Raw genomic sequence first — 57,153 nt, 5'->3', positions numbered from 1 at the left:
CGTTCTTCTCGCTCGCGATGATCGCCGCCGACGCCGTCTTCCTGCCCACGTCGTTCCTGCGGCGCCTGGGCGGCTGGGCGGCCCGCGCGCGTGCCCGTCTCCTTACGGGCCGCCGCCGTACGCCGTCGGGTCCGAGGGGGGACGGAGAGGACGGGGAGGACCGCACGGAGCCGGACGACGCCCGCGCCCAGGACGCCCGGAAGGGGGCCGAGCAGCCGCACGTAGGCTTCACGGCATGAACGAGCCGCCCGCCCGCCCGCCTGCGGAGCCCGTCTGTTCGCCCACGGCTGCCGTCTCCTCGCGCACGGACCCCGAGGCCGCCGTGCGCGTCTGGCGCGGGCTCGCGGGTACGTCCGTCCTGCTCGACGGCTTCCACGCCCTCAAGCACGCGCTGCGCTTCGCGGCGCGCGTCCCCGTGGCGCTCACGGCCGACCGGCGCGCCGCGCTCGCGCTGGCCGACGAGCTGGCCCCGGACGTGCGCGACGCCCTGGACGCCCTGCTCGTGGAGGTCTCCGACGCCCGGCTGCGCGATCTCGTCCCGCGTCCTCACCCCACGTCGGTGGCCGCCCTCGCGGTCCGCCCCTCCCGCGAGGCCAACCTGCGCGCCCTGGCGCGTACGCCCCGCAGTGCGCCCGTGGTGGTCCTGGACGATCCGCGCAACCTCGGCAACGCCGGGGCCGTGATCCGGCTGGCCGCCGGGTTCGGCGCGACGGGCGTGGTGACCACGGGCACGCTCGACCCCTGGCACCCCACCGTCGTACGCGGCGGGGCGGGGCTGCACTTCGCGACGGCCGTGGAGCGGACGGCCGCCGGCGAGCTGCCGTCCGGCCCGCTGTTCGCCCTGGACCCGGAGGGCGAGGACATCCGGGGCGTCGCTCTCCCGGACGACGCCGTGCTCGCCTTCGGCTCCGAGCGCAGCGGCCTCTCCGCCGGACTGCGCTCTAGGGCCGACCACTTGGTGTCCCTGCCGATGCGTCCCCAGGTGTCCAGCTACAACCTGGCGACCAGCGTGGCCATGACGCTCTTCCACTGGAGCACGGCCACGTCCACGGCAGTGGGTACGGTCACGCCCCCGGCCGGGGACTGAGCCGCCGGGCGGCGCGGGCGACGGCCCGGCCGCCCTCCGTGACGGCTCAGGCCTCCTCCCGCACCTCCACCACCCGGAAGCGGTCGGCGACGAACGCGCCGTCGCACAGAGCGGCGTTCGCCGCGGGGTTGCCGCCCGAGCCGTGGAAGTCGGAGAAGGCGGCCGTCTGGTTCACGTAGACCCCGCCCGTGAGGTTCAGCGACAGCTGGGCGCACTCCTCCAGGCAGACCTCCCGTACGGCCTCGGCCACGTCGTCCGAGGTGGTGTACGCGCCGACCGTCATCGCGCCCTTGTCGCGCACCGTGCGCCGCAGCAGTTCCACCGCGTCCTCGGCGGAGTCGACGGCCACGGCGAAGGAGACGGGCCCGAAGCACTCGCTCATGTAGGCGGCCTCGTCGTCGGGCTTGGCGCCGTCGAGCTTCACGATCACCGGGGTGCGCACCACCGCGTCCGGGAACTCCGGCATGGTGACCTCCCGCGACGCGAGGGCGACCTCGCCGAGGCCGGGGGCGGCCTCGAGACGGGCCCTGACGTCGGGGTTGACGAGGGCGCCGAGCAGCGCGGCCGCGCGGGCGTCGTCCCCGAGGAGGGCGTCGACCGCGCGCGCGAGGTCCGCGACCACCTCGTCGTAGGTCTTGGGGCCCTCGTCGGTGGCGATGCCGTCGCGGGGGATCAGCAGGTTCTGCGGCGTCGTGCACATCTGGCCGCTGTAGAGGGACAGGGAGAACGCCAGGTTCGCCAGCATGCCCTTGTAGGCGCCGGTGGACTCCACGACGACCGTGTTGACGCCGGCCTTCTCCGTGTACACCTGCGCCTGGCGGGCGTGGGTCTCCAGCCAGTCGCCGAAGGCCGTCGACCCGGTGTAGTCGACGATCCTGATCTCGGGGCGCAGGGCCAGGGTCTTGGCGATGCCCTCCCCGGGGGCCTCGGCGGCCAGGGCCACCAGGTTCGGGTCGAAGCCGGCCTCGGCCAGGACCTCGCGGGCGATGCGCACGGTGAGCGCCAGCGGCAGCACCGCGCGCGGGTGCGGCTTGACCAGCACCGCGTTGCCCGTGGCCAGGGAGGCGAACAGGCCCGGGTAGCCGTTCCACGTCGGGAAGGTGTTGCAGCCGATCACCAGGCCGATGCCGCGCGGCACGGGCGTGAACTGCTTGGTCAGGGCCAGCGGCGGCCGCTTGCCCTGGGGCTTGGTCCACTCCGCGGTGTCCGGCGTGCGGGTCTGCTCGGCGTAGGCGTACGCGACCGCCTCCAGGCCCCGGTCCTGCGCGTGCGGGCCGCCGGCCTGGAGCGCCATCATGAACGCCTGGCCGCTGGTGTGCATGACCGCGTGCGCGAACTCGTGCGTGCGGGCGCTGATGCGGGCCAGGATCTCCAGGCACACGGCGGCGCGCGCCTCCGCGCCCGCGTCGCGCCACGCGCGCTGCCCCGCGCGCATGGCGGGCAGCAGCACGTCGAGGTCCGCGTGCGGGTACGTGGTCCCCAGCTCGATGCCGTAGGGGGAGACCTCGCCGCCGACCCAGTCGTCCGTGCCGGGCTGGCCCAGGTCGAACCGGGTGCCGAGGAGGGCGTCGAAGGCGGCCTTGCCCTCGGCCGCGCTCAGGCTGCCGTTCTCGCCGTAGGCCTTGGGGTGCTCGGGGTGGGGCGACCAGTACGCGCGCGTGCGGATCGTCTCCAGTGCCTGGTCGAGGGTGGGGCGGTGGCGGTCGATCAACTGCTCGTACGCGGTGGGTGCGGCGGCCATCAGGGACCAACTCCTCTGGGAGGCGGCTCCTCGTCGAGCCGGTGAGCTGGGCAGGAAGGGTCGGACACGGCTAGAGTAACCGAACGATCGGTCGGGACAAGGGGGTCCGCCGAACCTGTGGACAAGCCTGTGCGGGAGGATCGCGGGCATGACAGCACTCGACCTCGCCGGACCCGTCGCCGTCGTCGGCACCGGAACCATGGGCCAGGGCATCGCCCAGGTCGCGCTGGTCGCGGGGCACCTCGTACGGCTGTACGACGCCGTTCCGGGCCGCGCCGCGCAGGCGGTACAGACCATCGGCGCCCGCCTGGACCGGCTCGTCGAGAAGGACCGGATGTCCGCCGCCGACCGGGACGCCGCCCGCGCGCGCCTGCGCCCCGCCGACAGCCTCGACGAACTCGCCGACTGCGGACTCGTCGTCGAGGCCGTCCTGGAGCGACTGGACGTCAAGCAGCAGCTGCTGCGCGACCTCGAGGGGATCGTCGCGGACGACTGCCTCCTCGCCACGAACACCTCGTCCCTGTCCGTGACCGCGATCGGCGGCGCGCTGCGCAACCCGGGCCGTTTCGTCGGGCTGCACTTCTTCAACCCGGCGCCGCTGCTGCCGCTGGTGGAGGTCGTCTCGGGGTACGCCACCGACGTCACGTCGGCCACGCGCGCGTACGAGACGGCGCGCGCCTGGGGCAAGACGCCGGTCGCCTGCGCCGACACCCCCGGGTTCATCGTCAACCGCATCGCGCGCCCCTTCTACGCCGAGGCCTTCGCCGTCCACGAGCTCCAGGCCGCCGACCCCGCCACCATCGACGCGGTGCTGCGCGAGTCGGGCGGCTTCAGGATGGGTGCCTTCGAGCTGACCGACCTCATCGGGCAGGACGTCAACGAGGCCGTCACCCGCTCGGTGTGGGAGTCCTTCTTCCAGGACGCGCGGTTCACGCCCTCGCTCACCCAGCGGCGCCTGGTCGAGTCCGGCCGGCTCGGCCGCAAGGCGGGCCGCGGCTGGTACGACTACGAGGACGGCGCCGAGCGCCCCGAGCCGCACACCGCGGAGCGCGCCCGGCCACCCGCGTACGTCGTCGCCGAGGGGGACCTGGGGCCCGCGTCCGAGCTGCTCGCGATGGTCCGCGAGGCGGGCATCGGCGTCCGCGAGGAGGACGAGGACCACGGGACGCGCCTGGTGCTGCCCGGCGGCGGCCAGCTGGTCCTCGCCGACGGCCAGACCTCCGTCGAGTTCCGCGACGTCGTCTACTTCGACCTGGCACTGGACTACCGCAGGGCGACCCGGATCGCGCTCTCCGCCTCCCAGGACACCTCGCCGCAGACGCTCGCCGAGGCCACCGGGCTGTTCCAGGCGCTCGGCAAGGACGTCAGCGTCATCGGGGACGTCCCCGGCATGATCGTCGCCCGCACCGTGGCCCGCGTCATCGACCTGGCGCACGACGCCGTCGCCAAGGGGGTGGCCACCGAGGAGGACATCGACACGGCGATGCGCCTGGGCGTCAACTACCCGCTGGGCCCCTTCGAGTGGAGCCGCAGACTCGGCAAGAACTGGGCGTACGCCCTCCTGGACGACCTCCACATGCGCGATCCCTCCGGCCGCTACGCGCCGTCGCTCGCGCTCTACCGCCACGCCTACGCCTCCGACAAGCGGGAGGGCACCGCATGAGCACGGCCAAGCGCGACACCTACACCCCGGAGACGCTGCTCTCCGTGGCCGTGCGGGTCTTCAACGAGCGCGGCTACGACGGCACGTCCATGGAGCACCTCTCCCGGGCGGCCGGCATCTCCAAGTCGTCGATCTACCACCACGTGACGGGCAAGGAGGAGCTGCTGCGCCGGGCCGTCAGCCGGGCGCTGGACGGGCTCTTCGGGATCCTCGACGAGGGGCCCGCGCGCGCGGGACGTGCCGTCGAGCGCCTGGAGCACGTGACCCGGCGCATGGTCGAGGTGCTCATCGCCGAACTGCCGTACGTGACGCTGCTGCTGCGGGTGCGGGGCAACACGGACACCGAGCGGTGGGCCCTGGAGCGGCGGCGGGACTTCGACCACCGGGTGGCGGAGCTGCTGAAGGACGCGGCCGCCGACGGGGACGTCCGCGCGGACGTCGAGGTCCGGCTGGCCACCCGGCTGGTGTTCGGAATGATCAACTCGATCGTCGAGTGGTACCGGCCCGACGGGCGCGGCATGAGCGAGCGCGAGGTGGCGGACGCCGTGGTGCGGCTGGTCTTCGGAGGGCTGCGCAAGGAGGGCTGAGCCGTCGCTCACCGGCGGCCGGTCACCGGTTGCCGGCTGCTGTCGTCGATCACCGGCTGCTGTCACCGGTTACCGGTTGTCGTCGTCGGCTGTCGGTCGCCGACGGCCGAGCGCCGGCCGCCCTCGGCGCGGGCCGGGCGGCTCCCGCCGGTGCGTCCCGCCGGTGCGGTGCGGCGCAGTGGTCAGTCCGGTGGCTCCACGTCCTCCTCCTCGAAGACCAGCAGCGTTCTGGTGCCGAGCACCTCCGGGATCGCCTGCAGCCGGGTCAGCACCAGCTCCCGCAGGGTTCTGTTGTCCGGCGTGTGCACCAGCAGCAGGACGTCGAAGTCGCCGCTGACCAGGGCGATGTGAGCCACCTCGGGCAGTGCGCGCAGCCGGTCGCGCACGGTGCGCCAGGAGTTCTGCACGATCTTCAGCGTGACGTACGCGGCGGCGCCCTTCCCGGCCCGCTCGTGGTTGACGCGCGCGCCGAAGCCGCGGATCACGCCGTCCTCGATGAGCCGGTTGATGCGCGCGTAGGCGTTGGCCCGGGAGACGTGGACGCGTTCGGCCACGGACCGTATCGAGGCGCGCCCGTCCGCCTGGAGCATCCGCAGGATGTCCCGGTCGATGTCGTCCAGCGGCCGGGCCGGGGCTTCGGGAGGCTCGGCGCGGTCGGTCCCGCCGCCGTCGGCCATTTGTTCAGCTGCCATGCGCCCCCGCCTCTCCGCCATGGACGTACTGCGTCCATACCAGGCTGTGGAGAACCGTTTGTCCACAGCCTGGAGGCGCCTGTAGCCAAAATGTGCCGACGACCGAACAATCGGTAGGTGAGGCGCGTCACACCCGACATGCCTCCCACAGCCGCTCCCACGAGGAGGTGCCGTCATGACGGTCATGGAGCAGCGGGACGCGCATCGGCCGGTCCCGCCGCCTGCCTGGCAGCCCCGCACCGACCCCGCGCCGCTGCTGCCCGACGCCCTGCCGCACCGTGTGCTGGGCACCGGGGCGGCCGCCGGGGCGGACCCGGCCCTGCTGCGCCGGCTGTACGCGGAGCTGGTGCGCGGCCGCCGCTACAACGCGCAGGCGACCGCCCTGACCAAGCAGGGCCGCCTGGCCGTCTACCCCTCCTCCACCGGGCAGGAGGCCTGCGAGGTCGCCGCCGCCCTCGTCCTGGAGGAGCGGGACTGGCTCTTCCCCAGCTACCGCGACACGCTGGCCGCCGTCGCCCGCGGCCTCGACCCGGTCCAGGCCCTCACCCTGCTGCGCGGCGACTGGCACACCGGCTACGACCCGCGCGAGCACCGCGTCGCCCCCCTGTCCACGCCGCTGGCGACCCAGCTCCCGCACGCGGTGGGCCTCGCGCACGCCGCCCGCCTCAAGGGCGACGACGTGGTCGCGCTCGCCCTGGTCGGCGACGGCGGCACCAGCGAGGGCGACTTCCACGAGGCGCTGAACTTCGCGGCGGTCTGGCGCGCCCCGGTGGTCTTCCTCGTCCAGAACAACGGCTTCGCGATCTCCGTGCCGCTCGCCCGGCAGACCGCCGCCCCCTCCCTCGCCCACAAGGCCGTGGGCTACGGCATGCCGGGCCGCCTGGTCGACGGCAACGACGCCGCGGCGGTGCACGAGGTGCTCGCCGAGGCCGTGGCCCACGCGCGCGCGGGAGGCGGGCCGACGCTGGTGGAGGCCGTCACGTACCGGATGGACGCCCACACGAACGCCGACGACGACCGGCGCTACCGGGAGAGCTCCGAGGTGGAGGCCTGGCGCGCGCACGACCCGATCCTGCTGCTGGAGCGCGAGCTGACCGCGCGCGGACTGCTCGACGAGGACGGTATGCGGGCCGTGCGCGAAGAGGCCGAGGAAATGGCCGCCGACCTGCGCGAACGCATGAACCAGGACCCGGAGCTCGACCCCGGGGAGCTCTTCGCGCACGTCTACGCCGAGCCGACGCCCCAGCTCCTGGAGCAGCGGGCGCAGCTGCGGGCGGAGCTGGACGCCGAGGCCGACCACCACGCACCGGAGGGGACCGCACGATGACCACCGTTGCCCTCAAGCCCGCCACCATGGCGCAGGCCCTCGGGCGCGCGCTGCGCGACGCCATGGCCGAGGACCCGGCCGTGCACGTCCTGGGCGAGGACGTCGGGACGCTGGGCGGTGTCTTCCGGATCACCGACGGGCTCGCCGCGGAGTTCGGCGAGGACCGCTGCACGGACACGCCGCTCGCGGAGGCCGGCATCCTCGGCACCGCCGTGGGCATGGCCATGTACGGGCTGCGGCCGGTGGTGGAGATGCAGTTCGACGCGTTCGGCTACCCCGCGCTCGAACAGCTGTTCTCGCACGTGGCGAAGATGCGCAACCGCACGCGCGGCGCCCTGCCCCTGCCGATCACCGTGCGCGTGCCGTACGGCGGCGGGATCGGCGGCGTCGAGCACCACAGCGACTCCTCCGAGGCGTACTACATGGCGACTCCGGGGCTCCATGTCGTCACGCCCGCGACGGTCGCCGACGCCTACGGGCTGCTGCGCGCGTCGATCGCCTCCGACGACCCGGTCGTCTTCCTCGAACCCAAGCGCCTGTACTGGTCGAAGGAGTCCTGGAACCCGGACGGGCCGCAGCCGGTCGAGCCCCTGGGCCGCGCGGTGGTGCGGCGCACGGGACGCAGCGCCACGCTCGTCACGTACGGGCCGTCCGTGCCCGTCTGCCTGGAGGCCGCCGAGGCGGCCCGGGCCGAGGGCTGGGACCTGGAGGTCGTCGACCTGCGCTCCCTGGTGCCGTTCGACGACGAGACGGTGTGCGCGTCCGTGCGCAGGACGGGGCGCGCGGTGGTCGTCCACGAGTCGACGGGCTTCGGCGGTCCCGGCGGGGAGATCGCCGCGCGGGTCACCGAGCGCTGCTTCCACCACCTGGAGGCCCCGGTGCTGCGGGTGGCCGGGTTCGACATCCCGTACCCGCCGCCGATGCTGGAGCGGCACCACCTGCCCGGTGTGGACCGGATCCTGGACGCGGTGGCCAGGCTGCAGTGGGAGGCGGAGCGCTGATGGCCCAGGTCCTCGAATTCAAGCTGCCCGACCTCGGCGAGGGGCTCACCGAGGCCGAGATCGTCCGCTGGCTGGTGCAGGTCGGCGACGTCGTCGCGGTCGACCAGCCGGTCGTGGAGGTGGAGACCGCCAAGGCGATGGTCGAGGTCCCGTGCCCGTACGGCGGCGTGGTCACCGCCCGCTACGGCGACGAGGGGACCGAGCTGCCGGTGGGGGCGCCCCTGCTGACCGTCGCGGTGGGACAGCCGGAGGACGCCGCCCCCGCGCCCGCGGCCGAGGCGGAGGGCTCCGGGAACGTTTTGGTGGGGTACGGCACGACGGCGCCGCCCGCGCGGCGCCGGAGGGTGCGCGTCGCATTGTCCGGCCCGGCGGGCGGCTCGGAGACCCCCGTGCCGCGGTCGCCGGACCGCGCCGCGGGCGTCGTCCCGCGCGGGACGGGCGGCGGGACCGGGAGCGCGCCCCGCGGGGCCGGCGCTCCGGTGCGGGCCGAGGGCCCCGTGCCGGTGATCTCGCCGCTCGTACGGCGGCTGGCGCGCGAGCACGGTGTGGACCTGCGGCGGCTGGCCGGATCAGGACCGGACGGGCTCATCCTGCGCGCGGACGTGGAAAGGGCGGCCCGGGGCGGCACCGCGCGGAGTGCCGCGCCCGGGAGCGCACCGGGCACGGACGCCACGGGCCTTCCCGCCGTCGACGGACGGACCGCGTCCGTGCAGCAGGGGACCCCGGCCGTACCGGAGACCCCGGCCGTGCCGCGGGCGGGCGCGTCCGCGGCCACCGCTGACGCCGGTGCCGGCGGCGGGGCCGTCCGCGGCACCCGTGTGCCCCTGCGCGGTGTCCGCGGCGCCGTCGCGGACAAGCTGTCGCGCAGCCGGCGCGAGATACCGGACGCGACCTGCTGGGTCGACGCGGACGCGACGGAGCTCCTGCGCGCCCGCGAGGCGATGAACGCGGCGGGCGGCCCGAAGGTCCCCCTGATCGCGCTGCTCGCCCGCATCTGCACCGCCGCGCTCGCCCGCCACCCGGAGCTGAACGCGACGGTCGACACGGACGCCCGGGAAGTCGTGTACCTCGACGAGGTGCATCTGGGGTTCGCGGCGCAGACCGAGCGGGGGCTGGTCGTACCGGTCGTGAGGGACGCGCACAGGCGCGACACGGAGTCGCTCGGTGCGGAGTTCGCCCGGCTCACCGGGGCGGCGCGCGCCGGGACGCTGACGCCGGCCGAGCTGACCGGCGGGACCTTCACGCTGAACAACTACGGGGTGTTCGGGGTCGACGGCTCCACGCCGATCGTCAACCACCCCGAGGCGGCCATGCTCGGCGTCGGCCGGATCGTCGCCAAACCCTGGGTGCACCGGGGCGAGCTGGCGGTGCGGCAGGTGGTGCAGCTGTCCCTCACGTTCGACCACCGGGTGTGCGACGGCGGCACGGCGGGCGGCTTCCTGCGGTACGTGGCGGACTGCGTGGAGCAACCGGCGGTGCTGCTGCGGACGGTGTGACACACAGTCCCCGGAGTGGCGGACCGCACCCGGGGGTGGCATTGATCGGCCGGGACCCCATACTCGGGGGGTGACCGCGTACGAGAGCCCGGACGCGCGTCGGGGGACCGGTGCCCGCGACGCCGTGTCCGCGACGGTGCCAGGTGCCGACGGCGTCCGCGGCGCCGGGCCCGCGGCCGGCGACGGCACCGGCGGCGCCCGCACCGCCGACACCGATCGTGCCCGTGGCGCCGACGTCCCGTACGCGCCCGGCGGTTACGACGCGGTGGTGCTGGCCGGCGGCGCCGCGCGGCGGCTCGGCGGGGCGGACAAGCCCGGCGTGCGCGTCGGCGGCCGGGCTTTGCTCGACCGGGTGCTCGCGGCCTGCGCCGACGCCGCCACGACGGTCGTCGTGGCCGATCCCAGGGACACCGCCCGCCCGGTGCTCTGGGCGCGCGAGGACCCGCCCGGCGCAGGGCCGCTCGCCGCCCTCGACGCGGGACTGCGGCGGACCACCGCCGACCGCACGGTGGTGCTCTCCGCCGATCTCCCGTTCCTCGAAGAGGAAACGGTACGGCGTCTGCTGACGGCACTTCGGGGGAGCGCGGCCGACGGCGTCCTGCTCGTCGACTCCGAAGGACGCGACCAGCCGCTCGTGGCCGTGTACCGGACCGGAGCGCTGCGCCGGGAACTGTCGGCGCTCGCCTCCGCGCACGGCGGTCTCACCGGGCTGCCGCTGCGGCGGCTGACCGGTGCCCTCGAACTCACCCGCATCGCCGACCCCGTCGCGTCGTTCGACTGCGACACCTGGGAGGACATCGCGGCCGCCCGGGAACGTATCAGGGAGCATGGGCACGTGTTGGATGAATGGATTTCCGCAGTCAAGGACGAGCTGGGCATCGACCTGGACGTCGACACCGCCCTCCTGCTCGACACCGCCCGCGACGCCGCCCACGGGGTGGCGCGGCCGGCCGCCCCGCTGACGACCTTCCTCGTCGGGTACGCGGCGGCACGGGCCGGCGGCGGGCCGGAGGCCGTGGCCGAGGCGGCCCGCAAGGCGATGGCGCTGGCGGTGCGCTGGGCGGAGGAGGGCACCGCCGAGGCCGGGCTCGGCACGGCGCCGGGTGCTTCCGGGGGCGGCTCCGCGCCCGGCACCGACCCCACGCCCGGCGGGACGCCCGGTGCGGCGGGCGCCGGTGGCGGCCCGGACGCCGGATGACCCCCGGCGGGCGGTACGAGGACGTCGACCTGGACGTCGACGAGGTCCTCGCCCTGGTGAACGAGGACGCGGCGCGGTCGCGCGGTACCGCCGCACGGCCCGCCGGCTCCACGGCCGCCCCGGGGGCCGCTTCCGCCGGGCGGTCCGGCGGCGTGCCCGGTCCGGCGTCCGACGGCGGACGGAGCGACCCGACCAGGGCCGGATCCGGGACCTGCTTCATGGAACCGTCGGCCGGTGCCGGTGCCGGTGCCGGTGCCGGTGCCGGTGGCCGTGAGCCGGACGACGGGACCGCCGTCGGGCCTGCGCCGGGTTCCGGCCGCCGCCGTGGCCCTGCCGGATCCGGCGGCGTCGCGGGACAGGAACGCGGCGACGCGGGACAGGAACGGAGCCGGAAGCAGGGGCGGGGCCGGAAGCAGGGGGAGGGCCGGAGCCAGGGCGTCCCCGGACGCCAGGAGGAGCACGGGGCTTCCGGCACGCCCGGCGACGGCACGAGCACGTCGGCCGCCTCCGGTACGAGTGCATCGGCCGCCCACGGTACGAACGCGAGGGCCGCCTCCGGCACGGGTGACGCGGGGGGCGAGCACGGCAAGGGCGGGAAGCGCCACCGTGCGATCCCGTGGCCCGACGCCCGTGCCGTCGCCGGGCGCGCGGCCCGTACGCCCGGCACGCCTGTCGTGGTCCCGCTCCAGGACGCTCTCGGTCTGGTCCTCGCGGCGCCCCTCACCGCCCTCACCGACCTGCCGTCGTTCGACACCTCGGCGATGGACGGCTGGGCGGTGGCCGGGCCCGGGCCCTGGGCCGTCCGTGCGGAAGGCGTGCTCGCGGGCCGGGCCGGGCCCGAGGCGCTCACCGACGGCGAGGCCGTCCGGATCGCCACCGGCGCCCGCATCCCGCGGGGCGCCACCGCCGTACTGCGCAGCGAGCACGGCGCCATGGACGCCATGGGGCGGCTGCATCCCACGCGTGACGTCCCGCACGGCCAGGACATCCGCCCGCGCGGCCAGGAGTGCCGCTCCGGGGACCTGCTGCTGCCCGCCGACACCGTGGTCACTCCGGCCGTGCTCGGACTCGCCGCGGCCGCCGGTTACGACACCCTGGCCGGGGTCCCGCGCCCACGCGTCGACGTGCTCGTCCTGGGCGACGAGCTGCTGACCGAGGGGCTGCCGCGCGAGGGGCTGATCCGGGACGCGCTCGGGCCGATGCTGCCGTCGTGGCTGCGCGCGCTCGGCGCGGACGTCGTCGCGGTGCGCAGGCTCGGCGACGACGCCGAGGCGCTGCACCGGGCCGTCGCCGGTTCCGGCGCCGACCTGGTCGTCACGACCGGGGGAACGGCCTCCGGTCCTGTCGACCACGTCCACCCCACGCTCCGCCGGGTGGACGCCGAGCTGCTCGTCGACGGGGTCGAGGTGCGGCCCGGACACCCCATGCTGCTGGCCCGGACCAGGGAGGACCAGCACCTCGTCGGCCTTCCGGGCAACCCTCTGGCGGCCGTCTCCGGCCTGCTCACCCTGGCCGAGCCCCTGCTGCGTACGCTCGCGGGACGCCGCGCCCCGGAGCGGTACGCGCTGCCCGTACGGGACGTGGTGCACGGCCATCCGCACGACACGCGGCTGGTCCCCGTCGCGCTGCGCGGCGACCGGGCGGTGCCGCTGCGCTACAACGGTCCGGCCATGCTGCGCGGCATCGCGGCGGCCGACGCCCTGGCGGTCGTTCCGCCCGGTGGTGCCCGGCCCGGCCGGGAACTGGAGATCCTCGATCTGCCGTGGGCGACGGCGGGGATCGGGGCATGCAGCACATGAACGCGAACGGGGAGTGTTTCACGTGAAACTTCCGGGCCATGACGCCATCGCCCGCCAAGCGGACGAGCATCTCGTGACCCATCGGGTGGAACTCCCGAAAAAAGCGGTCGAACGTCCCATCCGGCAGGTCGGCAAGCGCCTCGCCATGGCGCTGGTGGTGCTGGTGGCGACCGCCTTCATCGTCTACGCCGATCACGAGGGCTACAACGACAACTCGGACGAGTCCGTCGACCTGCTGGACGCCTTCTACTACGCGACCGTCACTCTCTCGACCACGGGATACGGCGACATCACACCGGTCAGCGACGGTGCCCGCCTCGTCAACATCCTGGTCGTCACACCGCTGCGGGTGCTCTTCCTGATCATCCTGGTCGGCACCACTCTCGAGGTCCTCACCGAACGCACTCGGGAGGAATGGAGACTGAACCGCTGGAGGTCCACCTTGCGTGAACACACTGTCGTCGTCGGCTTCGGGACGAAGGGGCGTTCGGCGATCCAGACCGTGTGTGCGGCCGGGCTGAAGAAGGAACAGGTCGTGATCGTCGACCCCAGCAGCAAGGTCATCGACGCGGCGACGGCGGAGGGGTTCGTCGGGGTGATCGGTGACGCCACCCGCAGCGAGGTCCTGAAGCGGGCCGAGGCGCACAAGGCGCGGCAGATCATCATCGCGACCCAGCGCGACGACACCGCCGTCCTGGTCACCCTGACTGCCCGGCAGCTCAACCGCGGGGCGAAGATCGTGGCTGCGGTGCGGGAGGAGGAGAACGCCCCGTTGCTGCGGCAGTCCGGTGCCGACGCCGTCATCACCAGCGCCAGCGCGGCCGGCCGGCTGCTCGGCCTCTCGGTGCTGAGCCCCAGCGCGGGCATGGTCGTGGAGGACCTGATCCAGCAGGGCAGCGGGCTGGACGTCGTCGAGCGGCCGGTCATAAAGTCCGAGGTCGGCCTCGGAGTGCGGGAGACCGAGGACCTGGTGCTGAGCGTCGTACGGGGGCACCGGGTGCTCGGGTACGACGATCCGGCCGTCGGCAAGCTGCAGTTGACGGACCGTCTGATCACGATCGTCCGGGCCACCCCCAGCCGCCAGATCACCCCCGACCACCGTCCCCTGCGCCAGGACTGAGACATCCGGCGATCTACGCCCGGCCACCGACCACCGACCACCGGCCACCAGCCGCTGGGGATCGGCGCCCGGCGTCCGATGCCCGGCATCCGGCATCCAGCATCCGGCATCCGGCATCCGGCATCCGGCATCCGGCATCCGGCATCCGGCATCCAGCATCCGGCGCCCGGCGCCCGGCGCCCGGCGCCCGGCGCCCGGCGCCCGGCGCCCGGTGATCGACGACTTGTGACCTGCGGCCGAGTCCGGACCACGGCCGAGTCCGGACCACGGGCGGTCCGGACCACGGGCGGTCCGGACCACGGGCGGTCCGGACCACGGGCGGTCCGGACCGCGGCCGGGGCCGGACCCGGTTCGCCGTCCCCGCCTACTTCCGGTTGTAGAGCCGCATCGTCACCGGGCCGAAGACCAGCAGGAACAGGCCCGCCCAGCCGAGCGACCAGGCGACCTCCGCGGCGCCGGAAACTCATCGCCACCCGTGCCGCGGAACGTCCCCGGGGCACCGCCTGCGCGCGTCCGCCGAACCCGTGGGCTCGCCCCCGGTCAGCCGTCCGCTTCCCGCAGCCCCGCGTGCGTCGTGCGTCGTGCGTCCGCCGGTCCCGTGGGACCGCGTCCCGGCCGTCCGTCCCGCCGTCCCCGCGTGCGGGCCAGCGTGCGTCCCCGTCCCGGCGCCGGCGAGGAGTAGCGTCGATCCCATGTACGCGATCACGATTCCCGAACCCGGTGGTCCCGAGAAGCTGGTCTGGCAGGAGGTCCCGGACCCCGTGCCCGGCGAGGGCGAGGTGCTGATCGACGTGGTGGCCAGTGCGGTCAACCGCGCCGACCTGATGCAGCGGCAGGGCTTCTACGACCCGCCGCCCGGTGCCTCCCCCTACCCCGGTCTGGAGTGCGCGGGGCGCATCGCCGCGCTCGGCCCCGGCGTCACCGGGTGGGCCGTCGGCGACGAGGTGTGCGCGCTGCTCGCGGGCGGCGGCTACGGGGAGAAGGTGGCCGTCCCCGCGGGGCAGGTGCTGCCCGTGCCCGAGGGCGTCGGCCTCAAGCAGGCCGCCGCGCTCCCCGAGGTGACGTGCACGGTGTGGTCCAACGTCTTCATGGTCGCCCACCTGCGTCCGGACGAGACGCTGCTCGTGCACGGCGGCTCCAGCGGCATCGGCACCATGGCGATCCAGCTGGCGAAGGCGCTCGGTGCGAAGGTGGCGGTCACGGCCGGCAGCAAGGAGAAGCTGGACTTCTGCCGCGACCTCGGTGCGGACGTCCTGGTCAACTACCGCGAGCAGGACTTCGTCGAGGAGGTCCGGGGCGCCACGGACGGCGCGGGCGCCGACGTGATCCTCGACAACATGGGCGCCAAGTACCTCGACCGCAACGTGATGGCGCTCGCCGCCAACGGGCGGCTCGCGATCATCGGCATGCAGGGCGGCACCAAGGGCGAGCTGAACATCGGCGCGCTGCTGAACAAGCGGGGCGCCGTCACCGCGACCTCGCTGCGCGCCCGCCCGGTCTCAGAGAAGGCGGCGATCGTCGCGGCGGTGCGCGAGCACGTGTGGCCGCTGATCGCCGCCGGGAAGGTGCGGCCGATCGTGGACCGGGAGATCCCCATGCGCGACGCGGCCACCGCGCACCAGGTGCTGGAGGAGAGCGGGCACATCGGGAAGGTCCTGCTCACGCTGGAGTAGGAGCGAGGACGAGGAACGGGGAACGGGCCCGGAAGCGCGTGGCGGCCGCCGCGGCCACCGCGCGTTTCCGGTGCCGCCGGTCACCGGCCGGCCCCGAGCGCCACCGTCCCGCTGCCCGTCGTCCCGTCGCCTCCGTCGTCCCGTCGCCTCCGTCGTCCCGCCGCCCCGGGCCTCGCCGCCCCACCCTCCGTACGAAGAGCGCCCACCCCCCGTATGCGCGTGCCAGGATGCCCGGCCGGGGGACCCGTGTGACGCTGATCTGGTTGATCTTCGTACGGGAGGGGGTCACCGACGTGACTCCATGGCACCGGCCTGCGGGTCACCGATCCACCGGCCACCGGCCCACCGGCCACCGGCCCACCAAACGCCGGTTCACCGACCACCGGCCCGCGGAGCACTGCACCGGGGCGCCCCGCGCCGAGGTACATCGCACCAAGGCACTCCGCGCTCTCCGGCTCGGGCCCCTCGGGCCGATCGGCCTGCTGCTCGTCCTCGCGGCGGGCCCCGCCCTCGTCCCCGTCCCCGCGTACGCCTCCCAGATCTCCCACGCCGTCCCGTCCGCGCAGAAGGGCGCCCTCGCGCCCGCCGACCCGGCACCGCCCGCCGGTTCCCCCACGGCCGCGGACCGTCCTCCGCGCTCCGCGCTCCCCGCGCCCCCCGCCGAGGGCACCGGCCCGGGCGGTCCCGCCGCCCCGTCGCGGACGGCCGAGAGGTCCGGTCCCGCCGCGCCCCCGGCCCCGACCGCCCCCGCGCGCCTCGCCCGTCCCGACCCGGGCGAGGCGGGCGAGGAGTCCCGGGCGGGAAGCCGCCCCGGCGAGGGGCGCGAGCGCCCGGGGCGCGAGGAGCAGGAGCCCTCGGAGGACCCCGCAACGGCCGGGGAACGGCGGTCCGGCGAGGCCGGGGACGGCACCGGTGAGGCCGCCGACCCGCCGGACGCCGCCCGCGACCCCCGTTCCGAGGCGACGGCCGTCCCCTCGGAGGACACGGCCCGGCCGGCCGCCGCCGAGCTGGACGAGAACGGCTCCGGGAGCCGGGAGCCCGTCCTGCGGATCCTGCCGCTCGGCAGCGGCCTCGTCCTGATCGGGCTCGGCCTGGCCCTGGCCTTCCTCGCCCTCCGTCTGCGCCGTGGATAGCGCGGCCGGTCGCGGAGCCGCCGCGTACGGCCCAGGAGTGCGCCGGGCACCACGGCAGCGGTCCGGCGCCGCACGGACCGGTAGGGCCGCACGGACTGGTGGCGTCCGTACGGGCTGGCGACGTCCGCACGGACCGGTGGCGGTAGTGCACACAGGTACGTGGGGTAGACACCGCTTATGTCGATACGCCACGGACTGCTGGCGCTCCTGGAACGCGGGCCCCGCTACGGAGCACGGTTGCGTACCGAGTTCGAGCGGCGCACCGGCTCCGCCTGGCCGCTGAACATCGGACAGGTGTACACGACCCTCGCCCGTCTCGAACGGGACGGCATGGTCGTCCAGGACGGCACGGACGAGGCGGGGCGCGTGCTGTACGCGCTCACGGACGACGGGCGGGCCGAGCTGCTGGCCTGGTTCGAGCGCCCCGTGGAGCGCACCCGCCCGCCGCGCGACGAACTGGCGATCAAGCTCGCGATGGCGGTCGGCGCGTCCGACGTGGACATCCGGGAGGTCGTCGAGACGCAGCGGCGGCACCTGTCGGAGGCGATGCAGACGTACACCCGGCTGCGGGCGCTGGCGCTGGCCGAGCCGCCCGCGCACCGCGACGAGGTGGCCCGGCTGCTCGTCCTGGACCAGCTCGTCCTGCACGCCGAGGCCGAGGCCCGCTGGCTGGACCACTGCGAGGCCCGGCTGCTGCGCCTGGCCCAGGCCGTCGCGGACCCGCCGCCGGCCCCCTGACCGGAGCCCCCGGGGCACCCCCGGGCCGCCGACCACCGACCGCTGACGGCCGTCACCGACCGCCGACCGCTGACGCCCGGCCACCGGCCGCCGACGGTCCAGCGACCCGGCGGTCCAGCGGCCCGGCGGCCCGGCGTTCCGGCGTTCCGGCGGTCCAGCGACCCGGCGGTCCAGCGGCCCGGCGTTCCGGCGTTCCGGCGGTCCAGCGACCCGGCGGTCCAGCGGCCCGGCGTTCCGGCGTTCCGGCGGTCCAGCGACCCGGCGGTCCAGCAGCCCGGCGGCCCGGCGGCCCGGCGTCCCAGCGGTCCGGCGGTCCAGCGGTCCGGCGGCCCGGCGGTCCGGCGCCTTTGGCGGAAAACCGTGTTCCGCTCGCGCGGTGCGCCCCGGAAGGCCCCGTTTCCTCCCGCAGGGTGGATCATCCGTCCGAGGGGGCACCACGCTGGTGGGACGTGTGCGTGCGAGAGAATGGCGGCATGGAGATGCCGAGGAACGAAAGGTCGCCGGAGAACCCCCAGATCCTGGTCGTTGGCCAGGACGGCATGGCTCTCGGCGGCGGCGGAGACGACGACTCCCGTGAGGTCCCGGTGACCGAGATGGTGGAGCAGCCGGCCAAGGTGATGCGCATCGGCAGCATGATCAAGCAGCTGCTGGAGGAGGTGCGCGCGGCCCCCCTCGACGAGGCGAGCAGGGTCCGGCTCAAGGAGATCCACGCCAGCTCGGTGAAGGAGCTGGAGGACGGCCTGGCCCCCGAGCTCGTCGAGGAGCTGGAGCGGCTCTCCCTGCCCTTCACGGACGAGACCACCCCCAGCGACGCGGAACTGCGCATCGCCCAGGCCCAGTTGGTGGGCTGGCTGGAGGGCCTGTTCCACGGGATCCAGACCACGCTGTTCGCCCAGCAGATGGCGGCCCGCGCGCAGCTGGAGCAGATGCGCCGGGCGCTCCCGCCGGGCGTCGGCGGCCCGGAGGGCGGCGACGACGACCCGCGCACCGGCGGCCGCTCGGGCGGCCCCTACCTGTAGCCCGGCAGACCCGTACCCCGTAGACCGGTGGGCCCCTCGGGGGCCTCGCAGACCTCGCGGACCTCGACGAAAGGGCCCGGCCGTCCCGGCCGGGCCCTTCACACGTCGGTCGGCGCACCGCCCCCGGCACGTCGAGTGCCGCGCGCCGTGTGCGGCATGGCGCGTGCCGCGCGCCGGGCGTGGTGCGTCGTGCTGCGGCCGGCGCTCAGGCCGGGTTGCCCGTCGACACCTTCAGCACGAACTTCGGCATGTCCTCGGGGTCGACGTCCGTGTCGGCGGTCGGGTACTGCTCCATGACCGTGTCGTCGCCGTACGTGTTCTCGTCGACGTCCTTGGAGACGTACTGCCAGCCCGCGGCCTGGAGGCACTTCTTCACCGAGTCGATGTTCTTGAAGGTGAAGTCCGGGACCTTGATCTTGTCGGGGTCGTTGTACGACTCCGTCGGCTCCGTGCACTCGGTGTCCTCGATCACCTTCGACGTGTCCGGGCCCCGGTAGCCGGCCGCCTGCGAGGCCGGCGCGCCGGCCTCGCCGCCGGCGGCCGTGCTCCCGCCGGCCGTGCCGCCGCCGGAGTCCTCCTCCGTCATGGAGAACGCCGCCACCAGCCCGCCGATCACGGCGATCGCCGCGACGACGGAGCCGGCCACGATCGCGGTGCGTCTGCGCCCGCCGCCCGGACGGTCGCCCGCGGGGGGCGTGTGCTGAGGCTGGAGGGTGTACGGGGGCGGCGTGGGCGCGCCCTGCTGCGGCGCGTACGCCGCCGGCGTCTGGTAGCCGCCCTGGTGCGGATAGCCGTACGCCTGGTGCTGGGGCGCGGGTCCCGGAGGCGGCGACGGCGTGCCGTACGGGTTCGGCTGGTACGGCGTCTGCACGCTGCCGGACGCGGGGGCCGGGGACGCCGTGTCGACCGGCGGGAACACCGCGGAGGCGACGCCCGCGCCGCTCGGCGTGTGCGCGCCCGGCACGATGTTCGGCGCGGCGGCGTGCAGCGACTGCGCCACGCGCAGGCACTCGTCCCGCATCGCGGCGGCGTTCGGGAAGCGCTCGTTCGGGTTCTTGCGCAGGGCGCGGGCGACCAGCGCGTCCACGGCGGGCGGCAGGGCGCGGTTGATCGAGGAGGGCGCGACCGGCTCCTCCTGGACGTGCGCGTACGCGATGGCCAGCGGCGAGTCCGCGTCGAACGGCAGCCGCCCGGTGACCAGTTGGAACAGCATGATGCCGACGGAGTACAGGTCGGAGCGGGCGTCCACGCCGCGCCCGAGCGCCTGCTCGGGCGAGAGGTACTGCGGGGTGCCGACCACCATGCCGGTCTGCGTCATGGACGTGACGCCGGACTGCATGGCGCGGGCGATGCCGAAGTCCATGACCTTGACGACGTTCCGCTTCGTCATCATCACGTTGCCGGGCTTGATGTCGCGGTGGACCAGGCCCTCGTCGTGGCTGATCTCCAGCGCGGCCAGCACGTCCGCGGTGATCCGCAGGGCCTTGTCGGCGGGCATCGCGCCGTACTGCCGGACGTCCGCCTCCAGGACCGCGCCGAGCGGCTGCCCCTCGACGTACTCCATGACGATGTACGGGGTCGTCGTGCCGTCGAGGCTGTCCTCGCCGGTGTCGAAGACCGAGACGATGTTCGTGTGCGTGAGTTTGGCCACCGCCTGGGCCTCGCGACGGAAGCGCTCGCGGAAGGCCTGCTCGCGCCCCAGCTCCGTGTGGAGCGTCTTGATCGCCACCCGCCGGTCGAGGACCGAGTCGTAGGCGAGGTGCACCGACGCCATGCCGCCCTCGCCGAGCAAGTCGCGCAGCTGGTAGCGCCCATTGGCCACCGAACGCCCGGCGTACCGGCCCTGTGCGCCGTCCTGGCTCATCTTCCTGCGTCCCCCATCGGCGCGGGCGAAAGCCGCTGACGTGCTCCCGCGGTCGGTGATCCTTTGCGGTATTCCCGGCCAAGTCTGCCCCAGGGCACCGACACGTCAAGCGCGGTGCCCGTTCCGTGACCGTACGCGCAAGAAGCGTCGCGGAAGCGTTACCGCCCAGGTACGAGGGGCGGACACAATTTGCACGCCGGTACCCGGTGCGGGTTTCATGGCCGGTCCCATCTCGGACCGGCGTCTCACGCGGAGGCTGTAGCGTGGCCGACGGAGACCGTAACAACCACCGCGCGTACTCCGACAGTGCGGACAGAGAACGACGGCGAGGACCGATGGCACAGCAGCAGCGCGCTCAGGGCCCGTCCGACCCCGAGGCGGCTGGCGGCGGTACGTCAGATGCGCCGGAGTCGTGGGGCAACGGCGGGCTCGTCGGCGACGGCCGGTACCGGCTCACCGGCAGGCTCGGCAGGGGCGGCATGGCCGAGGTGTTCGCGGCCGAGGACGTGCGGCTCGGCCGTACCGTCGCCGTCAAGCTCCTGAGGGCCGATCTGGCCGAGGACCCGGTCGCCAAGGCGCGCTTCACCCGTGAGGCGCAGTCGGTCGCCGGCCTGAACCACCACGCGGTGGTCGCGGTCTACGACTCCGGCGAGGACGTGGTCGGCCACCAGACCGTCCCCTACATCGTCATGGAGCTCGTCGAGGGCCGCACGATCCGCGACCTGCTGCTCAACGCGGAGGCCCCCGGCCCCGAGCAGGCGCTGATCATCGTCTCCGGTGTCCTGGAGGCCCTCGCCTACTCGCACCAGCACGGCATCGTGCACCGCGACATCAAGCCCGCGAACGTCATCATCACCAACAACGGCGCGGTGAAGGTGATGGACTTCGGCATCGCGCGGGCCCTGCACGGCGCCCAGTCGACGATGACCCAGACCGGCATGGTCATGGGCACGCCGCAGTACCTCTCCCCGGAGCAGGCGCTCGGCAAGGCGGTCGACCACCGCTCGGACCTGTACGCGACCGGCTGCCTCCTGTACGAACTGCTCGCGCTGCGGCCGCCCTTCACCGGCGAGACCCCGCTGTCGGTGGTCTACCAGCACGTCCAGGACATCCCGGTGCCGCCGTCCAACGTGTCGGACGGGGCCCCGCCGGAGCTGGACGGCCTGGTGATGCGCTCGCTCGCGAAGGAGCCCGACGACCGGTTCCAGACCGCCGAGGAGATGCGCGGCCTGGTCCAGTACGCGCTGCAGATGCTGTACGACCAGGGTAGCCACACGGGCACCTGGAACACCGGGCCCGTGGAGATGCACGAGGGCCTGCACACCCCGGCGGCCGGTTTCGCCGGCACGGCCGCGCTGCCGCACCCGGGCGACTCGGGCACCGCGCAGATCCCGCAGCCGATCCTGCCGGGCGGGTACGGCGGCGGGGACGACGGCGGCTTCGAGGGCCACGGCAACAAGGGCAGCGGCCGCGGCAGGCTGCTGATCCTGGCCGTCCTGGCGATCATCGCCGTCGCGGCGGGCGTCGCGCTGGCGCTGAACAACACCGGTGACAGTGGTGGAGGCGGCGGCGACGTCAAGAAGTCGCCCACGGCCACGAAGTCCGCGGAGGACGAGAAGGCCAGCGAGTCCCCCTCGGAGGACACGACGGACGAAGGGACCTCGGAGGACAACACCGGCACCGGATCGGGCTCGGAGTGGTCGCCCTCGTACGAGGAGTCCTCCGGCACGTCGTACGGAGGCGGGAGCGGGGGCGGACAGCAGACGTCCGAGGCGCCGCAGAACCCGGCTCCGTCCGCCACGCAGTCGCAGCCGACCGAGGAGGATCCCACCGATCCGGGGGACGACTCCGGAACCTCGGGCACGGGCTCCGGCGGCGGCAGTGGCAGCGATGGCGGCAGTGGCAGTGGCAGCGGTAGCGGCAGCGGCGGCACCGATACCGGTGGCACTACCACCACCACCGGCGGTGACGCGGGCGGCGACGCCGGCTCCGGGGGCTGACCCGGACCCCGCCCCACAGGAACACCCCGCACGCGCGCGTAGGGACCCGGGAAGGGGCCTCACGCGCGCGTGCTGCTGTATCCGGGCGCGTCCGGCGCGCTCCCGGCCGCCCGGCCGGCGGCCGTCACGACCGCCCGTGCCGCTCCGCGCCGTCCTCCGCCCCCTCCGTCAGGTGCACGGTGACGATGGCCGGATCGATGCGCAGGTAGACGGGCTCGTACGGCGCGCCGTCCACGCGCCGCGGGGCCGGGCCGAAGCGGTGCAGCTGGTCCGGGGTCGGCTCGACGGGCTCGCACAGGCCGACGAGCTGGACGGACCACAGGGCGTCCGCGGGCGCGGCGGAGTTCAGGTTGTCCGCCCCGTAGGCGACCACGCTGCCGGCGCACGCCGTGGGGTGGCCGCCGCCCTTGTGCATGCGCAGCAGGAGCCGGCGGCCGTCGACGATGTGGCGGGCCGCCGCCAGGAAGGGCAGGGCGCGCATGCTGGACGCGACCCGGCCGTGGTCCACGCGGCGGAGCAGGTAGGCGGCGAGCCGTCGGTCGTCGGTGGGCATGCCCCTCACTGTGCGTCACCTACGAGGTGGGCGGTAAGGGCCGGCTGCCCCCTGGATCCGGGACCTTCGTCCCGGGTTCCGGGCCCGATGGGGGCCGCCGGTCACGGTGGGTCACCGGCGCTGCTGCTCCGCCTGCACGCGGGCCACGAACGCGGCGGCCTGGGAGCGGCGCTCCATGCCGAGCTTGGCCAGCAGGCTCGACACGTAGTTCTTGATCGTCTTCTCGGCCAGGTGCAGCCGCTCGCCGATCGCGCGGTTGGTGAGCCCTTCGCCGATCAGGTCGAGGATGCGGTGCTCCTGCTCGGTGAGGCGGGCGAGCCGCTCGTCGGTGCGCGGCGCGCCCCCGCCGCGCAGCCGCTCCAGGACGCGCGCGGTGGCCACGGGGTCGAGCAGCGACCTGCCGGCCGCGACGTCGCGGACCGCGGAGAGCAGTTCGTCGCCGCGGATCGCCTTCAGGACGTAGCCGGAGGCGCCCGCCATGATCGCGTCGAAGAGGGCCTCGTCGTCGGCGTACGAGGTGAGCATGAGGCAGTTGACGCCCTCGTCGCGGGAGCGGATCTCGCGGCACACCTCGACGCCGCTGCCGTCGGGCAGGCGCACGTCGAGGACGGCGACGTCGGGCCGGGCCGCGGGGATCCGCGCCAGCGCGTCGGCCGCGGTCCCGGCCTCGCCCACCACCTCGATGTCGTCCTCGCCGGCGAGGAGCTCGTGCACGCCGCGGCGCACGACCTCGTGGTCGTCGAGCAGGAAAACGGTAATACGCCCCTTATCGCCCACGCCGTCAGTCTCACACATGATCACGTGTGACGCGTCCGATGTGCCCCGTTGTGCCCGCTGCCGCTGATCGGTGGAGAACCCTTCCCGCACCCGGGGTGACCGGGATAACGTGCCGGTGTTCCGGCCCCCTGCCAGGCCGCGACCAGTGCCGTGACCAGCGGCTGCTCCGACGATGTGCGACCGCCTTGGGACTCCTGGTGGAATTACTTGGAAATCCAAGGAAAATCGCAGGTCAGGAGGGTTTCACGAAAGTGTGGAGCACTGGGTAACGTGCTTGTTGCAGGGCGCTCGCCGGGGCACCTGTCACGCCTGCTCCCGGTCGAGTCGCACCCACCCCGTGCGCGGGTACCGGAGGCGGGCGGACCTCCCCCAGGCCCCGAGAAGGGCTGGGAGGTATCCCCAGGCCACCCGGCAACCCCGGGGGCCGGACCGACGGAGGAGCACACGTGACCGTGGAGAGCACTGCCGCGCGCAAGCCGCGACGCGGCGGCGGTACGAAGCGCGCGAGCGCCAGGAAGGCCCCCGCGAGGAAGAGCGGCGAGCCCGAGCTGGTCCAGCTGCTGACGCCCGAGGGCGAGCGCGTCCCGCACGCCGAGTACGACGCCTATGTCGACGGCATCACCCCCGAGGAGCTGCGCGGGCTCTACCGCGACATGGTGCTCACCCGCCGCTTCGACGCCGAGGCCACCGCCCTGCAGCGCCAGGGCGAGCTGGGCCTGTGGGCGTCGCTGCTCGGCCAGGAGGCCGCCCAGATCGGCTCGGGCCGGGCCACCCGCGAGGACGACTACGTCTTCCCGACCTACCGCGAGCACGGCGTCGCCTGGTGCCGCGGGGTCGACCCGACCAACCTGCTCGGCATGTTCCGCGGCGTGAACAACGGCGGCTGGGACCCCAACGGCAACAACTTCCACCTCTACACGATCGTCATCGGCTCGCAGACGCTGCACGCCACCGGCTACGCCATGGGCGTCGCCAAGGACGGCGCGGACTCCGCCGTGATCGCGTACTTCGGCGACGGCGCCTCCAGCCAGGGCGACGTCAACGAGTCCTTCACCTTCGCCGCGGTCTACAACGCGCCCGTGGTGTTCTTCTGCCAGAACAACCAGTGGGCGATCTCCGAGCCCACCGAGAAGCAGACCCGCGTCCCGCTCTACCAGCGCGCGCAGGGGTTCGGCTTCCCCGGCGTCCGCGTCGACGGCAACGACGTCCTCGCCTGCCTCGCGGTCACCAAGTGGGCCCTGGAGCGGGCCCGGCGGGGCGAGGGCCCCACGCTGGTGGAGGCCTTCACGTACCGCATGGGCGCGCACACCACCTCCGACGACCCGTCGAAGTACCGGGCCGACGAGGAGCGCGTGGCCTGGGAGGCGAAGGACCCGATCCTGCGCCTGCGCACCCACCTGACCGCCGCCGGCCACGCCGACGAGGCGTTCTTCGCGGAACTGGAGACGGAGAGCGAGGCGCTGGGCAGGCGGGTGCGCGAGGTGGTGCGGGCGATGCCGGACCCGGACCGCTTCGCCATCTTCGAGAACGCGTACGCGGACGGGCACGCGCTCGTCGACGAGGAGCGGGCCCAGTTCGCCGCCTACCAGGCGTCGTTCGTGGACGAAGGCGAGGGCGAGTAGCGATGGCGGCAGAGAAGATGGCGCTGGCCAAGGCGATCAACGAATCGCTGCGCAAGGCCCTGGAGACCGACCCCAAGGTCTTGATCATGGGCGAGGACGTCGGCAAGCTGGGCGGCGTCTTCCGCGTCACCGACGGGCTCCAGAAGGACTTCGGCGAGGACCGGGTGATCGACACCCCGCTCGCCGAGTCCGGCATCGTCGGCACGGCGATCGGCCTCGCGCTGCGCGGCTACCGCCCGGTGGTGGAGATCCAGTTCGACGGCTTCGTCTTCCCGGCGTACGACCAGATCGTCACGCAGCTGGCGAAGATGCACGCCCGCTCGCTCGGCAAGATCAAGCTGCCGGTCGTCGTCCGCATCCCCTACGGCGGCGGCATCGGCGCGGTCGAGCACCACTCGGAGTCCCCGGAGGCGCTGTTCGCGCACGTCGCGGGCCTGAAGGTGGTCTCCCCCTCGAACGCCTCGGACGCCTACTGGATGATGCAGCAGGCCATCCAGAGCGACGACCCGGTGATCTTCTTCGAGCCCAAGCGGCGCTACTGGGACAAGGGCGAGGTCAGCACCGAGGCCATCCCGGACCCGCTGCACGGCGCCCGCGTGGTGCGCGAGGGCACGGACCTGACGCTCGTCGCGTACGGGCCGATGGTGAAGGTCTGCCTGGAGGCCGCGGCGGCCGCCCAGGAGGAGGGCCGCTCCCTGGAGGTCGTCGACCTGCGCTCCATGTCGCCGATCGACTTCGACACCGTGCAGTCCTCGGTGGAGCGGACCCGCCGCCTGGTCGTGGTGCACGAGGCCCCGGTGTTCCTGGGCACGGGCGCGGAGATCGCCGCCCGGATCACCGAGCGGTGCTTCTACCACCTGGAGGCGCCCGTGCTGCGGGTCGGCGGCTACCACGCCCCGTACCCGCCGGCGCGCCTGGAGGAGGAGTACCTGCCGGGCCTGGACCGGGTGCTCGACGCCGTCGACCGCTCGCTGGCGTACTGAGGAGAGGGCGTGACGACGATGACAGAGGCGTCCGTGCGCGAGTTCAAGATGCCCGACGTGGGCGAGGGACTCACCGAGGCCGAGATCCTCAAGTGGTACGTGCAGCCGGGCGACGCCGTGACCGACGGCCAGGCGGTGTGCGAGGTCGAGACCGCCAAGGCCGCGGTCGAGCTGCCCATCCCCTACGACGGCGTGGTGCGCGAGCTGCGCTTCCCCGAGGGCACGACGGTCGACGTCGGGCAGGTGATCATCACGGTGGACGCGGCCGGCGGTGCGCCCGCCGCGCCCGAGGTCCCGGCGGCGCCCGCGCAGGAGGCGCCCGCACCGGCGCCCGAGGCCCCCGAGCAGCCCGAGCCGCAGGGCCGCCAGCCCGTGCTCGTGGGCTACGGGGTGTCCCAGAGCTCCACGAAGCGCCGCCCCCGCAAGGGGACCGAGGCCGCGGCGAGGCAGGCCGCGGCCGCCGTCCAGAACGAGCTGAACGGCCACGCCTCCCCGGCGGCGGCCCGCCCGCTGGCCAAGCCGCCGGTGCGCAAGCTCGCCAAGGACCTCGGCGTCGACCTCGCCACGGTCGTCCCGTCCGGCCCGGACGGGATCATCACGCGCGAGGACGTGCACGCCGCGGCGGCCCCGGCGCCCGCCCCGGAGCCGGCGGTGACCGGGCGTCCCGCCCCGGCCGCCGTGCCGGCGGCGTCCGTGGTGCCGGCTCCGGCCCCCGCCGTCTCCCACGACGGCGCCCGCGAGACCCGCGTTCCGGTCAAGGGCGTGCGCAAGGCGACGGCCGCCGCGATGGTGGGCTCGGCCTTCACCGCGCCGCACGTCACGGAGTTCGTCACCGTCGACGTGACGCGCACGATGAAGCTGGTCGAGGAGCTGAAGCAGGACAAGGACATGCAGGGGCTGCGGGTCAACCCGCTGCTGCTGATCTCCAAGGCCCTGCTGGTCGCGATCAGGCGCAATCCGGAGATCAACGCGTCCTGGGACGAGGCGAACCAGGAGATCGTGGTCAAGCACTACGTGAACCTGGGCATCGCGGCGGCCACCCCGCGCGGCCTGATCGTGCCGAACATCAAGGACGCCCACGCCAAGACCCTGCCCCAGCTGGCCGAGGCGCTCGGCGAACTGGTCGCCACGGCCCGCGAGGGGAGGACCTCCCCGGCGGCCATGCAGGGCGGCACGGTGACGATCACGAACGTCGGCGTCTTCGGCGTCGACACCGGCACGCCGATCCTCAACCCGGGCGAGTCCGCGATCCTCGCGGTCGGCGCGATCAAGCCCCAGCCGTGGGTCCACAAGGGCAAGGTCAAGCCGCGCCAGGTGACCACCCTCGCGCTCTCCTTCGACCACCGCCTGGTCGACGGCGAGCTGGGCTCGAAGGTGCTGGCCGACGTGGCGGCGGTCCTGGAGCAGCCGAAGCGGCTGATCACCTGGGCATAGCGCCCGGGACGGCGCTCAGGGGCTCCACGGGCGTCCCGTACGCGTGCGTACGGCGAGGGGGCCGGTCCGCAGTCCGCGGGCCGGCCCCCTCGCGCGTGCTCCGGGGGCCGTGCCGCCACGGCCCCCGCATGGCTGCTTGCGCGGCTACTTCTTGAAGCCGTAGTCCATCAGCTTCTTCGCGTCGGACGTGCGGTTGGCCGTCGACGTGGACGCCAGGACCGTGCCGATGACGGTCTTTCCGCTGCGGGTCGCGGCGAACACCAGGCAGTACTTCGCCTCCGGGCCCGAGCCGGTCTTCACGCCGATGGCGCCGCTGTAGGTGCCGAGCAGGGTGTTGGTGTTCGACCAGTTCATGTAGCGGTAGCCGCCGCTCTTGGTCGTCACCTTCTGCTTGGTCGACTTGGTCTTCACGACGGTGCGGAAGGTCGACGACTTCATCGCGCTGCTGGCCAGCTTGGTCAGGTCGCGCGGCGTCGAGTAGTTCGAGCCGTTGCCGATGCCGTCGAAGGAATCGAAGTGCGTGTTCTTCAGGCCGAGGCTCTTCGCGGTGCTGTTCATCTTGCCGATGAACGACTTCACGCGCGCGGCCCGCGTCGAGCCGCTGCCGAACTTGTCCGCGAGCGCGTACGCGGCGTCGCAGCCGGAGGGCAGCATCAGACCGTACAGCAGCTGGCGGACGGTCACCTTGTCGCCGACGATCAGCCGGGCCGACGAGGCGTTCTTGGACACTATGTAGTCGCTGTACGCCTTCTGGATCGTGACCTTGGCGTCGAGGTTCAGCTTCGGCTGGGACAGCACCACCTTCGCCGTCATGATCTTGGTGGTCGAGCCGGTGGAGCGGCGGGTGTCGGCCGCCTTGGTGTAGAGGGTCTTGCCCGTGCCGTTGTTCATCACGAAGCCGCCCTTGGCGGTGATCGTGGGCGTGGTGAGGGCCTGTGCGGGAGCCGCGAAGGCACCGGCCGCGAGCACGGCGCCGGAGGTGACGGCGGCCACGGCGGCGGCACGGCGAAGGCGGAAGCCCTTGATGCCGTTTATCAAGTCGAATACCCCGATTGTGTCGAATGCCCCTTGGAAAGCGGCCACTTGGGAAAACCGCTCTGTCGTGAGACACGTAGGTAGCGCAGAAGGATGTGCGCTTCGAGATGCGGAGTGTAAAGGAACGTTTGTTCAGGGCGTCCGCATCCTGGACGGGCCCCGGGGTTGCGTACGTGTTGTATCTATGATGTGCACATGTCTTCAGCTCCGTCCCCCGCCACCGCGCCCGACCAACGGAACGTCAAGCAACCGCCCGCCGCCGACCGCGTCTACACGCACGTCAAACAAGGTGTCCTGGAGCGCCGCTACGAGGGCGGCACGCTGCTGACCGAAGGCGAGCTGGCCGAGGCCGTGGGGGTCTCGCGCACCCCGGTCCGCGAGGCACTGCTCCGCCTGGAGGCGGAGGGGCTGATCAGGCTCTACCCCAAGAAGGGCGCCCTGGTCCTGCCCGTCTCCGCGCAGGAGATCGCCGACGTCGTCGAGACCCGGCAGCTGGTCGAGGAGCACGCCGCCCGCAAGGCGGTCCCGGCCCCGCCCGGCCTGATCGAGCGCCTCACCGAGCTGCTGGAGAAGCAGAAGACGCAGGCCGCCGCCGGCGACTTCGCCGGGGCCGCCGTCACCGACCGCTGCTTCCACGCCGAGATCGTGCGCAGCGGCGGCAACGAGATCCTCTCCCGCCTCTACGACCAGCTGCGCGACCGCCAGCTGCGGATGGGCGTCGCCGTGATGCACTCCCACCCCGACCGGATCGCCAAGACCCTCGCCGAGCACGAGGAGATCCTGCGGGCGCTGAGCTCGGGCGACTCCGAGGCGGCGGTCGACATCGTGCACCGGCACGTCAGCTGGTTCTCCCACCTGGCCCGGGGCGAGGTGCGATGAGCTCCTCGTCGTCCCCCTCGCCCTCGTCCTCGTCCTCTTCGCCCTCCTCCGGGACCGGCGCCCCGCACGGCGACCCGCCCGGCGGCCGCCGGGCGGTCCTCGTGTGGGGCGTCGGCGTCGCCGTCTACTTCGTCGCGGTCGTCTTCCGCACCTCGCTCGGCGTGGCCGGCCTGGACGCGGTCGACCGCTTCCACGTCAACGCCTCCGCCCTGTCGACCTTCTCGATCCTCCAGCTCCTGGTCTACGCGGGCATGCAGATCCCCGTAGGTCTGCTGGTCGACCGGCTCGGCACCAAGAAGGTGCTGGCCATCGGCGCCCTGCTGTTCACCGCGGGCCAGCTGGGCTTCGCCTTCTCGCCCTCGTACGGCACGGCGCTGGCCTCGCGCGCGCTGCTCGGCTGCGGCGACGCGATGACCTTCATCAGCGTGCTACGGCTGGGCACGCGCTGGTTCCCGGCCCGCCGCGGCCCGCTGGTCGGGCAGCTCGCCGGCCTGGTCGGCATGGCGGGCAACCTGGTCTCGACGCTCGTCCTGGCCCGGCTGCTGCACGGGGTGGGCTGGACCGCGGCGTTCGCGGGCAGCGCGCTCCTCGGCGTCGTCGCCCTCGTCCTGATGCTGCTGCTGCTCAAGGACCACCCCGAGGGGTACGAGCCGGAGCCGCTGCCGCACCAGGGGGCCGCCTACGTGCGGCGGCAGATCGCGCGGTCCTGGCGGGAGCCCGGCACCCGGCTCGGGCTGTGGGTGCACTTCACCACCCAGTTCCCGGCGATGGTGTTCCTGCTGCTGTGGGGGCTGCCGTTCCTCGTCGAGGCGCAGGGCCTGTCCCGCGCCGAGGCCGGCGAGCTGCTCACGCTGGTGGTGCTGTCGAACATGGCGATCGGCCTGGTCTACGGGCAGATCATCGCCCGGCGCCACACGGCGCGGCTGCCGCTCGCCCTGGGCACGGTGGGCTCGACGGCGCTCCTGTGGGCGGCGACGCTCGCCTGGCCCGGCGACCACGCGCCCGTCTGGCTGCTGATCGTGCTGTGCGTCGTGCTCGGCGCCTGCGGACCCGCCTCGATGATCGGCTTCGACTTCGCCCGCCCGGCCAACCCGCCGGAGCGCCAGGGCACGGCCTCCGGCATCACGAACATGGGCGGCTTCGTCGCCTCGATGACGACGCTCTTCGCGATCGGCGTCCTGCTGGACGCCACCGGGGACGACTACCGCGTCGCGTTCTCCGCGGTGTTCGTGCTGCAGGCACTGGGCGTCGCGCAGATCCTGCGGCTGCGCGGAAGGGTGGCCCGCCGCGAGCGCGAGCGGCTGGTGGCCAGCCGGGTGGAGACGGTGCACGTGCCGGCGAAGTCGGCGTAAGGGCGGCGGTCACGGGTCGTGCCGGTGCGGGCCGTACCGGCACGACCCGAGCCGTACCGTCCGCGCGGGACGGAGGGTGCGGCCGGGCCGCGAACGTGTGGATGCGCGTCGGCGAAGCCCGGCGTGCGGAAGGGCGGCGGACGCCGAGCGCGCGGCACTCGCCGGTACGCCGGGCCGGTACCACGGGCACCGTCTCGTCCCCCGGTCCCACCGCGCTGCTCCGTCGCCGCCGCGGTGCCCCGCGCCGGCCGGTGCGCGACCGGCTCCGCCGGGGTCCGTCCCGCCTCCGCCCCGCCGCGACCGCCGGCCGGCACTCCACCTGATCCGCCGGACCCACGGACCCGCTGTCCCCGGTTCCCCCGGCGGCCGCGCCCCGGCCCGCGCCTACGGCGTGACGGTGAACGAGCGCAGGATCGCCGCCGTCAGGTCCGGGTCGCCCTCGGTCTTGATGCGGTCCGCCACGGCGTCGGCGCTCACCCGCCCGCAGGCCAGCCTGAAGTACGTCTCCCAGTCGAGCGTGAAGGCCGCGGCCGGACCGAGCGACGGAGTGCCGTCTATGGTCCCGCGCCCCTCGGCGTCGACGCGCACCGTGCGCAGGAACTCGACCGGCCCGTGCACGTCGAAGACCACCGCGGAGTTCGCGGGTGCGCCCGCCTTCTTGGCGACCACCTTCGGCAGCGCGGACAGCAGCATGTCCTTGGCGACGTGGGCGCCCGGCGAATCCAGGTTGCCCGGCCGGCCGAGGGCGGTCCGCAGGTCCTGCTCGTGCACCCACACGTCGAACGCCCGCATCCGCATGGCCTCTTCGAGCGTGATCTCCGTGCTCAGCGGGCCGCGCACCTTCGTGCCCGGGTCGCGCGACTCGTTCCGCAGCTGCCGGTTGCGGCGGATGATCGTGTACTCCAGCTCCGACGTCATCTCCGGCGCCGTGTGGTGGCGGCGCACGTCGACCTGCATCTCCATGTACCGCTGGTGCTCGTTCGTCACGTGGTACAGGTCCCGCGGCAGCGTGTGGATCGGCCGCGGGTCGCCCAGCATCTCGCAGTCCAGCCCGATGACGTGCGAGACGATGTCGCGGACGGACCAGCCCGGGCAGGGGGTCCGCCGGTTCCACTCGCCCTCCACGAGCGGCGACACCAGCTCGGATATCGCGTCCACGGAGTGCGTCCAGGCGTCGGCGTAGGTTTGAAGGCTGGGATGGAGACTCACGGGACCCCTCGGGCGGTTGGTGCGCGGGCATGGGTGTCTTGGACCGCTAAGTTACGCTGCTGCAAGGCACCCCGGCAGTGCTTTCGTGTGACGATCGTAGGCCCGTCCGCACGGGCCGAACGCCAGGACGGTGGTAGTGTGCGCGCCTCTCTTCTCCAGATCGCCGCGGACGAGGACGAACCGGTCGATTCACGGCGCCGGCGCGTGGCCGCGCTCGTCCGGGAGCAGGCCGGTGCGGACCTCGTCGTGCTGCCGGAGCTGTGGACGACGGGGGCGTTCGCGTACGAGTCCTTCGGGAGCGGGGCGGAGCCGCTGCGCGGTCCCACGTACGAGGTGATGGCCGAGGCCGCGCGCGACGCCGGGGTCTGGCTGCACGCGGGCTCGATCCCGGAGCGCGGCGACGCACCGGGCGGCGGCGAGGGCCCGCTCTACAACACTTCGCTCGTCTTCTCGCCCGACGGCGAACTGGCCGCCGCCTACCGGAAGATCCACCGGTTCGGCTTCGACAAGGGCGAGGCGGTGCTGATGGCCGCGGGCGCCGACCTGGTCACCGTACGGCTGCCGGAGACCACGATCGGCGTCGCGACCTGCTACGACCTGCGCTTCCCCGAACTGTTCCGGGGACTCGTCGACGCGGGCGCCGAGACCCTCGTCGTCCCGGCGGGCTGGCCCGAGCGCCGCCGCTCCCACTGGACGCTGCTCGCGCGGGCCCGCGCCGTGGAGAACCAGGCGTACGTCCTGGCCTGCGGCACGGCCGGGACGCACGCGGGAGTGCCGCAGGCCGGGCGCAGCATCGTGGTGGACCCCTGGGGCGAGGTCCTGGCGGAGGCCGCGGGCGCGGACGAGGAGGTCCTCACCGTCGAGTTCGACCCGGCGCGGGTGGCCAGGACGCGCGAGCAGTTCCCGGCCCTGAAGGACCGCGTACTGGGCCTGGACGCACCGCGCCGCCCGGAGCCCTCCCGCTCCTGACACCGCGCGGACGGCACGCCTCGCGGCGCGCCGGTGGCACGGCTCGCCATGCGCCGCGGCGGTACGGCCAGCGACGCGGCCGAAGGCACGGTCCGGCGCTTTCCGAGCGGACCGGTACGCCCGGCCCCGCCGATGCGCCTCCGCAGGCCGGCCGCCGATCCGCCGGCCGGTCCGGTCCGCTGACGCGCTGGTCCGAAGGGCGGCCGCAGGCCCACCGGCCGTCGTCGGTCCACCGGCCGTCGCCGGTCCACCGGCCGTCGCCGGTCCACCGGCCGTCGCCGGTCCACCGGCAGCGGTCGGTCCGCCGCCGATCCGTCAGTCCCCCTCGCGCTCCTTCTCCGCCAGGTGGATGACGCACACCGCCACCGCGATCAGCAGGGCCGGGTCCGCGTCCTCCCGCACGATCTCGACGCCGTAGGTCTCGCGCACCCGCAGCCAGCGCCGCGAGATGTGCGCGAGCATCTCCCCGTCGTACTCGATCACGAACTCGCGGTCGAGGATCCTGCCGCTGACGTCCAGCTCGGTGCCGTCGGCGAGGGAGACCCGGTAGTGGTTGCGCAGCAGCGACAGCCGCTTGCGCCTGATGGTCGCCAGGGCCTCGCCCTCCCGCTCGATCACCATCGTGTCGCGCAGGGAGAGCATCTTCTCGTGGATGTCGATCAGGACCCGGCCGTGGGCGTCCTTCAGCTCGAAGGTGTCCCGCAGCCGCATCGCCTTGCCGTCGACGAGGAAGGCCTTGCGGCCCTGCTCGTCCTCGATCCAGTAGTCGTCGCCGATGCCGAGCAGCCGGTCCCGCACGAGGAATGTCATGCGGTTACCGCTTCCCCGGGAGCGGCCCCGGAACGCCGCCGGTAGGCCGAGGGGCTGAAGACCGGACGCGCGGCGGCCGGGCCCGCCGGCCGGCGGACCGGCTCCGGCACGGCTGTGGGCGGGCCCCGGCCGGGGCCCGCCCACAGGGGCGGTCACCGCCGGGGGATCAGCGGTAGCCCTCCGCGTCACGTCTCAGGTCCTGCACCTCCGGGTCGTCCATCGGCGAACGCCGGGGGGCCGGGCCGCTTCCGGGCGTGCCGCGCCTCTCCTCGGTGCCGGAGCGCCGGGAGGGGCGGTCCGCGCCCGGCTCCTCGACGTCCTCCTCGTCGAAGGCGATGCGGTCGAACCCGTCCTTGTCCTGCCGGTCCCTCGCGGGGTCGCGCGTGCCGGAGTCACCGGTGCGTGGTGCCATGGCTGGATGTCCTTTCTGGAACCCCCCTTCTCGCGATGTCGAGCATCCCCCCATCACGCGCGGTACGCATCCGGACCGTTTCCGCACACGCGGAGTCACGAGGTTTTCCACGGGCGCCGCGGGCCGGCGGCGCGGAGTGGCACCCTTGTCGCATGAACGACTCCACGCCCCGCCGGGCCCGTGTCCGCGCCCCCGAGCTGACCGGCAAGGGCGGCTGGCTCAACACCGGAGGCCGCCAGTACACCCTCGCCGACCTGCGCGGACGCATCGTGGTCCTGGACTTCTGGACCTTCTGCTGCATCAACTGCCTGCACGTCCTGGACGAGCTGCGGGAGCTGGAGGAGAAGCACCGCGACACGCTGGTGATCATCGGTGTGCACTCGCCGAAGTTCGTCCACGAGGCGGACCACCGCGCGGTCGTCGACGCGGTGGAGCGGTACGGGGTGGAGCACCCGGTCCTCGACGACCCCGAGCTCGCGACCTGGAAGCAGTACGCCGTGCGCGCCTGGCCCACGCTGGTCGTGATCGACCCCGAGGGGTACGTGGTCGCGCAGCACGCGGGCGAGGGGCACGCGCACGCCATCGAGCGGCTCGTGGCGGAGCTGGAGGCGGAGCACGCGGCGAAGGGCACGCTGCGCCGCGGCGACGGGCCGTACGTGCCGCCGGAGCCGGTCGCCACCGACCTGCGCTTCCCGGGCAAGGCCCTGCTGCTTCCGTCGGGGAACTTCCTGGTCAGCGACACCACCCGGCACCAGCTCGTGGAGCTGGCCGAGGACGCCGAGACGGTGGTCCGCCGCATCGGCTCGGGCACGCGCGGCTTCCACGACGGAGCGCCGGGGACCGCGAGCTTCAACGAGCCGCAGGGCCTCGCGCTGCTGGACGGCCCGCAGGGCACGGCGGTCGTCGTCGCCGACACCGTCAACCACGCGCTGCGCCGTCTGGACCTCGCCACGGGCGAGGTCACCACGCTCGCCGGGACCGGCCGCCAGTGGTGGCAGGGCTCCCCGACCTCCGGGCCCGCCCGGGAGACGGACCTGTCCTCGCCGTGGGACGTGGCGGTGTTCGGCGGGAAGGTGTGGATCGCCATGGCCGGCGTCCACCAGCTGTGGACGTACGACCCGGCGGAGGGGACCGTCGCCGTCGGGGCCGGCACGACGAACGAGGGGCTGGTGGACGGCCCGGCCGGGGAGGCGTGGTTCGCGCAGCCCTCGGGACTCGCGGTCTCGGCCGACGGGGAGCGCCTGTGGCTGGCCGACTCCGAGACCTCGGCCCTGCGCTGGGTGGACCTCGGCGGCGAGGTGCACACGGCCGTCGGCACGGGCCTGTTCGACTTCGGCCACCGCGACGGCGCCGCCGGCCAGGCGCTGCTGCAGCACCCGCTGGGCGTGACGGTGCTGCCCGACGGCTCGGTCGCCGTCAGCGACACCTACAACCACGCGCTGCGCCGCTACGACCCGGCCACCGGCCGGGTCACCACCCTGGCCACGGACCTGCGGGAGCCGTCGGACGCGGTGCTGGTCGGCGAGGACGTGGTGGTCGTGGAGTCCGCCCGCCACCGGCTGACCCGGCTGCGGCTCCCAAAGGAGGCGGTGCGGGTGGAGTCGACGGCCCACCGCAGCCGGCGGGAGGCGACGGAGGTGGCGCCGGGCGAGCTGCGCCTCGACGTGATCTTCCAGGCCCCGGCGGGTCAGAAGCTCGACACGCGCTACGGCCCGTCGACGCGGCTGCTGGTCTCCGCCACGCCCTCGGAGCTGCTGCTGTCCGGCGGCGGCGCGGGGACGGACCTGTACCGCGTCCTGACCCTGAACCCGCAGGTGGCGGAGGGTGTCCTGCACGTCTCCGCGATGGCGGCCTCGTGCGACGACGACCCGATGAACGAATATCCGGCCTGCCACGTGCACCAGCAGGACTGGGGTGTCCCGGTGCGCCTCGTCCCAGGAGCCGCCGACCGGCTGCCCCTGGTGCTGGCGGGACTGGACGCCTGACGCGAGGACCGCGGCGGTGCGTCCGGTCCGGTGGCGCTCCCGGCGCGGGGGTGCGTCCGGCCCCGGGCGCCCGTGCGCCGGACCCGGTCACCGGTGTGCCGGGCCCGGCGCACGGGGCGCCGGGTCCGGCGGGGTGAGGGGAGCAGGGACCCAGGGTCCCTCAGGCCCCGTACCCGCCGGTGTAGTTCGTGCCGTCGTGGCGCCGCTCCTCGACCACCGGGGTCGAGGGGGGCATCACCACGCGCCGGCGCCGGGCGATGCTGCTGAACGTCGCGACTCCGATGAGTCCGACGATCATGAAGATGACGCCGACCAGGTCGAGGTTGACCCCCTGCATGTCCCAGTCCGTCGCGAACGTGAGGATGGCCCCCACGGCGATGAGGATGATGCATCCGCCCAGGCCCATGACTCTGTCCTCCCTGCCCGGTTGCCGATGTTCCGGACCCCTTCCGGGTACCCGTGCCTCGTACAGCCATGCGGAGGCCGTCGCTCACGGCCCGCCATCAGCCGCGCGGACGACGGGATTTCAGTCGTCCAGGAAGGCGACCAGCGCGTTGGCCAGCAGGAACGGGTCGTCGGCCGCGCACAGTTCGCGCGCGCTGTGCATCGACAGGATGGCCACGCCGATGTCGACCGTCTTGATGCCGTGCCGCGCCGCGGTGATCGGGCCGATCGTGGTGCCGCACGGCATGGAGTTGATGCCGACGAAGGACTGGAAGGGCACGCCCGCCTTCTCGCACGCGGCGGTGAACACGGCACGCCCCGAACCGTCGGTGGCGTAGCGGTTGTTGACGTTCACCTTCAGGATCGGCCCCGCGCCGGCGCGCGGGTGGTGCGTCGGGTCGTGCCGCTCGGCGTAGTTGGGGTGGACGGCGTGCCCGGTGTCGGAGGAGAGGCAGACCGTGCCCGCGAAGGCACGCGCCCGGTCCTCGTACGTGCCGCCGCGCGCGAACACCGAGCGCTCCAGCACGCTGCCGAGCAGCGGCCCGTCCGCGCCCGTGTCCGACTGCGAGCCGGTCTCCTCGTGGTCGAACGCCGCGAGGACCGGGATGGACGACAGCTCCCCGCCGGCCGCGGCGACGGCGGCCAGGGCGGCGGTGCCGGCGTGCACGGACAGCAGGTTGTCCATGCGCGGCCCGGCGACGAGCTCGCGGTCGCGGCCCAGGTAGGCGGGCGGCTCGACGGAGTGGGTCATCAGGTCCCAGCCGGTGACCTCGCCGGCGTCCAGGCCCGCCTCCTCCTCCAGGAAGCGGATCAGGTCCCCGTCGCGCACGTCGTCGCCCAGGCCCCAGACCGGCTGCAGGTGGCGCTGCTTGTCGAGCTTGAGCCCCTCGGTGGAGACGGAGCGGTCGAGGTGGACGGCGAGCTGGGGCACGCGCAGCAGCGGCCGGTCGACGTTCACCAGGCGGCTGCCGCCGCCTCTGAGCGTCAGCCGTCCGGCGATGCCGAGGTCGCGGTCCAGCCAGGAGTTCAGCAGCGGACCGCCGTAGATCTCGACGGCCACCTGCCGCCAGCCATGGGCTCCGCTGTCGGGGCGCGGCTTCACCCGCAGGTTGGGGGAGTCGGTGTGGGCCCCGACGATCCGGAACGGCGTGTGGGGCTCGGCGCCCTCGGGCACGTACCAGGCCACGATGGCGCCGCCGCGCAGCACGTACTTCCCGCCGCTGGTGCCGTCCCAGGCGTCCGTCTCGGCCACCTGCCGGAAGCCGGCCTTCTCCAGCCGCTCCGCGGCGTTGGCCACCGCGTGGTACGGGGACGGGCTCGCCGCCAGGAAGGACATGAGGTCGTCGGTGTGGCCGCGGTCGAAGCGGGAGGGTGTGCGCATGGGTTCACCTTAACGACGCGCGAGGACCCGCTTCCCGGGATCGGGAGCGGGCCCTCGTAAGGGGTTCGTGGAGACGGGGGCCGCCCGGAGGGACGGGATCCGGTGGGGTCCGGAGCCCGTGCCGGGACGGTCCGCGAGGCCGCCGCCCGGTGTCCGGAGGGCGGCCCCGCGCGGCCGGGGCCGGACTAGAACGCGGCCTCGTCCAGCTCCATCAGGCCGAGGTCGACGTTCTCGGCGAGCTTGCGGGCGCCGGTGACGCCCGGCAGGACGTTGGCGGCGAAGAACTTCGCGGCCGCGATCTTGCCGGTGTAGAAGGGCCTGTCCTTGCCGGAGGCCGTCTGGAGCTTCTCGGCGGCCACGGCGGCGCCGCGCAGCAGCAGGTAGCCGACGACCACGTCGCCGGAGGCCATCAGCAGGCGGGTGGTGTTCAGGCCCACCTTGTAGATGTTCTTGACGTCCTGCTCGGTGGCCGCGAGGTCGGTCAGCATCAGGCCGACGATGGCCTCCAGCTCCACGGCCGCCTTGGCGAGCTGCTCGCGCGCGCCGGCCAGCTCCTCGCCGCCGGTGCCGAGCGCCAGGAACTTCTTGATGTCCTCGGCGAGCGAGTTCAGCGCGGCGCCCTGGTTGCGGACGATCTTCCGGAAGAAGAAGTCCTGGCCCTGGATCGCGGTGGTGCCCTCGTAGAGGGTGTCGATCTTGGCGTCGCGGATGTACTGCTCGATCGGGTACTCCTGCAGGAAGCCGGAGCCGCCGAAGGTCTGCAGCGACTGGGCGAGCTGCTCGTAGCCCTTCTCGGAGCCGTAGCCCTTCACGATCGGCAGGAGCAGGTCGTTGAGGGCCTCCAGGGCGGAGACGTCCTCGCCGGCCGCCTGCTTGACGGCGATCTCGTCCTGGACGGCCGCGGTGTGCAGCACCAGGGCGCGCATGCCCTCCGCGTACGCCTTCTGCGTCATCAGCGAGCGGCGCACGTCCGGGTGGTGGGTGATGGTGACCTTGGGCGCGGTCTTGTCCATGAAGTTCTTCAGGTCGGGACCCTGGACGCGCTCCTTGGCGTACTCCAGGGCGTTCAGGTAGCCCGTGGAGAGCGTGGAGATCGCCTTCGTGCCGACCATCATGCGGGCGAACTCGATGATGCGGAACATCTGGCGGATGCCGTCGTGCTTGTCGCCGATCAGCCAGCCCTTGGCGGGGTGGCGGTCGCCGAAGGTCATCTCGCAGGTGTTGGAGGCCTTCAGGCCCATCTTGTGCTCGACGTTGGTGGCGTACACGCCGTTGCGCTCGCCCAGCTCACCGGTCTCGAGGTCGAAGAGGTACTTCGGGACGAGGAAGAGGGACAGGCCCTTGGTGCCGGGGCCGGCACCCTCGGGGCGGGCGAGGACGTAGTGGAGGATGTTCTCCTCCATGTCGTGCTCGCCGGAGGTGATGAACCGCTTCACGCCCTCGATGTGCCAGGAGCCGTCCTCCTGCTGCACCGCCTTGGTGCGGCCCGCGCCCACGTCGGAGCCGGCGTCCGGCTCGGTGAGGACCATGGTGGAGCCCCAGGTCCTCTCGACCGCGATCTCGGCGATCTTCTTCTGGACCTCGTTGCCCTCCTCGAAGAGGATGCGGGCGAACGCCGGGCCGGAGGAGTACATCCACACGGCCGGGTTCGCGCCGAGGACCAGCTCGGCGTAGGCCCAGATCAGGGACGGCGGGGCGGTGGTGCCGCCGATCTCCTCGGGCAGGCCGAGCCGCCAGTACTCGGAGTCCATGAAGGCCTTGTAGCTCTTCTTGAAGCTCTCCGGGACCGGCGCGGTGTTCGTCTCGGGATCGAAGACCGGCGGGTTGCGGTCGGCGTCCGCGAAGGACTCGGCCAGCTCGTTCTCCGAGAGGCGGGTCAGCTCCTCCAGGACGGTCCTGGCGGTGTCGGTGTCCATCTCCGCGAACGGGCCGGTGCCGTACAGCTTGTCGCGCCCGAGCACCTCGAAGAGGTTGAACTCGATGTCGCGGAGATTCGACTTGTAGTGCCCCATGGCGACGGCTCCGTTAGGGATCGGCGAGGCGGTGGTTCCTCGCTAACTGGTTCGCATACCAACAAGTAGCTCCGATGATGCTACCCGTCGGTAATAAGAATCAACCCCGGTCCGCCAAGTGTGAGCAGGGTCTACGTCCGCCCGCGACCGGAGAGGGCCGCCACCGCCCGTGCGACCTCGGGCAACGTCTTCCGGCAGGTGCCCGTGCGACACGGGGGGCGCCTTCCGCCGGGCGTCCGCGCGCTTCCTGCGGACGTCCGTGCGGCGTCCGCCTCCCCCGTGTCCCTCGGTACTCTTGGCCCATGTACGGCTACGACCAGAACGTGGGACACGGGCAGCAGTACACGCAGCCCCAGCCGCCTCCGCAGCAGCAGATGCCCGGCGGGTACGGCCAGCAGCCGCCGCTGTACCCCGAGCCGTCGCCGCCGTCGCTCGCGGACGCCGTGCGCGCGTTCACCACGGGGTCGATGTCGGCCGAGGACTTCCAGCAGGTCTTCGCCACGTCCAAGGTCTACTGCCCGCGCGGTGACAACCCCGGGTTCCTGGCGCTGCACAACACCCAGCAGCCCGTGATCCCCATGTTCACCACGCTCAAGGAGCTGCGCCGGTACGCCGGCAAGGAGTCCAAGTACTTCGTGATCACCGGCGCCGAGGTGATCGACCTGCTGCCCACCGGCTACGGCTTCGTCCTGGACATGGAGGGCGAGCACCGCATCGTCTTCGACGCCAAGGCCGTGGAGCAGATGGTCGACTTCGCCATGCGCCGCATGTACGGCTGAGCCTGCCCCGCGCCAGGACGCCCGGAGGGAATGCCCTCCGGGCGTTCGTCGTTCGGTCTGGCAGAAAGTTCTATGTTCAACTAAAGTCAGCTCACAAGGAGGTACCGACCATGCCTGCACACGTACATCATCGACGGCACCTTCGACCACCAGGACAGCCACGGCGGTGGCGGCACCATCACCGACGGCGACACGCAGTGGATGACGGCGGGCTCCGGCCTGCTGCACATCGAGGCGCCCCCGGAGGCCCTGGTCATGTCCGGCGGCCTCTTCCACGGCGTGCAGCTGTGGGTGAACCTCCCGGCCGAGGACAAGATGATGGCCCCCCGCTACCAGGACATCCGCGGCGGCCAGGTCCAGCTCCTCACCACCCCCGACGGCGGCGCGCTGCTCCGCGTCATCGCCGGCGAGCTCGACGGGCACGAGGGCCCCGGCATCACGCACACCCCGATCACCATGATCCACGCGACGCTGGCGCCGGGCGCGGAGATGACGCTGCCCTGGCGCGAGGACTTCAACGGCCTCGCGTACGTGCTGGCCGGGCGCGGCAGCGTCGGCACGGCCCGCCGTCCGGTGCGCACCGGGCAGACGGCCGTCTTCGGCGCCGGTTCCTCGCTGACCGTCCGCGCGGACGAGCAGCAGGACTCGAACACCCCCGACCTGGAGGTCGTGCTCCTGGGCGGCCGCCCGATCCGGGAGCCCATGGCGCACTACGGCCCCTTCGTGATGAACACCCGCGAGGAGCTGCAGCAGGCCTTCGAGGACTTCCAGAAGGGCCGGCTCGGCACCGTGCCCGCCGTCCACGGCATGACCGAGGGCGGGCGGCCGTAGGTCCTGCGCGCCGCGGTCGCGGGCGGTCCGTGCCGTGCGGACCGTCCGCCCGCACCCCGGCCGGTGCCCGCGCGCACCGGCCGCCGTACCGCCGCGCCACCCGGGCGGGCCGTCCGCCGGACGGCCCGCCCGGCCCGTCCGTACCGGGAGGACGCGGGGACACCGAGGCGGAAGCGGAGCCTCCTACGCCGGACCGTCCGTGGCGGGGGACGCGGGCGGCTCCTCGTGGGGCGGGAGACCGGCGGCGGCCGGGCCGGGCGGCTCGTGGAGTTCGAACCAGATGCACTTGCCCTCGCCGCGCGGGTCCACCCCCCACGCGTCCGCCAGCAGCTCCATCAGCACCAGCCCGCGCCCCGACGAGGCCAGCTCCCCCGGCCGGCGCCGGTGCGGCAGGTCGTCGCTGGTGTCCGTGACCTCCACGCGCATCGTGCGCGCGTCCGTGCCGCCGGTCAGCTCGGCGACGAGCAGCGCGTCGCCGTCCGTGTGCACGAGCACGTTCGTCAGCATCTCCGACAGCAGCAGCACGGCCGAGTCGACCTGGTCCTCCGACCTCCAGTCGTGCAGCAGCTCCCGCAGCTGCCGGCGCGCCCCCGCGATCCGCTCCGGCTCCGCCTGCGCGACCGTGAGCATCGTGCGGCGCACGAACCGCCCGGCCCGGGCGTCCGGGTCGCGGTCCTGCCCGGTCCGGTGCAGCAGCAGCAGCGCGATGTCGTCCTCGCGGCGGTCCGCCAGCGGCCCGGTCGTGTGGTGCGAGGACGGCCCGTGCACGGCCTGGACCAGCGCGTCGGCGAGCTGCTCCAGGTCCCCGTGGCGCAGCTCCAGCACCTCGCGCAGGCGCCGGCGCCCCGAGTCGAGGTCGTGCCCGCCGGTCTCGATCAGCCCGTCCGTGCACAGCAGCATGGTCTCGCCGGGCTCCAGGGCGAGCCGGGTCGTCGGGTAGTCGGTGTCCGGGTCGATGCCCAGCGGCAGCCCGCCCGCGGTCGGCCGGTTCAGCACGGTCCCGTCGGCCGTCCGGAACACCGGGTCGGGGTGCCCGGCCCGGGCGATCTCCAGCACGCCGCTGACCGGGTCCACCTCGACGTACAGGCAGGTCGCGAAGCGCGGGTCCCCGATGCGGCCGTCGTACGCGACGGACTCCGTGATCCCGGACAGGAACCGGGAGGCCCGCGACAGCACCGCGTCCGGGCGGTGCCCCTCGGAGGCGTACGCCCGCAGCGCGATCCGCAGCTGGCCCATCAGCCCGGCGGCCCGTACGTCGTGCCCCTGGACGTCACCGATGACCAGCGCGAACCGGCCCCCGCCGGGCAGCTGGATCATGTCGTACCAGTCGCCGCCCACCTGCAGCCCGCCGCCCGTGGGCACGTAGCGCGCGGCCACCCGCAGCCCCGGGATCTCCGGGCCGAGCGTCGGCAGCATCGAGCGCTGCAGCCCGTCCGTCAGCTCCCGCTCGGACTCGGCCGTGCCCGCCCGGGACAGGGCCTGCGCCAGCATCCGGGCCACCGTGGTCAGCACCGAGCGCTCGTCGGGCGTGAAGGAGACGGGGTACGCGAACGCCGCCATCCAGGCGCCCATGGTGCGGCCCGCCACCGTGAGCGGCAGGTACGCCCACGAGTGCCGGCCGAAGCGCTCGGCCAGCGGCCAGGTCGCCGGGTAGCGCTTCTTGTAGTCGCCGGGCGAGGAGAGGTAGACGGCGCGGCCGGTGCGCACCACCTCGGCTGCGGGGTAGTCGGTGTCCAGCGGCATGTTGGTGAACGGGCGCTCGTCGCCCTCCTGCTGCCCGTGGTGGCCGACGACCGTCAGCCGGTCGCCCTCCACGCCGAACACGCCGAGCCCGTCCGGGGAGAAGCCGGGCATCGACAGGCCGGCCGCGACCCGCAGCACCTCCTCCGTGGACCGGGCCTCGGCCAGCGCGCGCCCCGCGTCCAGCAGGAACGCCTCGCGCGAGCGGCGCCAGTCGCCGGTGACGGGCGTCCGCGCGGCCGCGTCCGGCGGCAGTTCGGTGACCTCCTGGAGCGTGCCGATCAGCTCGTGCGCGCCGGCCTGCGTGACCGTCGGCTTCGAGCGGCTGCGCACGGTGCGGATCACCCGGCCCCGGTCGTCCATGATGCGCAGCCGGGCCTCGGCGAGGGTGCCCTCGGCCAGGGCGAGCTGCACGATGCCGGCGATCTCGTTCCAGTCGACGGGGTGGAAGCGGGCGCGGACGCCCGCCCCGGTGAGGGTGACGGGCTCGGCGGGCAGCCCGAGGAGCCGGGCGGCCTCGGCGTCCAGCGTGACCGTCTCCTCGGCGCTCCTCCAGCGCCACAGGCCGGTCGCGACAGCGGCCAGGACGTCCCCGACCGGGGGAAGGGGATCACCGGTACGCATTGCCCCACTCTAAGAAGGGTGTGCCGGAGGGTGCCACTGAGAGGACGGGACCGGGCCGGCGGGTACATCCCGCGCGCCGTGGCCGGGAACGGCCGTGCGGGGTGTCCACCGGACTCTTCGGAGAAGCCGTCCGGGGCGGCCGGTACGCTTGGGAGACCGGGCGCCGGCCCGGACTGACCCCGATCCGCGAAGACTGGATGAACGACGATGCATCGGTACAGGTCCCACACCTGCGGCGAGCTCCGCGCCTCTGACGTCGGCAGCGACGTCCGGCTGAGCGGCTGGCTGCACAATCGCCGAGACCTGGGCGGCATCCTCTTCATCGATCTGCGCGACCACTACGGGATCACGCAGCTCGTCGCCCGTCCCGGCACGCCCGCCTACGAGGCCCTGGACAAGCTCTCCAAGGAGTCGACGGTCCGCGTCGACGGCAAGGTGGTCTCCCGCGGCGCGGAGAACATCAACCCCGACCTGCCCACGGGCGAGGTCGAGGTCGAGGTGGGCGAGGTCGAGCTGCTCGGCGCGGCGGCCCCCCTCCCCTTCACGATCAACACCGAGGACGGCGTCAACGAGGAGCGGCGCCTGGAGTACCGCTTCCTCGACCTGCGCCGCGAGCGCATGCACCGCAACATCATGCTGCGCACGGCGGTCGTCTCCGCCATCCGCCACAAGATGGTCGCCCTCGGCTTCAACGAGATGGCGACGCCGATCCTCACCGCGACCTCCCCCGAGGGCGCCCGTGACTTCGTCGTCCCCTCCCGCCTGCACGCGGGCCGCTTCTACGCGCTCCCGCAGGCCCCGCAGCAGTTCAAGCAGCTGCTGATGATCTCCGGCTTCGACCGCTACTTCCAGATCGCGCCGTGCTTCCGCGACGAGGACGCCCGCGCCGACCGCTCGCCGGGCGAGTTCTACCAGCTCGACGTGGAGATGTCCTTCGTCGAGCAGGAGGACGTCTTCCAGCCGATCGAGAAGCTGATGACGGAGCTGTTCACGGAGTTCGGCGGCGGCCGCGAGGTCACCTCGCCGTTCCCGCGCATCCCGTTCCGGGAGTCGATGCTCAAGTACGGTTCCGACAAGCCGGACCTGCGCGCCCGGCTCGAACTCGTGGACATCACCGACGTCTTCGAGGGCTCGGAGTTCAAGGCCTTCGCCGGCAAGCACGTACGCGCCCTCCCGGTGCCGGACGTCTCCGCCCAGCCCCGCAAGTTCTTCGACCAGCTCGGCGAGTACGCCGTCTCGCAGGGCGCCCAGGGCCTGGCCTGGGTGCGCGTCGGCGAGGACGGCAAGCTCACCGGTCCGATCGCGAAGTTCCTCACCGAGGAGAACGTCGCCGAGCTGACCAAGCGCCTCGGGCTGGCCGCCGGTCACGCGGTCTTCTTCGGCGCGGGCGAGTTCGACGAGGTCTCGAAGATCATGGGCGCCGTGCGCGTCGAGGCCGCCAAGCGCGCCGGCCACTTCGAGGAGAACGTCTTCCGGTTCTGCTGGATCGTCGACTTCCCGATGTACGAGAAGGACGAGGAGACCGGGAAGATCGACTTCTCGCACAACCCCTTCTCGATGCCGCAGGGCGGCATGGAGGCCCTGGAGAACCAGGACCCGCTGGACATCCTCGCCTGGCAGTACGACATCGTCTGCAACGGCGTGGAGCTGTCCTCCGGCGCGATCCGGAACCACGAGCCGGACATCATGCTCAAGGCCTTCGAGATCGCCGGCTACGACAACGAGACGGTGGAGCGCGAGTTCGCGGGCATGCTCCGCGCCCTGCGCTTCGGCGCCCCGCCGCACGGCGGCATCGCCCCGGGCGTGGACCGCATCGTCATGCTCCTCGCGGACGAGCCGAACATCCGCGAGACGATCGCCTTCCCGCTCAACGGCAACGCCCAGGACCTGATGATGGGCGCCCCCACGGAGCTGGACGAGACGCGCCTGCGCGAGCTGCACCTGCAGATCCGCAAGCCGCAGCCGAAGTAGTCCGCGCGGCAGGACCTGCGGACGGCGGAAGGGGCCCGGAACCGGTGACGGTTCCGGGCCCCTTCCGCGTACCGGTCCCGTCCGCGCGCACGCGGCCGGGGCTCAGGTGTCGTACGTGCCGTCCCACGGGTCGCCGAAGCCGAGCCGGTCCGGGTGGAGCTCGGCCCAGCCGCCCTCGGCGTCCTCCCCGGTCACCAGGCCGAACAGCACGCCGTCGACGGTGCGCCGGAACGGACGGATCGCGATGTCCGTGTACGAGCGGCGGGGCAGGCTCCGCAGGAGCTTCCCCAGGTGGGCGCGGGCCCGGAAGAGCACCGAGTCCTCGCCGTCGGGGTGGCGCTGCTGCTCGGCCCACGTCCCCGCGCACCAGATCTCCGAGTCGCGGTGGCGGCCCTCGGTGTCGAAGGTGTGGAGCACGGCGTAGAGGCGTTTGTGCTCCTCCCAGCCGTCGTCGGGACGGAAGCCCTGGGGGAAGGCGTAGGTGATCGAGCCCAGGAACTGCCCGTCCGCGTAGCGGCCGATGCTCTCGGTGCGGTTCTTCGGCTCGTAGGCGATCGGAATGACCTGTGGAACTGCCATGGCGGAACCTTACGGGTGCATCGTGCGCATGCCAGTAGCGGGTCCGGTGCCGGACAGCGGCCGGTCCTCTCAGGGGAAGGACGGGGCCCCGGTGCCGTCCCTGAACGGGGGACGGCACCGGGGCCCGCGGCGGCGTTCTGTCCGCGCTTACGCGGGCTCGCCGCCGAAGCGCTCCTTGTAGGACTCCAGGTCGTCGTCCGTCAGCTTGGCGAACAGGACCGGCGGGACGATGAAGCGCGTACCGGCCGGGACCGAGTCCAGCGACTTCGCCTCCTCCCGGGAGACCCACGTGGCCGTGTCGCCGGCCAGGGCGAAGGCCGTGCGCATGGCCTTCGCCGACGTCGGGATGAAGGGCTCGGAGACCACCGCGTACAGGTGGATCAGGTTCATCGCCGTGCGCAGCGTCAGCGCCGCCGCGTCCTTGTCCGTCTTGATCTCCAGCCAGGGGGCCTTCTCCTCCAGGTAGGAGTTGCCCGCCGACCACAGCGCGCGCAGCGCGGCCGCCGCCTTGCGGAACTGCAGCGCCTCCATCTGCGCCTCGTACTCGGCGAGCAGCTCGGCGATCTGCTCGCCCAGCCGCGCCTCCGCCTCGCCGGCCGGGGCGCCCGCGGGCACCTCCTCGCCGAAGCGCTTCTTGGAGAAGGACAGCACGCGGTTGACGAAGTTGCCCAGCGTGTCCGCCAGGTCCTTGTTCACCGTCGCCGTGAAGTGCTCCCAGGTGAACGACGTGTCGTCCGACTCCGGCGCGTTCGCCATCAGGAAGTAGCGCCAGTAGTCGGCCGGCAGGATCTCCAGCGCCTGGTCGGTGAAGACGCCGCGCTTCTGCGACGTGGAGAACTTGCCGCCGTAGTACGTCAGCCAGTTGAAGGCCTTGAGGTGGTCGACCTTCTTCCACGGCTCCCGGACGCCCATCTCCGTGGCCGGGAACATCACGCTGTGGAAGGGGACGTTGTCCTTCGCCATGAACTCCGTGTAGCGCACGTCGTCCGCGCCGTCCGGCCCGTACCACCAGGACCGCCAGTCGCGGGCGCCGGTCGGGTCCTGGTCGGCCCACTCCTTCGTCGAGCCGATGTACTCGATCGGGGCGTCGAACCAGACGTAGAAGACCTTGCCCTCGGCGGCCAGGTCCGGCCAGGTGTCGGCCGGGACGGGCACGCCCCAGTCCAGGTCGCGGGTGATGGCGCGGTCGTGCAGGCCCTCGGTCAGCCACTTGCGGGCGATGGAGGACGCGAGCTGCGGCCACTCGTCCGCGACCTCGTCGATCCACGCCTCGACCTCGCCCTGGAGCCTGGACTGCAGGAGGAAGAGGTGCTTGGTCTCGCGGACCTCCAGGTCCGTGGAGCCGGAGATCGCCGAGCGCGGCTCGATCAGGTCCGTCGGGTCGAGCACGCGCGTGCAGTTCTCGCACTGGTCGCCGCGCGCCTTGTCGTAGCCGCAGTGCGGGCAGGTGCCCTCGACGTAGCGGTCGGGCAGGAAGCGGCCGTCCGCGGGCGAGTACACCTGGCGGATCGCCCGCTCCTCGATGAACCCGTTCTCGTTCAGCTTGCGGGCGAAGTGCTGCGTCAGCTCCGCGTTCTGCGGGGAGGAGCTGCGCCCGAAGTGGTCGAAGGCGAGACCGAAGCCGTCGTACACCGCCTTCTGCGCGTCGTGCGCCTGCGCGCAGAACGCGTCCACCGGCAGGCCCTGCTCCTTCGCGGCCAGCTCGGCGGGGGTGCCGTGCTCGTCGGTGGCGCAGATGTAGAGGACGTCGTGGCCGCGCTGGCGGAGGTACCGGGCGTACACGTCCGCCGGGAGCATGGACCCCACCATGTTGCCCAGGTGCTTGATTCCGTTGATGTACGGAAGGGCGCTGGTGATGAGGTGTCGAGCCATGGTGGCTGCTCCCAGGTCGCTACTCGGGGTGACGGTGCGGTCCCGCGTCGACACGGGCGGCCGTCTACGAACCTTGAAATCGTAGCCGAACGCCCCGGCCCTCCCGCGCCCCGTTTTACGGGCTGGGCGGCGGGAGGGGGACCGGGGCGTGCGGTGACGTTCGGTGAGGGACACCCCTCGGCGGACCGGTGGGTCCGCCGAGGCTCGTGCGCTCCGTGCGACTACGGGCGCCAGGCGGCGAGGACGCCCTCGTACAGCTCGGCGTCCGTGAGCTCGCGGGGGGCGGGGCCCGCGTGGAAGAAGGCCGCGTTGTCCGCCTTCAGCTTGCGCAGGTAGTCGAAGCCCTTGGCGTCGTGCTCGCCGAAGGCGACGAAGGAGAAGAAGAGGGGCAGCTCCGCGGCGGCCGCGAGGGCCTGGTTGGCGGGGCCCTTCGCGTCCGGGGGGCCGTCCGTCTGGAAGACGACCAGGGCCGGACCGGCGGAGCCCGACTTCTCGTAGTCGGCGACGATCTCCTCGACGGCCGCGTGGTAGCTCGTCCGGCCCATCCGGCCGAGCCCCGCGTGCAGCTCGTCGACCTTCCCCTCGTACGCGTCGAGGGTCAGCTCGCCCGTGCCGTCCAGCTCGGTCGAGAAGAACACGACGTGCACGGTGGCCTCGGGGTCCGTGTGCGCGGCGAGCGCCAGCACCTGCTCGCCGAGGGCCTGCGCGGAGCCGTCCTTGTAGTACGGCCGCATGGACCCGGACCGGTCCAGCACGAGGTACACCCGGGCCCGCGTGCCCGCGAGCCCCCGCTGCTCCAGGACCTCCCCCGCGGCCTTGTAGGCGGTGACCAGGCCGGGAGCGTCGGACTTGACCCGGGGGAGGGGGGTGGCCGGACCACCGGAGGCAGCCACGGGCTCCGGCTCGGGGACTTCTTCGGCCTCCGGTTCGGGGGCGGTCCTGGCCTCCGGCCCGGAGGTGGGCTCGGCCTCGGGCCGCGGTTCCGGAGCGGTCTCGGCCGTGGGCCGCGGTTCCGGAGCGGTCTCGGCCGTGGGCCCGGACGCGGGGGCCGTCTCGGGCTCCTCGGTCTTGTCCTCCGCCGGCTCGGCCTTCGGCGCGGGGACGGTTTCGGCCTCGGCCTCCCCCTCGCTCCCGGCCTCGTACTCGGGCGCGGTCTGCGTCTTCGGCCCGGTCCCGGCGGCGGTCGCCGCCGAGCCGGAGCCGGCCGCGGCCTCGGGCTCCGTCTCGGTCTCGGACTCGGCGTCGGCCTTCTCCACCGGGGTGCTCGCGGCTTCGGCCTCGGCCCCGATGTCCTCGGGAGTGGCCTCGGACTTCGCCTCGGCAGGCGCGGCCTCCGGCTCCAGCGCGGGAGCGGGCTCGGCGGGGCCCTCCTCGGCGGAGGCGGCCTCGGAGGTGCCCTCGGCCGCCGGCTCAGCCCCGGCCTTCGCGCCGGACTCGACCTCGGTCTCCGGCTCGGTCACGGCCCCGGTCCCGGTCCCGGAGTCGGCCTCGTCCACCGGGGTGGTCCCGGGCTCGGGGGCGGCCTCGGTCTCCGGTTCGGTCACGGTCCCGGAGGCGGTCCCTGCCTGCTCGGCCGCCGACTCCGGCGCGGGCCCGGCCGCGGGAACCGTCTCGGTCCCCTTCGCCTCGTCCTCCGCGTCGGCCTTCGCCTCGGCCCCGGCCTTCGCCTCGGCCCCGGCCTTCGCCTCGGCCCCGGCCTTCGCCTTGGCCTCGGTCCCCGGCTCGGTCTCGGCCGCAGGTTCCGGGGCGGTCTCCTCCGCCCCGGCCGCCGGCTCGGGAGCCGCCTCCACCGCGGGGGCCGTCGCGTCCTCGTCCTCGGACCCGGTCCCCGGCTTCGGGGCGGCCTCGGCGGCCGCAGCGGACTCCGGCTCCGGCTCGGTGGCCTCGGCCTCGGTCTTGGCCTCCGTCTCGACCTCGGCCTTAGCCTTAGCCTCGACCTCGGCCTTGGCCTTGGCGTCGGCCTCCGCCTCCGCCTCCGCCTCGTCCTTCGTCTCGGCCCCGGTCCTGGTCTCGGCCCCGGCCTTCGTCTCGGCCTCGGCCTTCGTCTCGGCCTCGGCCTCGGGCTCCGTCCGGGACGGCGCGGACGGGGTCTTCTCGGTGGGTGCGGGGGCGGTGGACGCGTCCGGAGCCGGCTCCGGGGCCGCCGGTTTCGGCCTGGGCACCGTCACGTTGTCGAACGCCGCCGACACCAACTCGTCCGCCACGGAGGGAGCGGGCTTCGGCTGCGCCGCCGGCTCGGTACGGGCCTGCGCCGGAACCTTCGGTTCCGAGGCGGTGCCGGCCTCGTCCGTCCGCGGTTCGGCGGGGGCGGACGCCGCTTCCGGGGCCGTCTCCTGCCGGGCCTCCGGTACAGCCGGCTCCTCCGCAGCGGCCGCGTCCCGCCCCTTGCGTGAGCGGCCGAACGCGTTCCGCAGGAGGTTGAGAATGCCCATGTGCGCAACCCTTCGCATGAGTTGTAACCCGTCGATCCCTGGCCAGGACGGACACGTAAGGTTAGCGGCCGGCGCGGGCGATCTTGGTGCGGGGACGAGACTGTCACATACCTTCGCCGTGCTCCGCTGTCAACGGCCTCCCGACCCCGCCGGGTTCACTCTCCGTTCATCCGGAGTCGGCGTTCCCGCCTGCGCGTGCCCCTAGCGTCAAGCCGACATCAAGGGCATGCAACGGGAGAACCAAGTGCGCAAACTGCTGCCGATACTCGGGACGAACGGGGCGTCGCATCCCGGTGGGCGTTCCGCTCTGACCTGCCGGTTCCGCTGTGGTGACGCCTGCTTCCACGAGGTGCCGAACACCACGGCCAACGACTACGTCGGCGACGTCATCGCCGGCGCGCTCAGCCGCCGGTCGATGATGCGGGCCGCCGCCGTCGTCACCGTGGCGTCCGCCGCCGGCACGGCCGCCCTGACGGCCGGCGCCCCGCAGGCGCAGGCCGCGGTCCCGGCCGCGCACGGCAAGGACGGGGACAAGGGCGGGAAGGGCCACGGGACGAAGGGGAAGGCCGCGCGCGGGCTCCGCTTCACCCCCGTCGCCCCCAACACCGCCGACAAGGTCACCGTCCCCGAGGGCTACCGGCAGAACGTCGTGATCCGGTGGGGCGAGCCCATCCTGCGCGGCGCCCCCGCCTTCGACCCGGACAGGCAGACCGCCGAGGCGCAGGCCGGGCAGTTCGGCTACAACAACGACTTCCTCGCGCTGCTGCCGCTGCCCGGTGAGCGCGACCGCCGGCTCCTCGTCGCCAACCACGAGTACACCGACGAGGTCCTGATGTTCCGGGGCTACGACCCGGAGAACCCCACCCGCGAGCAGGTCGGGATCGCCTGGGCGGCGCACGGCCTGTCCGCCGTCGTGGTCGAGGGCGACAAGCGCACCGGCGCGCTCACCGCCGTGCCCCGCCACCCGCTCAACCGCCGGGTCACCGCCACCACCGAGTTCCGGCTCACCGGCCCGGCCGCCGGCTCCGACCTGCTGAAGACCTCCGCCGACCGGTCCGGCAGGAAGGTGCTCGGCACCCTCAACAACTGCTCCGGCGGCACCACCCCCTGGGGCACGACGCTGCACGGCGAGGAGAACTTCAACCAGTACTTCGCCCACGGCAGCCGGACCACCGACACCCGGTACGGCATCGGGACCGGGGCCACCGAGCGCAAGTGGGAGCGGTTCGACAAGCGCTTCGACATCGCGCAGGAGCCGAACGAGGTCCACCGCTTCGGCTACGTCGTCGAGTTCGACCCGTACGACCCCGACTCCACGCCGCGCAAGCACACCGCCCTCGGCCGGTTCAAGCACGAGGCCGCGACCGTGCGCCTCACGGACGACGGCCGGCCCGTCGTCTACACCGGCGACGACGAGCGCTTCGACTACTTCTACAAGTTCGTCGGCAGCAAGCGCATGAGGAAGGGCACTTCCCGGGCCGTCCGCGAGCACAACCTCTCGCTGCTCGACGAGGGCACGCTGTACGTCGCCAGGCTGACCGGCGACTCCCCCGCGATCGAGGTCGACGGCACCGGCAGGCTGCCGGGCGACGGAGAGTTCGACGGCGCCGGCGAGTGGATCCCGCTGGCCACCGCGACCGCCGAGGGCGCCGTCTCGCACGTGAAGGGGATGACGGCGGAGGAGGTCTTCGTCTTCACGCGGCTCGCCGGCGACAAGGTGGGCGCCACGAAGATGGACCGCCCCGAGGACATCGAGCCCAACCCGGTCACCGGCAAGGTCTACGTCGCCCTCACGAACAACTCCAACCGCGGCGTCGGCTCCAACGCCAAGGCGGACGAGGCCAACCCGCGCAACGCCAACAAGCACGGTCACGTCCTGGAGCTCACCGAGCACCGGAACCGCCCGGAGAGCACGAAGTTCGCGTGGTCGCTGTTCCTCGTCGCGGGCGACCCCGACGACCCGGCGACCTATTTCGCGGGCTTCCCCAAGGACGACGTCAGCCCGATCTCCTGCCCGGACAACGTCGCCTTCGACCCGTACGGCAACCTGTGGATCTCCACGGACGGCTCCGCGCTCGGCTCGCACGACGGCCTGTTCGGCGTGGCCACGCGCGGCGACCGGCGCGGTGAGCTCAAGCAGTTCCTGACGGTGCCGACGGGCGCGGAGACCTGCGGTCCGGTCGTCCAGGACCGGCGCGTGCTGGTGGCCGTGCAGCACCCGGGCGAGGTCGACGGCGCCTCCGTGGAGGAGCCGGCGAGCACCTGGCCCGACGGCCCCGGGAAGATCGTCCGCCCGGCGGTCGTCGCGGTGTGGCGCGCGGACGGCTCCGACATCGGCGCGTGACGGCCGCGTACATCCGGCGCGTGGAGGCCGCGGGCGCGCGGCGCGCGGCGGCCCGGCCGTCCGCCGGGTGACGGTCAGGTCCGCCGCACGGCGGCGGGGGGCGCTCCCCGGGACTCCCGGAAGAGGGGCGCCCCCCTCGTCATCAGCCACTCCCGGTACGCCGGGGCCTGCAGCGTCGTCTCCCAGTACGCCTCCTCCAGCTCGGGGAAGACGGAGTCCAGGTCCTCCTCGGTGCGGGCGGCGAGCAGCAGCCGCACGCCGAGGGGGTCGCCGTCGATGCGCCGCACCGCCGCCTCCGGGCGGGAGGGCGAGGTCGGCTGGCAGACGGTGACGACCTCGCCGGTCGCGACCAGCGACGCGGCGGTGTGGTAGTCGCCGTGCAGGACGAGCGGCTCGATGCCGGCCGCCCGCAGCATCCGCTGCACGGCGTCCCACTCGCCGTCGACGGTCGGGTCGATCATCCAGCGGTCCTGGGCGAGTTCGGTGAGGCGGACGACGGGGCGCGAGGCGGCGGGGTGGTCGTTGGGCAGGGAGACGCACTGCGGCTCCCGCTCGACCAGGACGCGCGTGCGCAGCCCGTCGGGGACGCGCAGCGGACTGCCCTCGACCTCGTGCACGAAGGCGACGTCGAGCTGCCCGTCGGCGACCATGCGCAGCAGGGCGTTCGCGGAGACGTCCATCTGGAGCGCGGGGTCCGTCGCCGGCCGCTGCCGCAGCCTGCGCAGCCAGCCGGCCAGCGCCCGGCTCGCGGTCGAGCCGATCCGCAGCCGGGGTCCGCCGGCCGCGGTGGCGCGGGCCTCGGCGACCAGGGCGCGCATCTCGGCCACGAGCGGACGGGCCCGGCCGAGGACCACGCGGCCGAGCGGGGTCGGCCGGCAGCCGGTGCGCTCGCGGATGAACAGCCGCCCGCCGAGCTCGTGCTCGATGCGCTTGAGCTGGGTGCTCAACGACGGCTGGGCCACGCCGAGTTCGCGCGCGGCACGGTGCAGGCTGCCGGTGTCGGCGATGGCGCACAGCGCGCGGAGGTGTCTCACCTCGAGCTCCATGCGGTGAGCCTAGGGCGGCCTCACAGGGCGCACCAGACGCACAAACCCCCGCCAAAGCGGGCGAGTCACAAGGGAAAACGACGGAAGGCGATCACTTACGACCGTGAGTGATCGAATGGCTGATCACTCAGGGGACCACTCCGGCGCGGGGTGATAGCCCCGTCCTATCGCGGATTGCCATCATCACAGGCGTCCCACAGGGACCGAGACTCACCGATGACGACTTCACCCCCCACTCGAGGAGTCATCGATGCGTCTGTCCACGCCCCTGCTGTCCGCCGTGGCCGGTCTCGGTCTGACGGCCGCCGCGCTCGGTTCGGTTCCCGCGGCCGCGGACACCGCGGACACCGCGGCCCCCGCCGCGAGCCGGTCCTCCTACGCCGCCTACGCCGGTTCGGCCGAGGAGGCGAAGGCCAACGAGGCGTTCTTCGAGGCCGTCCTGAAGTCCGTGGCCGAGAAGCGGGCGGCGAACCCGAAGTCCGCCGCAGCCGTCACGGTCGTCTACAACGCCTCCGGCGCCCCCGCCTTCAGCACCCAGATAGCCCGCAGCGCCCAGATATGGAACAGCTCGGTGTCGAACGTGCGCCTCCAGGCGGGCAGCAACGCCGACTTCACCTACCGCGAGGGCAACGACTCGCGCGGCTCGTACGCCTCCACGGACGGCCACGGCCGGGGCTACGTGTTCCTCGACTACGCCCAGAACCGGCAGTACAACTCGACCCGCGTCACCACGCACGAGACCGGCCACGTCCTCGGCCTGCCGGACCACTACTCCGGTCCGTGCAGCGAGCTGATGTCGGGCGGCGGCCCCGGCCCGTCCTGCACCAACGCCACCCCGAACGCGGCCGAGCGCTCCCGCGTCAACCAGCTGTGGGCCAACGGCCTCGCCAAGGCCCTGCAGAAGGTGAACCAGGACCGCTAGCACCGCACGGACAGCACCGCACGGACAGCACCGCGCGGACACAGAACGAACGGCGGGACCGCCGCGGGCGCCGGGAACCCCGGCCCGCGGCGGTCCCGCCGGGAGCGCCACCCCCCACGGGTCCGGGCCGCCCCTTCCTGCACGGGGGCGGCCCGTTCCGTGTGTCCGGGGCGGTTCCCCGTACGCGGCGGAGCGGGCGGCCACGACGGCTCGCACGAGGCGGGCCGGCTCGTGCGGGGTCAGGTCCGCTCGTACAGGGTCAGGTCGACGACGAGCGCGCGGTGGTCGGTGTCCGCCAGGTCGAGGAAGCGCGCGCCGGCGGCCCCGAAGTGCTCCGACACGAGGACGTGGTCGATCTGGGCGCCCAGCGGCGGGGCCGTCCTCGCGGGCCAGGTGGGCGTGCGGGCCGCGCCCGCGAGGCGGGCGGCGTCGCGCAGGCCCGCGTCCAGGACGCCGCGGAACGCCGCGTGGTCCTGGGAGGCGTTGAAGTCGCCCGCGACGACGGTGGGCCGGTCCGCGGAGCGCGCCGCGTGGTCGCGGAGCAGGCCGAGCTCGTGGCGCCAGAGGCCCACGTCGCCGGGGAGCGGCGGCATCGGGTGGGCGAGCAGGAGGTGTACGGGGTGCCCCGCGACGTCGGCCGTCGCGCCGGGCATGCCCATGGTGCCGGGCAGGGCGGGAGCGGGCGCGAGGGGGCGGCGGCCGAGGATCACCGAGCCGTCGGAACCGGTGCCGGGGACGGCCCGGCGGTGGGGGTAGTCGTCCGCGAGGGCGGCGGTGAGCGCGTCCGCGCAGGTGGTCTCGCACTCCGCGACGAAGACGAGGTCGGGCCGCTCGTCCCGGACCGCCTCGATCAGCGCGGAGGCGCCCCGCCCGAACTCGACGTTCGCGGTCAGGACGCGCAGTCCGGCCACGGGTCTGCCGCCGGGCTCGGCGGGTCTCCCGTACGGCTGGACGTACCAGGCGACGGTGCCGAGCGCGGCCACGCCCCACACGAGGCCGGTGCGCCAGCGGGCCAGGGCCGCGAGGAGGAGCCCCGCGCCGGCCGGCACGAGCAGCCACGGCAGGAAGGCCAGCAGCTGGGGGACGGGGGTGACGCCGTCGCGGTCGGCGGCCCGGCACCCGGCGACGGTGCTGACGCCGAGCAGCAGCAGACCGGCCGTCCAGGCCGCGAGCGTCCGCCCGGGCCGCCGGGCCGCCCTCCCGCCGCCGGTCCGGCCGCCCGCTCCGCCGGCCGCCGTCCGCGTCGTACCGCTCAAGCCGCTCCCGCTTCCCCTCGGTCCGGTCCGGGCCGTCTCCGGGCCGCCCGTACCTCGTACGAGTACCCCTTGCGGGGACCTCGTACGGGGTCCTCCGCGATCCTCCGCCGTCCTCTGGCGAAAGACGACGGCGGGACGGCGGAGGTTGCCGCCGGCCGGGGGAGGGCCGGTCCCGGGACCGGCCCTCCCCCGGCCGGCCCTCCCGGGACCGGGCATCCGTCGGGGGCGTCCGTCAGGGAACGGGTGCCCGCGGCGGTGCCGCGGACGCCGCCGCGCGGCGGCGCAGACGGCGGTCGCGGACCCGGGCCGCGAGGGCGACCGCGAGGCCGGTCGCCACGATCAGCCAGGCCGCGGTGCGCAGGGTGGCGGTGAGCGCGTCGTAGACCTCGCCCACCGCGGACCGGGACACCTGCGGCGACAGCCCGGCCAGGGTCAGCTCGCGCCCGACCGCGACGGCGAAGCCGAGCAGGGTGGCGCCCACCGCCGTGCCCAGGGCCGTCGCGGTCACCGCGCGGCGGCGGCCGACCGCGACCGCGATGCCCGCCGCGGCCAGCGCCAGCGCCGTCACGGGCAGCCAGAAGCCCGCCATCTCCAGCATCCGGTATCCCTTCCGCAGCCCGGTCAGCTCCCGGGACCCCAGCACCGTGACCTCGGCGCGCCCGACGGGGGCGCGCGCGGCGAGCGGCGCGTCCTCCCCGGCCGGGCGCCGTCCGGCGGCCTGCGCGAGGACGGGGGCGAGGTCGACGGCGACCTCGCCCTCGG

Annotated in this window: 44 protein-coding genes and 3 pseudogenes (1 of these 47 only partly in view); 27 read left to right on the top strand and 20 right to left on the bottom strand. The window is 73.7% G+C overall.

Annotation, left to right across the window (positions count from 1 at the left end; genetic code table 11):
* A protein-coding gene (locus IE271_RS26495; protein ID WP_190192950.1) for an HTTM domain-containing protein crosses the window boundary here: on the top strand, positions 1-239 show its 3' portion. It extends 1,132 nt beyond the left edge of the window; 239 of the gene's 1,371 nt are visible here — the last part of the coding sequence; its start codon lies off the left edge, out of view; the stop codon is at positions 237-239.
* Positions 236-1,087, top strand: coding sequence for a TrmH family RNA methyltransferase (locus IE271_RS26490; protein WP_190192949.1), 852 nt, complete (start codon positions 236-238; stop codon positions 1,085-1,087). The genes IE271_RS26495 and IE271_RS26490 overlap by 4 nt, the downstream gene beginning before the upstream one ends.
* A 46-nt stretch (positions 1,088-1,133) precedes the next feature.
* Here IE271_RS26490 and paaN read toward each other — a convergent pair whose 3' ends face one another.
* Complete coding sequence (gene paaN / locus IE271_RS26485) at positions 1,134-2,828, bottom strand: phenylacetic acid degradation protein PaaN (protein ID WP_190192948.1); 1,695 nt, start codon at positions 2,826-2,828, stop codon at positions 1,134-1,136.
* Between the two features lie 148 nt (positions 2,829-2,976).
* Between paaN and IE271_RS26480 the strand changes: the two genes are divergently transcribed.
* Entirely contained in the window at positions 2,977-4,491 is a 1,515-nt protein-coding gene (locus tag IE271_RS26480; RefSeq protein WP_190192947.1) for a 3-hydroxyacyl-CoA dehydrogenase, read from the top strand.
* Entirely contained in the window at positions 4,488-5,078 is a 591-nt protein-coding gene (locus tag IE271_RS26475; protein WP_190192946.1) for a TetR/AcrR family transcriptional regulator, read from the top strand. The genes IE271_RS26480 and IE271_RS26475 overlap by 4 nt, the downstream gene beginning before the upstream one ends.
* A 182-nt stretch (positions 5,079-5,260) precedes the next feature.
* Here IE271_RS26475 and IE271_RS26470 read toward each other — a convergent pair whose 3' ends face one another.
* Positions 5,261-5,770, bottom strand: coding sequence for an Lrp/AsnC family transcriptional regulator (locus IE271_RS26470; RefSeq protein ID WP_190192945.1), 510 nt, complete (start codon positions 5,768-5,770; stop codon positions 5,261-5,263).
* A gap of 175 nt (positions 5,771-5,945) precedes the next feature.
* On the opposite strand from IE271_RS26470, the gene pdhA (IE271_RS26465) reads away from it, so the two are divergent.
* The 6 genes from pdhA (IE271_RS26465) to IE271_RS26440 all read left to right on the top strand — a co-directional run bounded on the left by pdhA (IE271_RS26465) (position 5,946) and on the right by IE271_RS26440 (position 13,711).
* Positions 5,946-7,097: a pyruvate dehydrogenase (acetyl-transferring) E1 component subunit alpha gene (pdhA, locus tag IE271_RS26465; protein WP_190192944.1), complete on the top strand. Its 1,152-nt coding sequence runs from the start codon at positions 5,946-5,948 to the stop codon at positions 7,095-7,097.
* Positions 7,094-8,098 carry an alpha-ketoacid dehydrogenase subunit beta gene (locus tag IE271_RS26460; RefSeq protein WP_190192943.1) on the top strand — a complete coding sequence of 335 codons (1,005 nt, stop codon included), beginning with the start codon at positions 7,094-7,096 and terminating at the stop codon, positions 8,096-8,098. The genes pdhA (IE271_RS26465) and IE271_RS26460 overlap by 4 nt, the downstream gene beginning before the upstream one ends.
* A complete protein-coding gene (locus tag IE271_RS26455; protein WP_190192942.1) occupies positions 8,098-9,594 on the top strand; it encodes a dihydrolipoamide acetyltransferase family protein in 1,497 nt (498 codons plus the stop codon). Before IE271_RS26460 ends, IE271_RS26455 begins: the two co-directional genes overlap by 1 nt.
* A 265-nt stretch (positions 9,595-9,859) precedes the next feature.
* Complete coding sequence (locus tag IE271_RS26450) at positions 9,860-10,792, top strand: NTP transferase domain-containing protein (RefSeq protein WP_229919575.1); 933 nt, start codon at positions 9,860-9,862, stop codon at positions 10,790-10,792.
* Positions 10,793-11,010: 218 nt separating this feature from the next.
* The gene (locus tag IE271_RS26445) at positions 11,011-12,591 is read left to right on the top strand and encodes a molybdopterin molybdotransferase MoeA (protein WP_373308843.1); all 1,581 of its coding nucleotides are present in this window, start codon (positions 11,011-11,013) and stop codon (positions 12,589-12,591) included.
* A gap of 22 nt (positions 12,592-12,613) precedes the next feature.
* The gene (locus tag IE271_RS26440; protein WP_190192941.1) at positions 12,614-13,711 is read left to right on the top strand and encodes a potassium channel family protein; all 1,098 of its coding nucleotides are present in this window, start codon (positions 12,614-12,616) and stop codon (positions 13,709-13,711) included.
* A gap of 364 nt (positions 13,712-14,075) precedes the next feature.
* On the opposite strand, the pseudogene IE271_RS42310 reads toward IE271_RS26440, so the two are convergent.
* Positions 14,076-14,165: pseudogene (locus IE271_RS42310) on the bottom strand (ABC transporter permease); the annotation flags it as partial.
* A 238-nt stretch (positions 14,166-14,403) separates the two neighbouring features.
* Here IE271_RS42310 and IE271_RS26435 point away from each other — a divergent pair.
* From IE271_RS26435 to IE271_RS26420, 4 genes are all read left to right on the top strand, one after another.
* Positions 14,404-15,384: an NAD(P)H-quinone oxidoreductase gene (locus IE271_RS26435; RefSeq protein WP_190192940.1), complete on the top strand. Its 981-nt coding sequence runs from the start codon at positions 14,404-14,406 to the stop codon at positions 15,382-15,384.
* Positions 15,385-15,632: 248 nt separating this feature from the next.
* Positions 15,633-16,517 carry a hypothetical protein gene (locus IE271_RS26430; RefSeq protein ID WP_190192939.1) on the top strand — a complete coding sequence of 295 codons (885 nt, stop codon included), beginning with the start codon at positions 15,633-15,635 and terminating at the stop codon, positions 16,515-16,517.
* A gap of 177 nt (positions 16,518-16,694) precedes the next feature.
* On the top strand, positions 16,695-17,255 hold the full coding sequence (locus IE271_RS26425; RefSeq protein ID WP_190192938.1) for a PadR family transcriptional regulator: 561 nt from the start codon (positions 16,695-16,697) through the stop codon (positions 17,253-17,255).
* A gap of 473 nt (positions 17,256-17,728) precedes the next feature.
* Positions 17,729-18,274, top strand: a complete 546-nt coding sequence (locus IE271_RS26420) for a bacterial proteasome activator family protein (protein WP_190192937.1) — start codon at positions 17,729-17,731, stop codon at positions 18,272-18,274.
* Positions 18,275-18,479: 205 nt separating this feature from the next.
* Here IE271_RS26420 and IE271_RS26415 read toward each other — a convergent pair whose 3' ends face one another.
* Entirely contained in the window at positions 18,480-20,138 is a 1,659-nt protein-coding gene (locus IE271_RS26415; protein ID WP_190192936.1) for a protein kinase domain-containing protein, read from the bottom strand.
* A 335-nt stretch (positions 20,139-20,473) separates the two neighbouring features.
* On the opposite strand from IE271_RS26415, the gene IE271_RS26410 reads away from it, so the two are divergent.
* Positions 20,474-22,138, top strand: coding sequence for a protein kinase domain-containing protein (locus IE271_RS26410; RefSeq protein ID WP_190192935.1), 1,665 nt, complete (start codon positions 20,474-20,476; stop codon positions 22,136-22,138).
* A gap of 124 nt (positions 22,139-22,262) precedes the next feature.
* On the opposite strand, the gene IE271_RS26405 is transcribed toward IE271_RS26410, so the two are convergent.
* Positions 22,263-22,691 carry a pyridoxamine 5'-phosphate oxidase family protein gene (locus IE271_RS26405; RefSeq protein WP_190192934.1) on the bottom strand — a complete coding sequence of 143 codons (429 nt, stop codon included), beginning with the start codon at positions 22,689-22,691 and terminating at the stop codon, positions 22,263-22,265.
* 111 nt (positions 22,692-22,802) lie between these two features.
* Positions 22,803-23,486 carry a response regulator gene (locus tag IE271_RS26400; protein WP_190192933.1) on the bottom strand — a complete coding sequence of 228 codons (684 nt, stop codon included), beginning with the start codon at positions 23,484-23,486 and terminating at the stop codon, positions 22,803-22,805.
* A gap of 428 nt (positions 23,487-23,914) precedes the next feature.
* On the opposite strand from IE271_RS26400, the gene pdhA (IE271_RS26395) reads away from it, so the two are divergent.
* From pdhA (IE271_RS26395) to IE271_RS26385, 3 genes are read left to right on the top strand one after another with little or no spacing between them, the layout of a single operon-like run.
* Complete coding sequence (gene pdhA, locus IE271_RS26395; protein WP_190192932.1) at positions 23,915-25,090, top strand: pyruvate dehydrogenase (acetyl-transferring) E1 component subunit alpha; 1,176 nt, start codon at positions 23,915-23,917, stop codon at positions 25,088-25,090.
* A gap of 2 nt (positions 25,091-25,092) precedes the next feature.
* Positions 25,093-26,073: an alpha-ketoacid dehydrogenase subunit beta gene (locus IE271_RS26390; protein ID WP_190192931.1), complete on the top strand. Its 981-nt coding sequence runs from the start codon at positions 25,093-25,095 to the stop codon at positions 26,071-26,073.
* A gap of 9 nt (positions 26,074-26,082) precedes the next feature.
* Entirely contained in the window at positions 26,083-27,507 is a 1,425-nt protein-coding gene (locus tag IE271_RS26385; RefSeq protein ID WP_190192930.1) for a dihydrolipoamide acetyltransferase family protein, read from the top strand.
* 144 nt (positions 27,508-27,651) lie between these two features.
* Here the strand turns inward: IE271_RS26385 and IE271_RS26380 are convergent, their stop codons facing one another.
* Positions 27,652-28,545 carry a D-alanyl-D-alanine carboxypeptidase family protein gene (locus IE271_RS26380; RefSeq protein ID WP_190192929.1) on the bottom strand — a complete coding sequence of 298 codons (894 nt, stop codon included), beginning with the start codon at positions 28,543-28,545 and terminating at the stop codon, positions 27,652-27,654.
* Positions 28,546-28,737: 192 nt separating this feature from the next.
* Here IE271_RS26380 and IE271_RS26375 point away from each other — a divergent pair, with 192 nt between their 5' ends.
* Both IE271_RS26375 and IE271_RS26370 read left to right on the top strand, forming a co-directional pair.
* Positions 28,738-29,421: a GntR family transcriptional regulator gene (locus IE271_RS26375; RefSeq protein WP_190192928.1), complete on the top strand. Its 684-nt coding sequence runs from the start codon at positions 28,738-28,740 to the stop codon at positions 29,419-29,421.
* Positions 29,418-30,773 carry an MFS transporter gene (locus IE271_RS26370; RefSeq protein ID WP_190192927.1) on the top strand — a complete coding sequence of 452 codons (1,356 nt, stop codon included), beginning with the start codon at positions 29,418-29,420 and terminating at the stop codon, positions 30,771-30,773. Before IE271_RS26375 ends, IE271_RS26370 begins: the two co-directional genes overlap by 4 nt.
* A 384-nt stretch (positions 30,774-31,157) precedes the next feature.
* On the opposite strand, the gene IE271_RS26365 is transcribed toward IE271_RS26370, so the two are convergent.
* The gene (locus tag IE271_RS26365; RefSeq protein WP_190192926.1) at positions 31,158-31,982 is read right to left on the bottom strand and encodes a maleylpyruvate isomerase family mycothiol-dependent enzyme; all 825 of its coding nucleotides are present in this window, start codon (positions 31,980-31,982) and stop codon (positions 31,158-31,160) included.
* 138 nt (positions 31,983-32,120) lie between these two features.
* Between IE271_RS26365 and IE271_RS26360 the strand changes: the two genes are divergently transcribed.
* Complete coding sequence (locus IE271_RS26360; protein ID WP_190192925.1) at positions 32,121-32,951, top strand: carbon-nitrogen family hydrolase; 831 nt, start codon at positions 32,121-32,123, stop codon at positions 32,949-32,951.
* Positions 32,952-33,266: 315 nt separating this feature from the next.
* On the opposite strand, the gene IE271_RS26355 is transcribed toward IE271_RS26360, so the two are convergent.
* Both IE271_RS26355 and IE271_RS26350 read right to left on the bottom strand, forming a co-directional pair.
* Positions 33,267-33,761: an LURP-one-related/scramblase family protein gene (locus IE271_RS26355; RefSeq protein ID WP_190192924.1), complete on the bottom strand. Its 495-nt coding sequence runs from the start codon at positions 33,759-33,761 to the stop codon at positions 33,267-33,269.
* A 166-nt stretch (positions 33,762-33,927) separates the two neighbouring features.
* Positions 33,928-34,173, bottom strand: a complete 246-nt coding sequence (locus IE271_RS26350) for a hypothetical protein (RefSeq protein WP_190192923.1) — start codon at positions 34,171-34,173, stop codon at positions 33,928-33,930.
* A gap of 152 nt (positions 34,174-34,325) precedes the next feature.
* On the opposite strand from IE271_RS26350, the gene IE271_RS26345 reads away from it, so the two are divergent.
* Positions 34,326-36,158 carry a thioredoxin-like domain-containing protein gene (locus IE271_RS26345; protein ID WP_190192922.1) on the top strand — a complete coding sequence of 611 codons (1,833 nt, stop codon included), beginning with the start codon at positions 34,326-34,328 and terminating at the stop codon, positions 36,156-36,158.
* A gap of 160 nt (positions 36,159-36,318) precedes the next feature.
* Here the strand turns inward: IE271_RS26345 and IE271_RS26340 are convergent, their stop codons facing one another.
* From IE271_RS26340 to IE271_RS26330, 3 genes are all read right to left on the bottom strand, one after another.
* On the bottom strand, positions 36,319-36,564 hold the full coding sequence (locus tag IE271_RS26340) for a DUF6458 family protein (RefSeq protein ID WP_190192921.1): 246 nt from the start codon (positions 36,562-36,564) through the stop codon (positions 36,319-36,321).
* A gap of 120 nt (positions 36,565-36,684) precedes the next feature.
* On the bottom strand, positions 36,685-37,983 hold the full coding sequence (locus IE271_RS26335) for a M18 family aminopeptidase (RefSeq protein WP_190192920.1): 1,299 nt from the start codon (positions 37,981-37,983) through the stop codon (positions 36,685-36,687).
* Between the two features lie 185 nt (positions 37,984-38,168).
* On the bottom strand, positions 38,169-39,995 hold the full coding sequence (locus IE271_RS26330) for an acyl-CoA dehydrogenase (RefSeq protein ID WP_190192919.1): 1,827 nt from the start codon (positions 39,993-39,995) through the stop codon (positions 38,169-38,171).
* Between the two features lie 302 nt (positions 39,996-40,297).
* On the opposite strand from IE271_RS26330, the gene IE271_RS26325 reads away from it, so the two are divergent.
* Together IE271_RS26325 and IE271_RS26320 are read left to right on the top strand one after the other, a co-directional pair.
* The gene (locus IE271_RS26325; protein WP_190192918.1) at positions 40,298-40,774 is read left to right on the top strand and encodes an SseB family protein; all 477 of its coding nucleotides are present in this window, start codon (positions 40,298-40,300) and stop codon (positions 40,772-40,774) included.
* A 120-nt stretch (positions 40,775-40,894) separates the two neighbouring features.
* A pseudogene (locus tag IE271_RS26320) lies at positions 40,895-41,605 on the top strand (pirin family protein); the annotation flags it as partial.
* Positions 41,606-41,788: 183 nt separating this feature from the next.
* Here the strand turns inward: IE271_RS26320 and IE271_RS26315 are convergent.
* The gene (locus IE271_RS26315; protein ID WP_190192917.1) at positions 41,789-43,969 is read right to left on the bottom strand and encodes an ATP-binding SpoIIE family protein phosphatase; all 2,181 of its coding nucleotides are present in this window, start codon (positions 43,967-43,969) and stop codon (positions 41,789-41,791) included.
* A 207-nt stretch (positions 43,970-44,176) separates the two neighbouring features.
* Here IE271_RS26315 and aspS point away from each other — a divergent pair, with 207 nt between their 5' ends.
* Complete coding sequence (aspS, locus tag IE271_RS26310; protein WP_190192916.1) at positions 44,177-45,940, top strand: aspartate--tRNA ligase; 1,764 nt, start codon at positions 44,177-44,179, stop codon at positions 45,938-45,940.
* 102 nt (positions 45,941-46,042) lie between these two features.
* Here the strand turns inward: aspS and IE271_RS26305 are convergent, their stop codons facing one another.
* From IE271_RS26305 to IE271_RS26295, 3 genes are all read right to left on the bottom strand, one after another.
* Complete coding sequence (locus IE271_RS26305; RefSeq protein ID WP_190192915.1) at positions 46,043-46,519, bottom strand: hypothetical protein; 477 nt, start codon at positions 46,517-46,519, stop codon at positions 46,043-46,045.
* A gap of 147 nt (positions 46,520-46,666) precedes the next feature.
* Positions 46,667-48,391 (bottom strand): methionine--tRNA ligase, encoded by a 1,725-nt coding sequence (gene metG, locus IE271_RS26300; protein ID WP_190192914.1) that lies wholly within the window; start codon positions 48,389-48,391, stop codon positions 46,667-46,669.
* A gap of 221 nt (positions 48,392-48,612) precedes the next feature.
* Positions 48,613-50,823: a VWA domain-containing protein gene (locus IE271_RS26295; protein WP_190192913.1), complete on the bottom strand. Its 2,211-nt coding sequence runs from the start codon at positions 50,821-50,823 to the stop codon at positions 48,613-48,615.
* A gap of 244 nt (positions 50,824-51,067) precedes the next feature.
* Between IE271_RS26295 and IE271_RS26290 the strand changes: the two genes are divergently transcribed.
* Positions 51,068-53,167: a PhoX family protein gene (locus IE271_RS26290; RefSeq protein ID WP_190192989.1), complete on the top strand. Its 2,100-nt coding sequence runs from the start codon at positions 51,068-51,070 to the stop codon at positions 53,165-53,167.
* A gap of 74 nt (positions 53,168-53,241) precedes the next feature.
* Here IE271_RS26290 and IE271_RS26285 read toward each other — a convergent pair whose 3' ends face one another.
* Positions 53,242-54,213 (bottom strand): LysR family transcriptional regulator, encoded by a 972-nt coding sequence (locus tag IE271_RS26285; RefSeq protein WP_190192912.1) that lies wholly within the window; start codon positions 54,211-54,213, stop codon positions 53,242-53,244.
* A 250-nt stretch (positions 54,214-54,463) separates the two neighbouring features.
* Between IE271_RS26285 and snpA the strand changes: the two genes are divergently transcribed.
* Positions 54,464-55,135, top strand: coding sequence for a snapalysin (gene snpA / locus IE271_RS26280; RefSeq protein ID WP_190192911.1), 672 nt, complete (start codon positions 54,464-54,466; stop codon positions 55,133-55,135).
* A 239-nt stretch (positions 55,136-55,374) separates the two neighbouring features.
* Here the strand turns inward: snpA and IE271_RS26275 are convergent, their stop codons facing one another.
* Together IE271_RS26275 and IE271_RS26270 are read right to left on the bottom strand one after the other, a co-directional pair.
* A complete protein-coding gene (locus IE271_RS26275; protein WP_373308838.1) occupies positions 55,375-56,391 on the bottom strand; it encodes an endonuclease/exonuclease/phosphatase family protein in 1,017 nt (338 codons plus the stop codon).
* A gap of 232 nt (positions 56,392-56,623) precedes the next feature.
* Positions 56,624-57,153, bottom strand: a pseudogene (locus tag IE271_RS26270) (hypothetical protein); the annotation flags it as partial.

This window comes from Streptomyces minutiscleroticus (assembly GCF_014650875.1).
GTDB classification, from domain to species: domain Bacteria; phylum Actinomycetota; class Actinomycetes; order Streptomycetales; family Streptomycetaceae; genus Streptomyces; species Streptomyces minutiscleroticus.
The sequence above is the reverse complement of the archived record's forward strand: the minus strand, read 5'-3'. Positions and strand labels throughout refer to the sequence as shown.

What these genes read in the sequence shown, in the direction of transcription:
- IE271_RS26490 (WP_190192949.1), top strand. Translation starts at nt 236, where the DNA reads ATGAACGAGCCGCCCGCCCGCCCGCCTGCGGAGCCCGTCTGTTCGCCC.
- paaN (WP_190192948.1), bottom strand. Translation starts at nt 2,828, where the DNA reads ATGGCCGCCGCACCCACCGCGTACGAGCAGTTGATCGACCGCCACCGC.
- IE271_RS26480 (WP_190192947.1), top strand. Translation starts at nt 2,977, where the DNA reads ATGACAGCACTCGACCTCGCCGGACCCGTCGCCGTCGTCGGCACCGGA.
- IE271_RS26475 (WP_190192946.1), top strand. Translation starts at nt 4,488, where the DNA reads ATGAGCACGGCCAAGCGCGACACCTACACCCCGGAGACGCTGCTCTCC.
- IE271_RS26470 (WP_190192945.1), bottom strand. Translation starts at nt 5,770, where the DNA reads ATGGCAGCTGAACAAATGGCCGACGGCGGCGGGACCGACCGCGCCGAG.
- pdhA (WP_190192944.1), top strand. Translation starts at nt 5,946, where the DNA reads ATGACGGTCATGGAGCAGCGGGACGCGCATCGGCCGGTCCCGCCGCCT.
- IE271_RS26460 (WP_190192943.1), top strand. Translation starts at nt 7,094, where the DNA reads ATGACCACCGTTGCCCTCAAGCCCGCCACCATGGCGCAGGCCCTCGGG.
- IE271_RS26455 (WP_190192942.1), top strand. Translation starts at nt 8,098, where the DNA reads ATGGCCCAGGTCCTCGAATTCAAGCTGCCCGACCTCGGCGAGGGGCTC.
- IE271_RS26445 (WP_373308843.1), top strand. Translation starts at nt 11,011, where the DNA reads ATGGAACCGTCGGCCGGTGCCGGTGCCGGTGCCGGTGCCGGTGCCGGT.
- IE271_RS26435 (WP_190192940.1), top strand. Translation starts at nt 14,404, where the DNA reads ATGTACGCGATCACGATTCCCGAACCCGGTGGTCCCGAGAAGCTGGTC.
- IE271_RS26425 (WP_190192938.1), top strand. Translation starts at nt 16,695, where the DNA reads ATGTCGATACGCCACGGACTGCTGGCGCTCCTGGAACGCGGGCCCCGC.
- IE271_RS26420 (WP_190192937.1), top strand. Translation starts at nt 17,729, where the DNA reads ATGGAGATGCCGAGGAACGAAAGGTCGCCGGAGAACCCCCAGATCCTG.
- IE271_RS26415 (WP_190192936.1), bottom strand. Translation starts at nt 20,138, where the DNA reads ATGAGCCAGGACGGCGCACAGGGCCGGTACGCCGGGCGTTCGGTGGCC.
- IE271_RS26410 (WP_190192935.1), top strand. Translation starts at nt 20,474, where the DNA reads ATGGCACAGCAGCAGCGCGCTCAGGGCCCGTCCGACCCCGAGGCGGCT.
- IE271_RS26405 (WP_190192934.1), bottom strand. Translation starts at nt 22,691, where the DNA reads ATGCCCACCGACGACCGACGGCTCGCCGCCTACCTGCTCCGCCGCGTG.
- IE271_RS26400 (WP_190192933.1), bottom strand. Translation starts at nt 23,486, where the DNA reads ATGTGTGAGACTGACGGCGTGGGCGATAAGGGGCGTATTACCGTTTTC.
- IE271_RS26390 (WP_190192931.1), top strand. Translation starts at nt 25,093, where the DNA reads ATGGCGGCAGAGAAGATGGCGCTGGCCAAGGCGATCAACGAATCGCTG.
- IE271_RS26375 (WP_190192928.1), top strand. Translation starts at nt 28,738, where the DNA reads ATGTCTTCAGCTCCGTCCCCCGCCACCGCGCCCGACCAACGGAACGTC.
- IE271_RS26370 (WP_190192927.1), top strand. Translation starts at nt 29,418, where the DNA reads ATGAGCTCCTCGTCGTCCCCCTCGCCCTCGTCCTCGTCCTCTTCGCCC.
- IE271_RS26355 (WP_190192924.1), bottom strand. Translation starts at nt 33,761, where the DNA reads ATGACATTCCTCGTGCGGGACCGGCTGCTCGGCATCGGCGACGACTAC.
- IE271_RS26350 (WP_190192923.1), bottom strand. Translation starts at nt 34,173, where the DNA reads ATGGCACCACGCACCGGTGACTCCGGCACGCGCGACCCCGCGAGGGAC.
- IE271_RS26345 (WP_190192922.1), top strand. Translation starts at nt 34,326, where the DNA reads ATGAACGACTCCACGCCCCGCCGGGCCCGTGTCCGCGCCCCCGAGCTG.
- IE271_RS26340 (WP_190192921.1), bottom strand. Translation starts at nt 36,564, where the DNA reads ATGGGCCTGGGCGGATGCATCATCCTCATCGCCGTGGGGGCCATCCTC.
- IE271_RS26335 (WP_190192920.1), bottom strand. Translation starts at nt 37,983, where the DNA reads ATGCGCACACCCTCCCGCTTCGACCGCGGCCACACCGACGACCTCATG.
- IE271_RS26330 (WP_190192919.1), bottom strand. Translation starts at nt 39,995, where the DNA reads ATGGGGCACTACAAGTCGAATCTCCGCGACATCGAGTTCAACCTCTTC.
- IE271_RS26325 (WP_190192918.1), top strand. Translation starts at nt 40,298, where the DNA reads ATGTACGGCTACGACCAGAACGTGGGACACGGGCAGCAGTACACGCAG.
- IE271_RS26315 (WP_190192917.1), bottom strand. Translation starts at nt 43,969, where the DNA reads ATGCGTACCGGTGATCCCCTTCCCCCGGTCGGGGACGTCCTGGCCGCT.
- aspS (WP_190192916.1), top strand. Translation starts at nt 44,177, where the DNA reads ATGCATCGGTACAGGTCCCACACCTGCGGCGAGCTCCGCGCCTCTGAC.
- IE271_RS26305 (WP_190192915.1), bottom strand. Translation starts at nt 46,519, where the DNA reads ATGGCAGTTCCACAGGTCATTCCGATCGCCTACGAGCCGAAGAACCGC.
- metG (WP_190192914.1), bottom strand. Translation starts at nt 48,391, where the DNA reads ATGGCTCGACACCTCATCACCAGCGCCCTTCCGTACATCAACGGAATC.
- IE271_RS26295 (WP_190192913.1), bottom strand. Translation starts at nt 50,823, where the DNA reads ATGGGCATTCTCAACCTCCTGCGGAACGCGTTCGGCCGCTCACGCAAG.
- IE271_RS26285 (WP_190192912.1), bottom strand. Translation starts at nt 54,213, where the DNA reads ATGGAGCTCGAGGTGAGACACCTCCGCGCGCTGTGCGCCATCGCCGAC.
- snpA (WP_190192911.1), top strand. Translation starts at nt 54,464, where the DNA reads ATGCGTCTGTCCACGCCCCTGCTGTCCGCCGTGGCCGGTCTCGGTCTG.